At 70.9% G+C, this 57,671-nt stretch carries 46 protein-coding genes, 1 other RNA gene and 1 pseudogene (2 of these 48 cut by a window edge); 35 read left to right on the top strand and 13 right to left on the bottom strand.

All coding sequences use genetic code 11. The annotated features are described in order from the left end of the window. From IEZ11_RS41335 to IEZ11_RS41350, 4 genes are all read left to right on the top strand, one after another. Nucleotides 1-440, top strand: the final stretch of a protein-coding gene (locus tag IEZ11_RS41335) for a serine/threonine-protein kinase (RefSeq protein WP_189268209.1). It extends 1,288 nt beyond the left edge of the window; the window shows 440 of its 1,728 coding nt (coding positions 1,289-1,728); its start codon lies off the left edge, out of view; the stop codon is at nucleotides 438-440. Nucleotides 441-551: 111 nt separating this feature from the next. Further along, nucleotides 552-1,784 carry a serine/threonine-protein kinase gene (locus IEZ11_RS41340; RefSeq protein WP_189268210.1) on the top strand — a complete coding sequence of 411 codons (1,233 nt, stop codon included), beginning with the start codon at nucleotides 552-554 and terminating at the stop codon, nucleotides 1,782-1,784. A gap of 279 nt (nucleotides 1,785-2,063) precedes the next feature. Next, entirely contained in the window at nucleotides 2,064-3,170 is a 1,107-nt protein-coding gene (prfB, locus tag IEZ11_RS41345) for a peptide chain release factor 2 (protein WP_189268211.1), read from the top strand. A 299-nt stretch (nucleotides 3,171-3,469) separates the two neighbouring features. Continuing rightward, nucleotides 3,470-4,081, top strand: coding sequence for a hypothetical protein (locus IEZ11_RS41350; protein WP_189268212.1), 612 nt, complete (start codon nucleotides 3,470-3,472; stop codon nucleotides 4,079-4,081). A 93-nt stretch (nucleotides 4,082-4,174) separates the two neighbouring features. On the opposite strand, the gene IEZ11_RS41355 is transcribed toward IEZ11_RS41350, so the two are convergent. Next, on the bottom strand, nucleotides 4,175-4,369 hold the full coding sequence (locus IEZ11_RS41355; protein WP_189268213.1) for a hypothetical protein: 195 nt from the start codon (nucleotides 4,367-4,369) through the stop codon (nucleotides 4,175-4,177). A gap of 224 nt (nucleotides 4,370-4,593) precedes the next feature. On the opposite strand from IEZ11_RS41355, the gene ftsE reads away from it, so the two are divergent. The 5 genes from ftsE to ssrA all read left to right on the top strand — a co-directional run bounded on the left by ftsE (nucleotide 4,594) and on the right by ssrA (nucleotide 8,595). Beyond that, nucleotides 4,594-5,283: a cell division ATP-binding protein FtsE gene (gene ftsE, locus IEZ11_RS41360; protein ID WP_059203505.1), complete on the top strand. Its 690-nt coding sequence runs from the start codon at nucleotides 4,594-4,596 to the stop codon at nucleotides 5,281-5,283. Nucleotides 5,284-5,318: 35 nt separating this feature from the next. After that, nucleotides 5,319-6,236, top strand: coding sequence for a permease-like cell division protein FtsX (gene ftsX, locus IEZ11_RS41365; protein WP_189268214.1), 918 nt, complete (start codon nucleotides 5,319-5,321; stop codon nucleotides 6,234-6,236). A gap of 68 nt (nucleotides 6,237-6,304) precedes the next feature. Next, nucleotides 6,305-7,486: a S41 family peptidase gene (locus IEZ11_RS41370; RefSeq protein ID WP_189268215.1), complete on the top strand. Its 1,182-nt coding sequence runs from the start codon at nucleotides 6,305-6,307 to the stop codon at nucleotides 7,484-7,486. Between the two features lie 69 nt (nucleotides 7,487-7,555). Beyond that, on the top strand, nucleotides 7,556-8,098 hold the full coding sequence (smpB, locus tag IEZ11_RS41375; protein ID WP_229713671.1) for an SsrA-binding protein SmpB: 543 nt from the start codon (nucleotides 7,556-7,558) through the stop codon (nucleotides 8,096-8,098). Between the two features lie 110 nt (nucleotides 8,099-8,208). Further along, nucleotides 8,209-8,595: a transfer-messenger RNA gene (gene ssrA, locus IEZ11_RS41380) on the top strand. 74 nt (nucleotides 8,596-8,669) lie between these two features. Here ssrA and IEZ11_RS41385 read toward each other — a convergent pair. The 7 genes from IEZ11_RS41385 to IEZ11_RS41415 all read right to left on the bottom strand — a co-directional run bounded on the left by IEZ11_RS41385 (nucleotide 8,670) and on the right by IEZ11_RS41415 (nucleotide 17,422). Further along, complete coding sequence (locus IEZ11_RS41385; protein WP_189268216.1) at nucleotides 8,670-9,683, bottom strand: LacI family DNA-binding transcriptional regulator; 1,014 nt, start codon at nucleotides 9,681-9,683, stop codon at nucleotides 8,670-8,672. After that, nucleotides 9,683-11,935, bottom strand: a complete 2,253-nt coding sequence (yicI, locus tag IEZ11_RS41390; protein WP_189268217.1) for an alpha-xylosidase — start codon at nucleotides 11,933-11,935, stop codon at nucleotides 9,683-9,685. Before yicI ends, IEZ11_RS41385 begins: the two co-directional genes overlap by 1 nt. An 11-nt stretch (nucleotides 11,936-11,946) precedes the next feature. Further along, a complete protein-coding gene (locus tag IEZ11_RS41395; protein ID WP_189268218.1) occupies nucleotides 11,947-12,768 on the bottom strand; it encodes a carbohydrate ABC transporter permease in 822 nt (273 codons plus the stop codon). Next, nucleotides 12,765-13,652: a carbohydrate ABC transporter permease gene (locus IEZ11_RS41400; RefSeq protein ID WP_189268219.1), complete on the bottom strand. Its 888-nt coding sequence runs from the start codon at nucleotides 13,650-13,652 to the stop codon at nucleotides 12,765-12,767. Before IEZ11_RS41400 ends, IEZ11_RS41395 begins: the two co-directional genes overlap by 4 nt. Next, complete coding sequence (locus tag IEZ11_RS41405; RefSeq protein WP_189268220.1) at nucleotides 13,649-14,935, bottom strand: ABC transporter substrate-binding protein; 1,287 nt, start codon at nucleotides 14,933-14,935, stop codon at nucleotides 13,649-13,651. The genes IEZ11_RS41400 and IEZ11_RS41405 overlap by 4 nt, the downstream gene beginning before the upstream one ends. 117 nt (nucleotides 14,936-15,052) lie before the next feature. Beyond that, entirely contained in the window at nucleotides 15,053-16,165 is a 1,113-nt protein-coding gene (locus tag IEZ11_RS41410) for an MFS transporter (protein WP_189268256.1), read from the bottom strand. Nucleotides 16,166-16,669: 504 nt separating this feature from the next. Continuing rightward, nucleotides 16,670-17,422, bottom strand: coding sequence for a hypothetical protein (locus IEZ11_RS41415; protein ID WP_189268221.1), 753 nt, complete (start codon nucleotides 17,420-17,422; stop codon nucleotides 16,670-16,672). A 765-nt stretch (nucleotides 17,423-18,187) separates the two neighbouring features. On the opposite strand from IEZ11_RS41415, the gene IEZ11_RS41420 reads away from it, so the two are divergent. The 4 genes from IEZ11_RS41420 (at nucleotide 18,188) to IEZ11_RS41435 (ending at nucleotide 23,838) form a co-directional block, all read left to right on the top strand. Beyond that, the gene (locus IEZ11_RS41420; protein WP_189268222.1) at nucleotides 18,188-19,162 is read left to right on the top strand and encodes a LysR family transcriptional regulator; all 975 of its coding nucleotides are present in this window, start codon (nucleotides 18,188-18,190) and stop codon (nucleotides 19,160-19,162) included. A gap of 226 nt (nucleotides 19,163-19,388) precedes the next feature. After that, nucleotides 19,389-20,441, top strand: coding sequence for a hypothetical protein (locus IEZ11_RS41425; protein ID WP_189268223.1), 1,053 nt, complete (start codon nucleotides 19,389-19,391; stop codon nucleotides 20,439-20,441). Between the two features lie 32 nt (nucleotides 20,442-20,473). Further along, nucleotides 20,474-22,636 carry a bifunctional polysaccharide deacetylase/glycosyltransferase family 2 protein gene (locus IEZ11_RS41430; protein ID WP_189268257.1) on the top strand — a complete coding sequence of 721 codons (2,163 nt, stop codon included), beginning with the start codon at nucleotides 20,474-20,476 and terminating at the stop codon, nucleotides 22,634-22,636. Further along, nucleotides 22,633-23,838 (top strand): acyltransferase family protein, encoded by a 1,206-nt coding sequence (locus IEZ11_RS41435; RefSeq protein ID WP_189268224.1) that lies wholly within the window; start codon nucleotides 22,633-22,635, stop codon nucleotides 23,836-23,838. The genes IEZ11_RS41430 and IEZ11_RS41435 overlap by 4 nt, the downstream gene beginning before the upstream one ends. Before the next feature lie 332 nt (nucleotides 23,839-24,170). On the opposite strand, the gene IEZ11_RS41440 is transcribed toward IEZ11_RS41435, so the two are convergent. Next, nucleotides 24,171-24,752: a HEAT repeat domain-containing protein gene (locus tag IEZ11_RS41440; RefSeq protein WP_189268225.1), complete on the bottom strand. Its 582-nt coding sequence runs from the start codon at nucleotides 24,750-24,752 to the stop codon at nucleotides 24,171-24,173. Nucleotides 24,753-24,802: 50 nt separating this feature from the next. Then, on the bottom strand, nucleotides 24,803-29,449 hold the full coding sequence (locus tag IEZ11_RS41445; RefSeq protein WP_189268226.1) for a DUF6531 domain-containing protein: 4,647 nt from the start codon (nucleotides 29,447-29,449) through the stop codon (nucleotides 24,803-24,805). A gap of 356 nt (nucleotides 29,450-29,805) precedes the next feature. On the opposite strand from IEZ11_RS41445, the gene IEZ11_RS41450 reads away from it, so the two are divergent. From IEZ11_RS41450 to IEZ11_RS41480, 7 genes are read left to right on the top strand one after another with little or no spacing between them, the layout of a single operon-like run. Continuing rightward, a complete protein-coding gene (locus tag IEZ11_RS41450; RefSeq protein WP_189268227.1) occupies nucleotides 29,806-30,468 on the top strand; it encodes a hypothetical protein in 663 nt (220 codons plus the stop codon). Continuing rightward, nucleotides 30,456-31,484, top strand: coding sequence for a hypothetical protein (locus tag IEZ11_RS41455; RefSeq protein WP_189268228.1), 1,029 nt, complete (start codon nucleotides 30,456-30,458; stop codon nucleotides 31,482-31,484). Before IEZ11_RS41450 ends, IEZ11_RS41455 begins: the two co-directional genes overlap by 13 nt. Before the next feature lie 43 nt (nucleotides 31,485-31,527). Then, on the top strand, nucleotides 31,528-31,851 hold the full coding sequence (locus tag IEZ11_RS41460) for a hypothetical protein (RefSeq protein WP_189268229.1): 324 nt from the start codon (nucleotides 31,528-31,530) through the stop codon (nucleotides 31,849-31,851). Beyond that, on the top strand, nucleotides 31,851-33,284 hold the full coding sequence (locus IEZ11_RS41465; protein ID WP_189268230.1) for a putative T7SS-secreted protein: 1,434 nt from the start codon (nucleotides 31,851-31,853) through the stop codon (nucleotides 33,282-33,284). Before IEZ11_RS41460 ends, IEZ11_RS41465 begins: the two co-directional genes overlap by 1 nt. A 19-nt stretch (nucleotides 33,285-33,303) precedes the next feature. Next, a complete protein-coding gene (locus IEZ11_RS41470; RefSeq protein ID WP_189268231.1) occupies nucleotides 33,304-33,906 on the top strand; it encodes a hypothetical protein in 603 nt (200 codons plus the stop codon). A 3-nt stretch (nucleotides 33,907-33,909) separates the two neighbouring features. Continuing rightward, on the top strand, nucleotides 33,910-34,503 hold the full coding sequence (locus IEZ11_RS41475; protein ID WP_189268232.1) for a hypothetical protein: 594 nt from the start codon (nucleotides 33,910-33,912) through the stop codon (nucleotides 34,501-34,503). 49 nt (nucleotides 34,504-34,552) lie between these two features. Continuing rightward, the gene (locus IEZ11_RS41480; protein ID WP_189268233.1) at nucleotides 34,553-34,981 is read left to right on the top strand and encodes a DUF5959 family protein; all 429 of its coding nucleotides are present in this window, start codon (nucleotides 34,553-34,555) and stop codon (nucleotides 34,979-34,981) included. A 186-nt stretch (nucleotides 34,982-35,167) separates the two neighbouring features. Here IEZ11_RS41480 and IEZ11_RS41485 read toward each other — a convergent pair whose 3' ends face one another. Both IEZ11_RS41485 and IEZ11_RS41490 read right to left on the bottom strand, forming a co-directional pair. Beyond that, complete coding sequence (locus tag IEZ11_RS41485; RefSeq protein ID WP_189268258.1) at nucleotides 35,168-36,328, bottom strand: uroporphyrinogen-III synthase; 1,161 nt, start codon at nucleotides 36,326-36,328, stop codon at nucleotides 35,168-35,170. A 95-nt stretch (nucleotides 36,329-36,423) separates the two neighbouring features. After that, nucleotides 36,424-37,791, bottom strand: coding sequence for a nitrate/nitrite transporter (locus tag IEZ11_RS41490; protein WP_189268234.1), 1,368 nt, complete (start codon nucleotides 37,789-37,791; stop codon nucleotides 36,424-36,426). Nucleotides 37,792-38,169: 378 nt separating this feature from the next. Between IEZ11_RS41490 and IEZ11_RS41495 the strand changes: the two genes are divergently transcribed. From IEZ11_RS41495 to IEZ11_RS41520, 6 genes are all read left to right on the top strand, one after another. Continuing rightward, complete coding sequence (locus tag IEZ11_RS41495) at nucleotides 38,170-38,766, top strand: CGNR zinc finger domain-containing protein (protein ID WP_189268235.1); 597 nt, start codon at nucleotides 38,170-38,172, stop codon at nucleotides 38,764-38,766. A gap of 397 nt (nucleotides 38,767-39,163) precedes the next feature. Further along, a complete protein-coding gene (locus tag IEZ11_RS41500) occupies nucleotides 39,164-39,685 on the top strand; it encodes a sigma-70 family RNA polymerase sigma factor (protein ID WP_010039908.1) in 522 nt (173 codons plus the stop codon). Beyond that, a complete protein-coding gene (locus IEZ11_RS41505) occupies nucleotides 39,685-40,509 on the top strand; it encodes an anti-sigma factor family protein (protein ID WP_308426584.1) in 825 nt (274 codons plus the stop codon). The genes IEZ11_RS41500 and IEZ11_RS41505 overlap by 1 nt, the downstream gene beginning before the upstream one ends. A gap of 60 nt (nucleotides 40,510-40,569) precedes the next feature. After that, nucleotides 40,570-42,885 (top strand): HelD family protein, encoded by a 2,316-nt coding sequence (locus tag IEZ11_RS41510; protein ID WP_189268237.1) that lies wholly within the window; start codon nucleotides 40,570-40,572, stop codon nucleotides 42,883-42,885. A gap of 351 nt (nucleotides 42,886-43,236) precedes the next feature. Beyond that, nucleotides 43,237-44,640, top strand: coding sequence for an NAD-dependent malic enzyme (locus IEZ11_RS41515; RefSeq protein ID WP_189268238.1), 1,404 nt, complete (start codon nucleotides 43,237-43,239; stop codon nucleotides 44,638-44,640). 306 nt (nucleotides 44,641-44,946) lie between these two features. Continuing rightward, a complete protein-coding gene (locus tag IEZ11_RS41520) occupies nucleotides 44,947-45,228 on the top strand; it encodes an HU family DNA-binding protein (RefSeq protein ID WP_189268239.1) in 282 nt (93 codons plus the stop codon). 166 nt (nucleotides 45,229-45,394) lie between these two features. On the opposite strand, the gene murA is transcribed toward IEZ11_RS41520, so the two are convergent. After that, complete coding sequence (gene murA, locus IEZ11_RS41525) at nucleotides 45,395-46,735, bottom strand: UDP-N-acetylglucosamine 1-carboxyvinyltransferase (RefSeq protein WP_189268240.1); 1,341 nt, start codon at nucleotides 46,733-46,735, stop codon at nucleotides 45,395-45,397. 307 nt (nucleotides 46,736-47,042) lie between these two features. On the opposite strand from murA, the gene IEZ11_RS41530 reads away from it, so the two are divergent. The 9 genes and pseudogenes from IEZ11_RS41530 to IEZ11_RS41570 all read left to right on the top strand — a co-directional run. Further along, nucleotides 47,043-47,615 carry a YqgE/AlgH family protein gene (locus IEZ11_RS41530; RefSeq protein ID WP_189268241.1) on the top strand — a complete coding sequence of 191 codons (573 nt, stop codon included), beginning with the start codon at nucleotides 47,043-47,045 and terminating at the stop codon, nucleotides 47,613-47,615. A 52-nt stretch (nucleotides 47,616-47,667) separates the two neighbouring features. Continuing rightward, a complete protein-coding gene (locus IEZ11_RS41535; protein WP_189268242.1) occupies nucleotides 47,668-47,949 on the top strand; it encodes a DUF3039 domain-containing protein in 282 nt (93 codons plus the stop codon). A gap of 302 nt (nucleotides 47,950-48,251) precedes the next feature. After that, nucleotides 48,252-48,973, top strand: a pseudogene (locus IEZ11_RS41540) (carbohydrate ABC transporter permease); the annotation flags it as partial. A 1-nt stretch (nucleotide 48,974) separates the two neighbouring features. Continuing rightward, the gene (locus IEZ11_RS41545) at nucleotides 48,975-50,606 is read left to right on the top strand and encodes a beta-N-acetylhexosaminidase (RefSeq protein WP_189268243.1); all 1,632 of its coding nucleotides are present in this window, start codon (nucleotides 48,975-48,977) and stop codon (nucleotides 50,604-50,606) included. A 371-nt stretch (nucleotides 50,607-50,977) separates the two neighbouring features. Further along, entirely contained in the window at nucleotides 50,978-51,871 is an 894-nt protein-coding gene (locus IEZ11_RS41550; protein ID WP_189268244.1) for an FAD binding domain-containing protein, read from the top strand. Then, nucleotides 51,868-53,559 carry a 2Fe-2S iron-sulfur cluster-binding protein gene (locus IEZ11_RS41555; protein ID WP_189268245.1) on the top strand — a complete coding sequence of 564 codons (1,692 nt, stop codon included), beginning with the start codon at nucleotides 51,868-51,870 and terminating at the stop codon, nucleotides 53,557-53,559. Before IEZ11_RS41550 ends, IEZ11_RS41555 begins: the two co-directional genes overlap by 4 nt. Next, nucleotides 53,556-55,868, top strand: a complete 2,313-nt coding sequence (locus IEZ11_RS41560) for a xanthine dehydrogenase family protein molybdopterin-binding subunit (RefSeq protein WP_189268246.1) — start codon at nucleotides 53,556-53,558, stop codon at nucleotides 55,866-55,868. The genes IEZ11_RS41555 and IEZ11_RS41560 overlap by 4 nt, the downstream gene beginning before the upstream one ends. Further along, a complete protein-coding gene (locus tag IEZ11_RS41565; RefSeq protein ID WP_268239955.1) occupies nucleotides 55,865-56,401 on the top strand; it encodes an AAA family ATPase in 537 nt (178 codons plus the stop codon). Before IEZ11_RS41560 ends, IEZ11_RS41565 begins: the two co-directional genes overlap by 4 nt. Nucleotides 56,402-56,570: 169 nt before the next feature. Continuing rightward, nucleotides 56,571-57,671 carry the 5' portion of an SUKH-4 family immunity protein gene (locus IEZ11_RS41570; protein ID WP_229713673.1) on the top strand. Its footprint extends 78 nt past the window's final position, so only the first 1,101 of its 1,179 coding nucleotides appear in the window; it begins with the start codon at nucleotides 56,571-56,573; its stop codon lies beyond the right edge, outside the window.

Raw genomic sequence — 57,671 nt, forward strand, 5'->3', positions numbered from 1 at the left:
AGGCCCCGCAGCAGCAGCCGGTACGCCGGCCGCAGCCGCGCGGCCAGGGCGGACCGGGCGGACAGGGCGGGTACGGGCAGCAGCCGGCCGGGTACGGGCAGCAGCCCGCCGGGTACGGCGGCGGCCGGCCGCAGCAGCAGTACGCCCCGCCGCAGCAGCAGCCCCAGCAGCGCTACGCGCCCCCCGCCGAGCCGCAGCAGCGCGCCCCGCGCGAGCCGCGGCAGCGCGGCGCCAACCCGATGAAGATCCCCGGGCTCGGCTGCCTCAAGGGCTGCCTGTTCCTGGTCGTCATCCTGTTCGTCGCGGGCTGGCTGATCTGGGACCTGACCCCGGTGCACACGTGGGTGGGGCAGGGCCGGGGCTACTGGAACCAGCTGCACCACTGGGCGAACTCGGTCAGCAAGTTCTTCGGCGACCTGGGCAACGGCTCCGGCAAGTAACCGCGAGTCTGTGGATTTGTCGACACCTGGCGGGTGATTTCCGCCTCCCTGGTGAAGGTTGGCTCATCGGACGCGTACTTTTGTCGGCAACACGCGTCCGTAGGAGCAGTCTTGGCACGGAAGATCGGCAGCCGGTACACCGCGAACCAGATCCTGGGGCGGGGCAGCGCCGGCACGGTGTGGCTGGGCGAGGGGCCGGAGGGGCCCGTCGCCATCAAGCTGCTGCGCGAGGATCTCGCGTCCGACGAGGAACTCGTGGGCCGCTTCGTGCAGGAGCGCACGGCACTGCTGGGCCTTGAGCACCCCCATGTGGTGTCCGTCCGTGACCTCGTCGTCGACGGCAACGACCTCGCCCTCGTCATGGACCTGGTCCGGGGCACGGATCTGCGCACCCGCCTGGACCGGGAGCGGCGGCTCGCGCCCGAGGCGGCCGTGGCGATCGTCGCGGACGTCGCGGACGGGCTGGCGGCGGCGCACGCGGCGGGGGTCGTGCACCGGGACGTGAAGCCGGAGAACGTCCTCCTGGACATGCAGGGCCCGCTCGGCCCCGGCGGCTCCCACCCGGCGCTGCTGACCGACTTCGGCGTCGCGAAGCTCATCGACTCGCCCAAGCGGACCCGCGCCACGAAGATCATCGGTACGCCGGACTACCTGGCCCCGGAGATCGTGGAGGGCCTGCCGCCCCGTGCGTCGGTGGACATCTACGCGCTCGCGACGGTCCTGTACGAGCTCCTCGCGGGCTTCACCCCCTTCGGCGGCGGCCACCCGGGCGCGGTGCTGCGCCGGCACGTGACCGAGAGCGTCGTGCCGCTCCCCGGCATCCCCGAGGAGCTCTGGCAGCTGCTCGTGCAGTGCCTGGCGAAGGCGCCGGCGTCCCGGCTGCGGGCCTCCGAGCTGGCCGCGCGGCTGCGGGAGCAGCTGCCGATGCTGGCGGGGATGCCGCCGCTGGACGTCGACGAGCCGGAGACCGAGGCGCCGGAGGACGCCGAGGAGTCGGCCGCCGCCGCGCCGGTCACGGAGGAGCAGCGGGTACGACGCCGGGGGGCCGTCTCCCTGGTGCCGGGCGCGAAGCCGGACTCCAACCGGGACACGCACACGTCGATGCGGGTGCCGGGCCCGGACGAGCTGGCGGGCGGCGCCCGGGGCACGGCGCGGGTGCCGAGGGCGGCGGGGGCGCCGCGTCCGGGGTCGGCGCGGCACCGGGTGGCGGCACGGCGACGCAAGGTGACCTTCGCGGTGGCGGGGGTGGTGGTGGCCGCGGCGGTGGGCGTCGGCGCGTACCTGGCCACATCGGGCGACGACTCGGCTCCGCCGCGGGAGACGCAGAGCACGTCGTCGCCGTGACGGGCCCACTGCCCACCGCCCAGCCGACTCGGCGGGCCGAAACCCCACCGCCGCGGGGCTCCGCCCCGGACCCCGACAGGGAGTTCGGCATCCGCCCGGCTCGGGCCAGAGGTCTGGCGTCCGCCCGGCTCGGTAGGCGGCAGGGCCGCTGCCGCGGGGCCTCGTCCCGGATCCCGTCGGGGGACGGGGCGCTTCCCGGGGCGGCCCCCCTCGCCGAGCCGAGCGGGTGGGCGGTGCCCGTCGGCCATCCTCGCCTGGCGGAGCCGTTACGCTGGAGGCGTGGCAGTCGTCGATGTATCCGAAGAGCTCAAGTCCCTCTCCTCGACCATGGAGTCGATCGAGGCCGTTCTGGACCTCGACAAGCTGAGGGCAGACATCGCCGTGCTCGAGGAGCAGGCGGCCGCGCCGTCCCTGTGGGACAACCCGGACGAGGCGCAGAAGATCACCAGCAAGCTGAGCCACCTCCAGGCCGAGGTCAGGAAGGCCGACACGCTGCGCGGGCGGATCGACGATCTTGTCGTGCTCTTCGAGATGGCCGAGGAGGAGGACGACCCCGACACCCGTGCCGAGGCCGAGTCCGAGCTCACCGCCGTCAAGAAGGCGCTGGACGAGATGGAGGTCCGGACCCTCCTGAGCGGTGAGTACGACGCCCGTGAGGCGCTCGTCAACATCCGCGCGGAGGCCGGTGGCGTCGACGCCGCCGACTTCGCCGAGAAGCTCCAGCGGATGTATCTGCGCTGGGCGGAGCAGAAGGGCTACAAGACCGAGGTCTACGAGACGTCGTACGCGGAAGAGGCCGGCATCAAGTCGACCACCTTCGCCGTGCAGGTGCCGTACGCCTACGGGACCCTCTCCGTCGAGCAGGGCACGCACCGGCTCGTGCGGATCTCGCCCTACGACAACCAGGGGCGCCGCCAGACCTCCTTCGCCGGTGTCGAGGTGCTCCCCGTGGTCGAGCAGACCGACCACATCGAGATCGACGAGTCCGAGCTGCGGGTCGACGTGTACCGCTCCTCCGGGCCCGGCGGACAGGGCGTGAACACCACCGACTCCGCGGTGCGCCTCACCCACCTCCCCACCGGAATCGTCGTCTCCTGCCAGAACGAGCGGTCGCAGATCCAGAACAAGGCGACCGCGATGAACGTCCTCCAGGCCAAGCTCCTCGAACGGCGCCGCCAGGAGGAACAGGCCAGGATGGATGCCCTCAAGGGCGACGGCGGCAACTCCTGGGGCAACCAGATGCGGTCGTACGTGCTGCACCCGTACCAGATGGTCAAGGACCTGCGGACCGAGTACGAGGTGGGCAACCCCGAGGCCGTGTTCAACGGCGAGATCGACGGCTTCCTGGAGGCCGGAATTCGCTGGCGCAAGCAGCAGGAGAAGTAGCCTTGTCGACTTGCTCACGGTGAGTCGACCGACCCGGAACTGCCGCCCCAGTGGCGGCAGTTCTCGTATGTCTGGGTTTTACATCACACTCACAGGCTTCAACTCCCCCCATTCGGCGCGCAACTGGACATCGCGCCCGCAACGGCCTTGACGTTGCTTTGAAAAATGGGAAGGGTGAAGGGTGGCATGCGTATCTCTGGGGCGCATGTGAACCGGGGGCCCGCGCAGCCGTGGCCTTCCCGTCGATCACAGCCCCAGCGCCGCCAACCTGACGTTGAGCTACTGGGGGTAGCAACCAGATGACCAAGAAGACGCGGATCCGGGTCGCGCGGATAGCCGCCGGTGTCGTGATCGCCGCCGGTGCCTCGCTGACCGCGGCCGGCGCGGCCTCCGCCCTCTCCATCGGCGTCGAAGCCGACGAGAGCGGCCTGACCGCGACCGTCAGCACCGACGACGACCCGACGACCGACCCGAGCAGCACCGAGATCCCGACGACCCCGGCCACGCCGACCGAGGAGCCGTCGACGACTTCGGAGCCCTCCGAGTCGAGCGAGCCCACGGACGAGCCCACCCAGCCGACCGAGGAGCCCACCGAGCCGACGGACGAGCCGACCACCGACTCCCCGTCGGACGGCAGCACCAGCGGCAGCGGCAGTGGCAGCACCGGCAGCGGCAACAACACCGGCACCGACGGCAACTCGGGCACCTCCGCGCAGGAGGAGGGCACCTCCGCCCTCACCGACACCGGCTCGTCGAACACCGAGGCCCAGGGCGGCGGCGACCAGCTCGCCGAGACCGGTGCCGCGCAGACGACCTTCCTCATCGTCGGCGCCGCCACGATGATCGCCGGCGGTATCGGCTTCCGTGTCCTGCCGCGCCTCATGGGCGGCCGCGGCGGCGCTGCCGCCTGACGGTAGCGGGCCGCTCACGGAACGCGTCCGTGACGCACGACGAAGGGCCCGGAGCGGTCGCTCCGGGCCCTTTTGTTGCCTGTGTGAGCTTCGTTACGCGGTCTGGTGCGCCGCCAGCAGTGCCACCGCGGCGATCAGCACCGCGAGCAGCCCGATCAGCGCCATCGGGTTCAGACCGCCGAGGAAGTTCTCCTGCTGAAGTCGCTCGCGGTTGACCCGGCACACGGGGCACCGGCCCTCGCTCACGGGCGCCGCGCAGTTCGCGCACACCAACCGGTCGTACGTCATGCGCTCACCCTCCTTGCACCGGCCATCGACTGCACAACGCTCCGCGGAACGAGAACGTTCCCTCCCACTGTGCCAGGTTCCCCCGGAAAGAGCGCGGCCGTCCGTAGACCTCGCCCAGGAACAAAACCGCACAAGCATCACCCAACCGTGACCGGCGCCTGCGCTTCCTCACCCGACTCGCGTATGGTCACGCTCATCTACCCCCGGCGACCCGTGGTGCATCCGTGATCCGATTCGACAATGTCTCCAAGGTCTACCCCAAACAGACCCACCCCGCACTCAGGGATGTCTCCCTGGAAGTGGAGAAGGGCGAGTTCGTCTTCCTCGTGGGATCCTCCGGCTCCGGGAAGTCGACCTTCCTGAGGCTGATCCTCCGCGAGGAGCGGTGCAGCCACGGCCAGGTGCACGTCCTCGGCAAGGACCTCGCCCGTCTCTCCAACTGGAAGGTGCCGCAGATGCGCCGCCAGCTCGGGACGGTCTTCCAGGACTTCCGGCTGCTGCCCAACAAGACGGTCGCGGAGAACGTGGCCTTCGCCCAGGAGGTCATCGGCAAGTCCAAGGGCGAGATCCGCAAGTCCGTGCCCCAGGTGCTCGACCTCGTCGGGCTCGGCGGCAAGGAGGACCGCAGGCCCGGTGAGCTCTCCGGCGGTGAGCAGCAGCGTGTGGCCATCGCGCGTGCCTTCGTGAACCGGCCCAAGCTGCTGATCGCCGACGAGCCCACGGGCAACCTCGACCCGCAGACCTCGGTCGGCATCATGAAGCTGCTGGACCGCATCAACCGCACCGGCACCACCGTGGTCATGGCCACCCACGACCAGAACATCGTGGACCAGATGCGCAAGCGCGTCATCGAGCTGGAGAAGGGCCGCCTCGTCCGCGACCAGGCACGCGGCGTCTACGGCTACCAGCACTGACCGCGATCGTCCACGGAAAGGCATAACCCGACGCCATGCGCGCCCAGTTCGTACTGTCGGAGATCGGAGTCGGTCTCCGCCGCAATCTGACGATGACCTTCGCGGTCGTCGTCTCGGTCGCCCTGTCCCTGGCGCTCTTCGGTGGCTCGCTCCTGATGAGCGACCAGGTCACCACCATGAAGGGCTACTGGTACGACAAGGTCAACGTCTCGATCTTCCTCTGCAACAAGAGCGACGCCGAGTCGGACCCCAACTGCGCCAAGGGTGCGGTCACCGACGACCAGAAGAAGCAGATCCAGGCCGACCTGGGCAAGATGTCGGTGGTCGAGAAGGTCACCTACGAGTCGCAGGACGAGGCCTACAAGCACTACAAGCAGCAGTTCGGCGACTCGCCCCTGGCCGACTCCCTCACGCCGGACCAGATGCAGGAGTCGTACCGGATCAAGCTCAAGGACCCGGAGAAGTACCAGGTCGTCGCGACGGCCTTCGACGGCCGGGACGGGGTCCAGTCGGTCCAGGACCAGAAGGGCATCCTCGACAACCTCTTCGGCCTGCTCAACGGCATGAACTGGGCGGCCCGCATGGTCATGGCCCTGATGCTGGTGGTCGCGCTGATGCTGATCGTCAACACGGTGCGCGTCTCCGCGTTCAGCCGTCGGCGGGAGACCGGCATCATGCGCCTGGTGGGCGCCTCCGGTTTCTACATCCAGGCCCCGTTCATCGCGGAGGCCGCCGTCGCCGGTCTGATCGGCGGCACGGTCGCCTGCGGATTCCTGGTGCTCGCCCGGTACTTCATCATCGACCACGGCCTGGACCTGTCCCACAAGCTGAACCTGATCAACTTCATCGGCTGGGACGCGGTGCTGACCAAGCTCCCCCTCATCCTCGCAACGAGCCTCCTGATGCCCGCGCTTGCCGCGTTCTTCGCGCTGCGCAAGTACCTGAAGGTGTGACGCATGCCAAGAGGGCCGTACGGGCAACAGCCCGTGCGGCCCTCTCGCGTTGTCCTAGACTCACCCGCATGTCAGGCCGAGAGCTGTTCTGTCAGCCCCGCCGGGTTCGCCGGGGGGCGGCTCTGACGTTGGTGTTCGCAGGGCTGTTGGTGACCGGGGCGGCCACCGGGGCGTTTCCCGATCCCGGGCAGGCCGACCGGAAGACGCCCACCGGAGCTGCCCGTCCCGCCGGGCGCGGGGCCGCCGGGCACGAGGACGTCGCGAAGGCCGCCGCCGAGGCCATGGCCGACGGCGAGTCCCCCATGGAGGCGGCGGAGCGGGCCGTCAGCCGCAGCGGGGACCGGTGGGCCGCGGTCTACTCCGAGGGCGAGTACCAGGAGTTCGAGGAAGCGCTCGACGGCCAGTACACCGGCGTGGGGCTGTGGGCCCGGCGGACGGCGGACGGGCGGATCGAGGTGAGCAGGGTGCAGTCCGGGTCGCCCGCGGCCGAGGCGGGCGTCAGGAAGGGCGACCGGCTGCGCAGCGTCGACGGCGCGGACGTCGACGGGCGGCCCGTCACCGACGTCGTCTCGTTACTGCGCGGTGACGCCACCGACGCGCGCGCCGGTACGACCGTCACCCTCGGCCTCCAGCGCGGCACGCGCGCGTGGAGCGAGACAGTGCGCAGGGCGCTGCTGTCCACCGACTCGGTGACCGTGCACAAGCTGACCGCCGGCATCACCGTCATCAGGATCTCCGCCTTCACCAAGGGCTCCGGGGAGCTCGTGCGCACCGCCGTACGGCAGGCCCCGGCCGACGCCGGCATCGTCCTCGACCTGCGCGGCAACTCCGGCGGCCTGGTCAGCGAGGCCGTCACCGCCGCCTCCGCCTTCCTCGACGGCGGCCTGGTCGCCACCTACGACGTCGACGGCGCCCCCCGCTCCCTGCACGCCGAGCCCGGCGGGGACACCGCCAGACCCCTGGTCGCCCTCGTCGACGGCGGCACGATGAGCGCGGCCGAGATGCTCACCGGCGCCCTCCAGGACCGCGGCCGCGCGGTCGTCCTCGGCTCCCGCACCTTCGGCAAGGGCTCCATCCAGATGCCGACCCGGCTCCCCGACGGCGCGGTCGCCGAGCTCACCGTCGGTCACTACCGCACCCCCTCCGGTCACACCGTCGACGGCCGGGGCATCACCCCCGACCTGGAGGTGTCCACCGGGGCGCTGGAGCGGGCGGAGACGGTCCTGAGCGGGCTCGGGGACCCGTCGTAGGAAGCCCTTTAACCGCTTCCCCCGCACCCCCTCCGTAGTGCGAAAATGGACAGCACTATGGCCAAGGGAATGTACGTACCGAAAGAGTCCCAGCAGAAGCAGCAGGGGACGGCCGCCAAAGCCCGGGACGGCGAGAAGGGCGGCAAGCGCAAGATCGTCGCGCAGAACAAGAAGGCCCGGCACGACTACGCGATCATCGACACCTACGAGGCCGGCGTCGTCCTGTTCGGCACCGAGGTGAAGTCGCTCCGTGAAGGACGGAGCTCGCTGACCGACGGCTTCGTCCAGATCGACCAGGGTGAGGCGTGGCTGCACAACGCCCACATCCCCGAGTACCACCAGGGCAGCTGGACCAACCACTCCGCGCGCCGCAAGCGCAAGCTGCTGCTGCACCGGGAGGAGATCGACAAGCTGGAGGCCAAGTCCCAGGAGACGGGTCACACGATCGTGCCCCTCGCCATCTACTTCAAGGACGGCCGCGCGAAGGCGGAGATCGCGCTCGCCCGGGGCAAGAAGGAGTACGACAAGCGGCAGACCCTGCGGGAGCAGCAGGACCGGCGGGAGTCGGACCGTGCGATCGCGGCGGCCAAGCGCAGGCAGCGGGGCGCGTAGGGCGGAACACCACCGGAATACGGTGGCCACGTCGCTCGTTGTTCACGTACGATGGTTCTGCACCTCACAGCAGGTGCGCACCCTCCTCGGAGGGTTTGAAAAAACAACATGGGGATGATCGGTTTCGACAGCGGATGTCGAAGCAGGGGAAGCGTGTCGAGGAAGCGGCAATGATCTCGTTAACCATATGTCGCAACCAATAATCGCCAATTCCAAGAGCGATTCCCGCGCCTTCGCCCTCGCTGCCTAATAAGCAGTGAGTGAAGGCCCTAACGGGTGTCAGACCGGGGATGTTCCCGACCCGGACCCTGGCATAATCTAGGGGACTAAACCATCCGGCCCGGTCACGGGGTCGGATGGGAAATCAAACAGTGACTGGGCCCGTCGGCGACTTGTTCGCGTGATCGCCGGGGCCGAGAAAATCACAGCGAACTGCACACGGAGAAGCCCTGTTTTTGCACCGTTGGACGCGGGTTCGATTCCCGCCATCTCCACAGTCTCCATGTTGCGAGGGCCCGGTGGTCACAGACCACCGGGCCCTCGTCGCGTTCCCGCCGTCTCGGAGGCGCTGTCAGGGGGCCTCGCGCGGTGCCGTGCTCGCGCGTTCCGTCAGCCGGGGCGTGAGCAGCGTCGCCTCCGGGACGTCCGGGTCGCCGTCGAGTCTGCGCATCAGCAACTCCGCCGCGCGCTCGCCGAGTTCCGCGGCCGGCAGGGCGACCGAGGTGACCGGGACACGCAGTGAGGCCGCCAGTTCGTCCGGGCAGATCGCGGTGATCGACAGGTCGGTGGGCACGCGCAGGCCGAGTTGCTCGAAGGCGTCGACGAGGGGTTCCAGGACCGCCTCGTTGTGGACGACGACCCCCGTCAACGCCGGCTGTTCGCGCAGCAGTTGCTCGGCGGTCCGGCGGGCCGCCGCCGGCGTCGCCGGGCAGGGGCGGACGGAGGACGCCATGCCGTTGCGGTCGGCGGCGGTCGTGAAGCCCTGGACGACGCGCTGGGCGAACGCCGTCTCCCGGACGTACACCTCCGGCGGCGAGCCGACCAGCGCGACCACCCGGTGCCCCAGGCCCGCCAGCCGCTCCACGCACAGCTCACCGGCCGCCCGGAAGTCCAGGTCGACGCAGGTCAGGCCCTGGGCGGCGGCCGGGAAGCCGATCAGCACGGACGGCCTCTCCAGCGTGCGCAGCAGCGGCAGCCGGGGGTCGTGCAGCTGGACGTCCATCACGATCAGGGCGTCGACCAGGGCGGTGTCGGCGACCCGGTGCAGGCCCTCCTCGCCCTCCTCCTGGGTGAGGAGGAGCACGTCGTGGTCGTACCGGCGGGCCGTCGTCACCACCGACACCGCGAACTGCATGACCACCGGGACATGGATACCGGTGCGCAGCGGGATGACCAGGGCGAGGACGTTGGAGCGGCTGCTGGCCAGGGCGCGCGCGCCGGCGTGCGGGCGGTAGCCCAGCTCGCGGATGGACGCCTCGATCCGGCGCCGGGTCTCGTCCGAGATCGGGCGCTTGCCGCTGAGCGCGTAGGACACCGTGCTGGGGGAGACCCCGGCGTGCCGGGCCACGTCCGTGATCTTCACCATCAGCCCAGCTCCAAGGAGAGGAACCCGGTACCGGGCCGGGCCCGCGCCGTCCGCTCCCCGGCCATGAGGTTCCAGGCCGCCGCCGGGTCGCTGCACGAGGCCCGCAGGGTGTCCCCCTCGCGTACGACGGTGAAGGTGACGTCCCCGACCGGGACCGTGACCTGGGCGCCGCGATCGAGGCCGAACGCCCGCAGGGTGACCCCGTCGGCGTGGTCGTAGTCGGGGCGGTCCGCCACCGCGCCGACCGGGATCACGGACCCCGGCCGGGCCAGGAGCGGGACACTCAGGAAGTCGTGCCGCTCGCGGATCCAGCGGGGGCCGGTGACCTGCCGTCCGGTCAGGAAGTGGGTCCAGGTACCGGCGGGGCAGTAGTACGTCACGTTCCCCTCGTCCTCGAACACCGGCGCCACCAGCAGGTCCGCCCCGAGCATGTACTGCCGCTCCAGATGCGCGCACCCCGGATCCTCCGGGAACTCCAGCACCATCGCCCGCATCATCGGCACCCCCTCCGCGGAAGCGGTGCGCGCGGCCTCGTACAGGTAGGGCATCAGGCTCAGCTTCAGCCGGGTGAAGTGCCGCAGCACGTCCACCGCCTCCTCGTCGAACAGCCACGGCACCCGGTACGACGACGACCCGTGCAGCCTGCTGTGCGACGACAGCAGTCCGAAGGCCAGCCACCGCTTGAACAGCGCCGGTGACGGGGTGCCCTCGAAGCCGCCGATGTCGTGGCTCCAGTAGCCGAAGCCGGACAGGCCCAGCGACAGCCCGCCGCGCAGCGACTCGGCCATCGACTCGTAGGTCGCCTCGCAGTCGCCGCCCCAGTGCACGGGGAACTGCTGGCTCCCGGTCGTCGCCGACCGCGCGAACACCACCGCCTCGCCCTCGCCCCGGTGCTTGCGCAGCACCTCGAAGACGGTCCGGTTGTAGAGGTAGGTGTAGTAGTTGTGCATCCGCTCCGGGTCGGAGCCGTCGGACCAGGCCACGTCCACCGGGACGCGCTCCCCGAAGTCGGTCTTGAAGCAGTCGACGCCCTGTGCCAGCAGGGCTTCCAGCTTGGCCGCGTACCAGTCACGGGCCGCCGGGGACGTGAAGTCCACCAGCGCCATGCCCGGCTGCCACAGATCCCACTGCCACACGCTGCCGTCCGGCCGCCGCAGCAGGTGTCCCAGCTCCCTGCCCTCGGCGAACAGCGGCGACCGCTGCGCGATGTACGGGTTGATCCACACGCACACCCGCAGCCCGCGCTCGTGCAGCCGCCCCAGCATGCCCTCCGGATCCGGGAACACCCGTGGATCCCAGCGGAAGTCGCACCAGTTGAACTCCCGCATCCAGAAACAGTCGAAGTGGAAGACGGAGAGCGGGAGTTCGCGCTCCCGCATGCCCTCGATGAAGGAGGTCACGGTCTTCTCGTCGTACGACGTCGTGAAGGACGTCGACAGCCAGAGCCCGAAGGACCAGGCGGGCGGCAGCGCCGGGCGGCCGGTCAGGGCCGTGTACGTGCGCAGGATGTCCTTCGGCGTCGGGCCGTGGATGACGTAGTACGTCAACTGCTGTGACTCGACGCTGAACTGGACCCTGGACACCGACTCCGAGCCGACCTCGAACGACACCTTCCCCGGGTGGTCGACGAAGACGCCGTAGCCGGCGTCCGTCAGGTAGAAGGGGGCGTTCTTGTAGGCCTGTTCGGTGGCGGTGCCGCCGTCGGCGTTCCAGATGTCGACGACCTGGCCGTTCTTGACGAGCGGGCCGAAGCGTTCGCCGAGGCCGTAGACCGATGTCCCGACCCCGAGACCCAGCTGCTCCCGCAGGTAGTGGGCGCCGGTGGCGGTGTCCCGCATGATGCCCATGCCCTTGGGCCCGCTGGAGGTGAGGACACGGCCGCCGGCGAGGAAGTCCAGCCGCCAGGGCGCGGCCCGGCTCAGCCGCAGCGCGAGCGGGCCGGAGACCAGGGTCGCGTACTCGTCGTCGTACGACACCTGGGACGCGAAGTCCTCCCGCCGGAGCTCGAACCGCGGCCCGCGGGGCTGCTCGCCCTCGAAGTGGGTGAAGGTGACGCCGATGACACCGGGCATCGGCGTGTGCGCGCTGATCGTCACGACCGGTCCCTTCAGCAGGTCGCCGCGGTGGCGGATGGGCTGGGTGGGCGCGTGGATCTCCAGGGCGCCGTCCACGGCCGTGACGTCGAGGACCTCGACCGGATGGGCCGCGGTGACACCCTGGCGCAGCAGCCAGTAGCCGTCGGTGAACTTCACTCACGAACCTCCTATTTGACGGCCCCCACGGCGATCCCCCGGGTGAGCGTGCGCTGGAAGACGAGGAAGAAGACGACGGCCGGCAGCACGCCGAGCAGGGCGGCCGCGTTGGTCATGGTGGCGTCCATCAGACGCTGGCCCTGGAGGACGCCGAGGGCGACCGACACCGTCTGGTTGTCGTTGGAGATCAGCATCACCAGCGGCAGCAGGAACTCGTTCCAGGTCCAGACGAAGAAGAAGACCAGCAGCACGCCCAGGGTCGGGCGGCTGACGGGTACGACGATCCGGACCAGGATCTGCCACTTGTTCGCGCCGTCGATCCGGGCCGCCTCGATGATCTCGCGCGGGAACTGGCCCAGCACGGCGGAGAGGAGATACGTCCCGAACGCCGACTGGATCACCGTGAACACGATGATCACACTGAGCCGGGTGTCGTACAGGCCCGCCTCCTTGCTCAGGTAGTAGAGCGGGTAGACCAGCGACTCCTGCGGCAGCAGGTTGGCGAGGACGAAGAAGGCCAGGACCCAGGTACGGCCCCGGATCCGGCCGATGCCGATCGCGTACGCGTTCAGCACGGACAGACCGGTGGCCAGCACGGCCACCGAGCCGCTGATGAGTGTGGAGTTGACGAGCTTTCGGGTGTAGTCGACGCGTTGCCAGAAGTCCCGCAGGCCGTCCAGGTAGAGGCCGTGCGGGAGGCTCAGCGGGCCGTTCTGCGAGTACTCCGCCGGGGACTTGACCGCGTTCATCGTCACGATCAGGAACGGGACGACCATGAGGAGGGCGGCCAGGCAGAGGGCGAGGAGGACCGGGTAGCGGCGCAGGGCGGTCATACCACCTCCGCGCGGTTCTGCAGCCTCAGACCGAGCACGGCCAGGGCCAGGACGACGACCGTGAGGACCGTGGAGATCGCCGAGCCGTAGCCGACCTGGGTCTTCTCGAAGAACGTGGTGAAGGAGAAGTAGGAGGGCACGTCGGTGGCGCCGCCCGGACCGCCCTTGGTCAGGACGTACACCGCGCCGAAGACCTTGAGCGCGGCGATCGTGCACCAGGTCAGGACGACGTACACCTCCGGGCGGAGCTGCGGCAGCGTGATGTGCCGGAAGCGGCGCCACCAGCCGGCGCCGTCCAGCTCGGCCGCCTCGTACAGCTGCGGGTCCACCCGGCCCAGCCCGGCCATGAAGACGACCAGCGGGAAGCCGAGCTGGACCCAGACGAGGACGCCCATGACCGTGTAGAGGGCGAGGTCCGGGTCGCCGAGCCAGTCCTGCTGCCAGGAGCCGAGGCCGACCGCCTTGAGGAGGGCGTTGAGGGAGCCGTTGTCCGGGGCCAGGATCCAGCTCCAGACGATGCCGGCGACCGCGACCGGCAGCACCTGGGGAAGGTAGAAGCAGGCTCGCAGCACGGCCGCGATCCGGGTGCCGAAGTGCTTGCCGACGTAGTCGAACAGGGCGGCGGCGAGGAGGAGTCCGAGCGCGGTCGGGACCACCGCCATCGCGAGAACCATGAAGAGGCTGTGCCGGAACGACGCCCAGAACTCCGTATCGTGCAGCAGCTCCCGGTAGTTGGCGAGCCCGGACCAGTGCGGACCGCCCACGCCCTGCCAGTCGGTGAAGCTCACGCCCGTGTTCATCAGGAACGGCACGACGACCACGGCCAGGAAGGCGACGGCACCGGGGAGGAGGAAGAGCGCGTACGAGTCCCGGCGCACCCTCACTTGGTGCCCTTGTCGTACGCCGTCTGGAGGTTGCTCAGGTAGGCGTCCGGTTTCTCGCTGCCGGTGATCAGCTTCTGGGTCTCGGAGACGAGGGTGTCGTAGAACCCGGCGACCGGCCAGTCGGGGTAGAAGGCCAGGCCGTCCCGCTTGCTCACGGTGTTGAAGTCGGCGATGAGTTCCTTGGACTTGGGGTCGGTGATGGCGCTCGCGTCGGCGGCGACCGGGACACCGCCCTTGTTGCCGAGCAGGTTCTGGATCTTCTTCGACATGGTGATGTCGATGAAGTCGTAGGCGAGGTCCTTGTTCTTGGAGTTCTTCGGTACGACCCAGAGGTTGCCGCCGGAGCCGAGGGTGAGGTCCGAGCCGGGCCACAGGAAGCTGCCCCAGCCGAACTTGGCCTCGGACTGGAAGCGGCCGTACCACCAGCTGCCGGAGAACAGGATCGGCGACCTGCCCTGGATGAAGGAGACCCCGGCCTGCTCGGCGGTGGTCCCGGAGGACGTCTTCGCGAGGTAGCCCTTCTTCACCCAGTCGGCGAAGGTGTCCGCCGCGTACGTCCACGCCTGGTCATGGAAGTCGACCTTGCCCTGGTACAGCTCGTAGGCGTCGACCCACGAGCGGTCGGCCTTCGAGAGCGCCAGCTGGTACAGGTACTGCTGGGCCATGTACTCGGAGCCCGAGTCGGCGAGCGGGGTGATCCCCTTGGCGACGAACGTGTCCATCGCCGCCGTCAGGTCGTCGAACGTCTTCGGCTCGGCGATCCCGTACTTCGCGAACAGGTCCTTGTTGTAATAAACCATGGTGTACTCGGCGTAGTTGGGCACCCCGTACCACTTGCCGGAGCCCATCACGCCGCCGGCGTCGTACTGGCTGGTGGTGCGCACGCCCGCGCTGAGCTTCTTGTCCCAGCCGCGCTTCGTCGCCTCGGCGGTCAGATCGGTGAGCAGGCCCTGTTTGGACAGCAGGCCCGCCGTCGCGTTGCCCTTGTTGTACTCCATGATGTCGGGGGCGTCGGAGGAGTTCAGGACCATCTGCGCGGTCTTCTGGATCTGCTCGAAGCTCTTCTCCTCGTACTTCACCCGCACACCCGGGTGGGTCGCCTCGAACTCCTTGATGGCCTCGTTCCAGGCGATGCCCATCGCGCTGGTCGGCCCCTCGTAGTGCCACAGCCGCAGCGTCTTCGCGTCGGACGTGCTGCCGCCCGAGCCGCCGCAGGAGGCGAGCAGGAGCGATCCGGCGAGGATCGCCGCCGCGGTCGCGGTCCGCCTTCGTGCCGTCAACATCCAATGCCTCCAGGGGAGTCGGATGGATGGTGCATGGTGCTCGTCCCGCGTCGAATCGGTTCGATGGGGACGTCGAAGCGCTTCGACGCAGGACGGTAGGTGCGGGCTGTGGAGGCGTCAATGGGTGTGGAGGGAATTGGCGGAAGCGATTCGACTGGCGATGCTGACGACGAGGGCCGTGACGGCCGCCGCGGCCGGGGTGGCGAAGGCCGCCGTCGGCGAGACGTGCTCGGCCGCCCAGCCGCCGAGCGCGGAGCCGCAGGCGATGCCGGTCAGCAGCGCGGTGACGACCAGGCTCATCCCCTCGTTGAGGCGGTCCGCGGGGGTGCGCTCCTGGACCAGGGTCATCGCGGTCACCATGGTCGGGGCGGTCGCCATGCCGGCCGCGAGCAGCGCGGGGGCGAGGGCCCAGAGGGTGTCGAAGGCGCGGACCGCGAGCAGGGGCAGGGACATCAGCGCCGCCATCGACAACAGGCAGCCGGAAAGCCTGCGTTCGGCCGGTCCGGCCGGCCCGAGCGCCCCGTACAGCAGGCCCGCGGCACAGGAGCCGGCGGCCTGGAGGGCGAGCACGGCACCGGCCGCCGAGCGGTGGCCCTGGGCGTCGGCGTAGGCGATGGTGACGACCTCCATCGAGCCGAACACCGCGCCGGTCGCGACGAACCCGGCCAGCAGCGGGCCGATGCGCAGCGGTGTGCGTGCGGTGCCCGTACCGGCCCGGGGCGGTGGCTCGGTGGCCCGCTGGGCGGTGAACAGCAGGGCCCCGGTGAGCAGCAGCACCGCGCCGGCCAGCGTGCCGGCCTCCGGGAAGAAGGCGCCGGTCAGGAAGGAGGCGAGGACCGGGCCGAGCATGAAGCACAGCTCGTCGGCGGCCTGTTCGAAGGAGTTCGCGGTGTGCAGGGCGCCCGGGTCGTCGCGCAGCAGGTGCGCCCAGCGGGCCCGGGACATGCCGCCGAGGTTGGGGGTGGCGGCGGTGGCCGCGTAGGCGGCGAACAGGGTCCAGTCCGGGGCGCCGTACCGGACGCAGAGCAGCAGGGCGAGGCTGCCGAGCACGGCGGTGACGGTGGCGGGCACGGCGATTCGGGCCTGTCCGTACCGGTCGACGAGCCGGGCGATCCAGGGTCCGGCCAGTCCGGTGGCGGCGAGGCCGGTCGCGGTGACGGCACCGGCGAGGGCGTACGAGCCGCGCGACCCGGCGATCATCACGACCGCGCTCACGCCGAACATGCCCATGGGGAGCCGGGCCAGCAGGTTCCCGGCGGTGAAGGCCCGGGTGCCGGGGCGGGCGAAGAGCCGGCGATAAGGGCCGGGCGGGTGACGGCGGGGGCGGGGCTGCGGAGTGCGGTGGCGGAGGGCGGCCCGGAGGGTGCGGCGCCGGAGGCGGGCCCGAGGGGGGTGGCGCTGGTCGGGGCGACGGTGGAAGCGGGGGCCGAAATCGACGGTGACGAGGGAGTCGGCGGTGACGGTGTGGGCGGTGACGGTGTGGGTGGGGCGGGGGTGGTGGGAGTGATGGGTGGTGTGGGTGGTTTGGGTGGGGCGGGAGTGATGGGTGGTGTGAGTGGTGTGAGTGGTGTGGGTGGGGCGGGCGGTCTCGTGTGGGCCCGGCCTGGTCGGTTGTGGCATGGACACCACCGTCGCCCCGGACCGGTCAGGGGGTCCAACACCTGGTCGGCGCCGATTCACGCACTGTTGTTGTGAGTCCGGCGGGTCCAGGATGCGGGGGCGCCCGGACTCGGGCTACCTCGGGCTGAAGGTGATCACCGGGGTGTAGTCGGATCCGGCGTTGAACTCGACCCGTTGGGTGCCGGTCGGTGAGCCGAGCCCGCTCAGCGGCAGCGTCCAGGTCTGCGTCGAGCCGTCGACCGTCCGCTTCGGGCGGGTCGCCGTCTCGGTCCAGCTCCAGTCGGTCGACCGGCTCCGGTAGAGGCCGTCGTTCTCGATCATGTAGTCGGCGCCGAGGGCCGAGGGCGACGGATAGGGGAGCCGGTAACCGGTCGCGGAGTTGCCGTCGGTGTCGAAGAAGACGTGGTAGTACGGCTGCGAGGTGTGGAAGGTGACCCGGAAGGTGACCGTCCCGGACGACACGCAGACGGAGTAGTCGGTGAGGGCGCCCGAGCCCGCGGCGGAGACGCAGGAGGAGTCGGCGTCGTCGCCGCCCGACTTCGCCCGGGTCCGGCCGGCATCCGTGGCAGCGGCAGCGGCAGTGGTTGCCGACGCGGTCGATGAGCGGGTGGCGGAGCCGTGGTCCTTGGCGGCTTTCGTGGCCGACGGCTGCGACGACGTGCCGTCGGCGGCCGCCGACGTTGACGTGGACGGCGAGGCGGACCGTGATACGGACGGCGGGGGCGGGCCGAGCAGGCTCGGCGCGCCGTCGTACGAGCCGCCGTCCTCCGCGGCGCCCGGCATGGCGCCGGACGCCGGGTCCGACGACCGGGTGCCGTCGTCAACGGCCCTGCCCACGAGGAAGGCGCCACCGATCAGCGCGGTCACGACCACGGACACCCCGGTCAGGAGCACCGCCCGGGGCAACCGGCGCCGGGCGGTGCCGCCGGCCGGGGGGCGTGGAGCGGTTGCGGTCCCCGGCCCGGCGGTGGCTTTGGTCCCTGGGCGGGTGGTGGCTTTGGTCCTTGGGCCGGTGGTGGCTTTGGTCCCTGGGCCGGTGGTGGCTTCGGTCCTTGGGCCGGCGGTGGCTTTGGCCGCGGGGGCGCTGGTGTGGTGCCGTGCGGGGCTGTCGGTGTGGTGCGGTGGGGTGCCGTTGGTCTTCCGGCTTCGCTGCTCGCTTTCGTTCGCCACGCGCTCGGTGCCGTCGCGCGGTGGGTCGGCGGCTATGGCCGTCCGCTGAGGGGGGACCGGGCTCTCCGTCGTGAACGCGGCCGCCGCGGTGGACATGGACGGTGCGGCGGGGCCGGGGTCCGGCTTGGTGCGGGAGGCGGACGCCGCGGCGATGGCCGACGGTCCCTTCGGCCGCCGGGGCAGTGGAGACGGCACTGTTGTCGCGTCCTTCCGGAAGAGCGGTGGCGAACGCGTCCGGCGGCGCCAGGGCGCCGATGCTACTAACGCCGGACCGGGGTCCCGGCCGCGGCACGTCGTCTCATCGCCCGCCGACTCGCCCGCGGGCCGGTCCAGTTGCCGTTTCCTGCCACGTTGCCGGAAACAGTGCCTGATGGTGCACCGGCGATGTCCCCACCGACGCGTCGGCGACTGCCCGACGGGGCATCGGCCGGGTGCCCGGTGCGGTACCGGTAAATTCGCCCGATGGCCGCTTCCCCCGCCCACATCGACCCCCGGCTCCTGCGTGTCTTCGTCGTCGTCGCCGAGGAGTTGCACTTCACCCGCGCCGCCGCCCGGCTGTATGTCGCCCAGCAGGCGCTCAGCCGTGATGTGCGGCGACTGGAGCGGGAGTTGGGCGCCGAGTTGTTCCTCCGCAGCACCCGGCAGGTCAGCCTCACCGCCGACGGCGTCCGGCTGCTGCCGTACGCCCGCCGGGCGCTGGCCGCCCAGGACGCCCTGCTCGCCGCGTTCGGACAGGCCCGGCCGCTGCTGGTGGACCTCAACTCGCCGGGCCTGGAGACCGCCCGCCGCGTCCTGCACCGCGCCCGTGAACTCGCCCCCGACTGCGAGCTGATGGCCCGTTACGAGAGCGGGCTCACCGGAGCGGCGGCCGAACTCCTCGCGGGCCGGCTCGACGCGTCCTTCGGGCGGTTCGCGGGACTGGATCCGGCGCTGCGCTCCGGGCTCGAACAACAGCCCGTACGGTTCGAACCCATGGCCGTAATTCTCCCCTCCGATCACCGGCTCGTGGCCCTGGACGCGGTGCCGTTGTGTGCGCTGGCGGGCGAGACGGTGTACGCCGGTGCCGGCAACGAACGCACCCTGGAATGGACTGACCTGACCTTTCGGCTCTTCGAGGGCCGAGGGATCGCGGTCGCGCCGCCTCTGCCGCTGGCCGTCGGGGAGGAGGAGTTCCGGCGAGTCATGGCCAAAGACCGGTATCCCATTCTCGCGGTAGTGGGATTTCCGGCCATACCTGGAAGCGTGTCGCGGCCCCTGGTCGATCCGGTCCCGTTGTCGCCCGTGTCGCTCGTGTGGCGAAAGGGGCTGGTCCATCCGGGAGTCGACGCGCTGCGCCGGGCGGCCGCCGAGACCGGGCGCGCGGAAGGGTGGCTTCAGTGGCCGGCCGACGGATGGATTCCGGCCAGTGATCAAGAGGTGATGGACGACCACAAATGACACATCGGGAACACGGGTCTTCCCTGTGCGCTAGCTTCATGGACCCGAGCGCGGAGAGCTGGAAGGGGGCGTTCGGAGCGGGTGGGGGCCCGTTCCGGTGACGTGTGCTCGGGTTCGTCAGCGCGCCCGGAACAGTCCCGTGGGGGGATGTACGCGCGTGAAGAATTGGCGAGAAGAAACCCAACCCGAATGGCCGGAGGCAGCCCTGGATGCCAGGGATGTGCCGGTGACGGGCGACGACGGAGCGGAGCCGGCCGCTGCGGAAACCGACGGCGGTGGCGCGGCCGGGGCCGACGGCGGTGGAGCGGCGGGGGCTGCCGGGGCCGACGGGGTGAGCGGGTCCGCCGGGGTCGCCGGAGCCACCGGGTCCGCCGGGGCGACCGAGGTGTTGCGGGCCGCCGGGCCGTCACGGAACCCGTGGAGCGTCGTCGAGCCGCCGATCCCGGTGTTCATCCGCGACCGGGCCCCGGACCCCGTCAACGACCCCGACGAGGTGACCGTCCAGAACGACGTCGGTTCCGTGCGAATACGGCCGACAGGACCGCCAGGCCCGACCGGCCCGACCGGATCGCCAGGCCCGACAAGGCCGTTATGGCCGGCGGCGCGGACATGGCCGACCCGGCCTCGTGCCGCCGACGCTTCCGGCGCCATCGACGGCATCGCCGCCTCCGGTCCCGCCCCGGTCGCCGCCCCGGTCCCCGCCCCCGTCTTCGTGGACGAGTCGGGGCGTCGCAGCCGTCGGTTCCGCAGGATCGGGATGGCCGTCGGCCTGGTCTGCGCGGTCTACGCGGTCGTCATCGTCGCCACCCTGCTGTCCGGGAGTTCCGACGCGCCCTGGCTGCCGGTACCCGGGCAGAACGGCGACAGGCCGGCCGGCAGGGTCGACGACTCGCCGCGCCCCTCGCACCCGTCCCGCTCCTCGGACGACGGCGCCTCGGTGGCCGGTCCGCCCGTGAACGGCGGCACGACCCCGTCGGCAGGGGCCTCCCCGCGGGCTCCCGGCGCCGGAACGGGCACCGCCCGGCCGAGTGCGTCGGCGTCCGCGCGGCCGACGTCGTCCGCGGGGCTGACGGGCTCCTCGCCGAAGCCGGGTTCGCCGTCCGCGTCCGCCTCGCCGTCCGCGGTGACGCCCTCCTCCGACGCGCCGGCCTCACCGGCCTCGTCGCCGCCTCCGGTCTCGCCCAGCGAGTCGGCCGCCCCGACCGGCGGCCCGGTCGCGCAGGGCGCGGCCCCGCACACCGGCGCCGCTGCCGCCTCCGCTCCCGCTCCCGTCCTCTGATGGCCGCCCGCACCCGGCGCCGCGCCAACGCCATGGCCGCCCGCACCCGGCGCCGCGCCAACGCCGCGGACGCCTCCCGGCGCCGCCGCCTGCCCATGCGTCTGACGCTGCCCGTCCTCCTGCTGGCCGCCCTGATGGCGATGCTGATGCTGCGCGGCTACGTGCACAGCGAGATCCTCGCCGACCACCGCATCCGCCCCGAGGCCGCCTCCGACCGGGTCCCGGAGAAGATCCTGGACGGCGGCCCGGTCATCGACACCCGAGGCGGCCGTACGACGTCACTGCGCGTCCCCGACCGCCACGTGGTCCTCACCTTCGACGACGGCCCCGACCCGGCCTGGACCCCGAAGGTCCTGGACGTCCTGAAGAAGCACCACGCGCACGCGGTCTTCTTCGTCACCGGCACCATGACCTCCCGCTACCCGCAGCTGGTCCGGCGCATGGTGGCCGAGGGCCACGAGGTCGGCGTGCACACCTTCAACCACCCCGACCTGTCGTACCAGTCGAAGAAGCGCGTCGACTGGGAGCTGTCCCAGACCCAGCTGGCGATCACCGGCGCGGCCGGCATCCGGACCTCCCTGTTCCGCCCGCCGTACTCCTCCTCCGCCGACGCGATGGACGACCTCTCCTGGCCGGTGACCGAGTACATCGGCAGCCGTGGCTACATCACCGTCGTCAACGACAGGGACAGCGAGGACTGGCGCAAGCCGGGCGTCGGCCGGATCGTCCGCAACGCCACCCCGGGCGCCGGCAAGGGCGCGATCGTCCTGATGCACGACTCGGGCGGCGACCGCCACCAGACCGTCCAGGCCCTGGACCGGCTCCTGCCCCGTCTGCAACAGCAGGGCTACACCTTCGACAACCTCACCGAGGCCCTGAACGCGCCGAGCGCCCACACCCCGGTCGCCGGCCCCGGCCTCTGGGCGGGCAGGGCCTGGGTCCTCCTGGTCCAGGCGGCGGACGGCGTCACCGGGGTGCTGGTGGTCGGCCTGGCGGTGATCGGCGCGTCCGTGCTGGCGCGGTTCGCCCTGATGCTCTGGCTGTCGGTCGTGCACGCCCGCCGGGTCCGCGGCCGGCGCTTTTGCTGGGGCCGCCCGGTGACCGAACCGGTGTCGGTGCTCGTCCCCGCGTACAACGAGGCCAAGTGCATTGAGAACACGGTTCGTTCACTGACCGCGAGCGAACACCCGGTCGAGGTCGTCGTCATCGACGACGGTTCGACGGACGGCACGGCACGGATCGTGGAGAACCTGGACCTGCCGGGCGTCCGGGTGGTCCGGCAGGAGAACGCGGGCAAGCCGGCCGCCCTCAACCGGGGCCTGGCGAACGCCCGTCACGACATCGTCGTGATGATGGACGGCGACACGGTCTTCGAACCGGCCACGGTACGGGAGCTGGTCCAGCCGTTCGGCGATCCGGCCGTCGGCGCGGTCGCCGGCAACGCCAAGGTCGGCAACCGGGATTCGCTGATCGGCGCCTGGCAGCACATCGAGTACGTGATGGGCTTCAACCTGGACCGCCGGATGTACGACGTGCTGCGCTGCATGCCGACCATCCCCGGAGCGGTCGGCGCCTTCCGCCGTACCGCCCTCGAACGGGTCGGCGGCATGAGCGACGACACCCTCGCCGAGGACACCGACATCACGATGGCGCTCCACCGCGACGGCTGGCGCGTGGTCTACGCGGAACGGGCCCGCGCCTGGACCGAGGCCCCCGAGTCGGTCTCCCAGCTCTGGTCCCAGCGCTACCGCTGGTCGTACGGCACGATGCAGGCGATCTGGAAACACCGGGGAGCGATGCTGGACCGCGGCCCGTCCGGCCGCTTCGGCAGGGTCGGCCTCCCCCTGGTGTCCCTCTTCATGGTCGTGGCCCCGCTCCTCGCCCCCCTGATCGACGCCTTCCTCCTCTACGGCATCGTCTTCGGCCCGACGCAGCGGACGATCGGCGCCTGGCTGGGGGTGCTGGCGGTCCAGGCGGCCTGCGCGGCCTACGCCTTCCACCTCGACCGCGAACGCATGACCCACCTCGTCTCGCTGCCGCTCCAGCAACTCCTCTACCGCCAGCTCATGTACGTCGTCCTGCTCCAGTCCTGGATCACGGCGCTGACCGGCGGCCGCCTGCGCTGGCAGAAGCTGCGGCGGACCGGAGTGGTGGGGGCCGCGCCGGGCGCCGCGGGGGAGAGGCAGGCGGCATGACCCGGGCAGAAGCGACGCCGGTCGCACCGGACAGGGCGGGCACCGGCGCCGGCCGGGACCGCTACCTCGACCTGCTCCGCTCCCTGGCCCTGGTCCGCGTGGTGGTCTACCACCTCTTCGGCTGGCCTTGGCTCACCGTCCTCTTCCCCTCCATGGGCGTGATGTTCGCGCTGGCGGGCTCCCTGCTGGCCCGCAGCCTGGACAGTCCGAGCCGCTCGGCACCGAGCGTGATCCGCGCCCGGCTCCGCCGACTCCTGCCGCCCCTCTGGCTGTTCGGCGCGGTCCTGCTGACGATGATGCTCACGGCGGGCTGGAACCCCCTCAAGGACCCCGACCTGGGCGGCGGTTGGACCAACTGCTCCCAACTCCTCTACTACGTCCTCCCGATCGGCGCCCCGCCCTACCCCGAACACCTCGGCTCGGCGTCGGGCCTGCTGGACGACACCTGGGCGGAACAGGCGGCGGGCCCGCTCTGGTACCTCCGCGCCTACCTGTGGTTCGTCCTGCTGTCCCCGTTCCTCCTGCGGGCGTTCCGCAAGTGGCCGCTGCCGACGACGCTGGCCCCCCTGGCACTGACGGCGGTGGTGGGCACGGGGCTGGTGGGCATCCCCGGCGAGACGGGCAACGCGGTCACGGACTTCGCCGTGTACGGCGGTTGCTGGATCCTGGGCTTCGCCCATCACGAAGGCGTACTCGCACGGGTCCCCCGCTACGCGGCGGTCTCGCTGTCCTGCCTGGTGATGGGGCTGGGCCTGTGGTGGGCGTCGGGCCACCAGGGCCCCGACGGCTGGGACCTCAACGACATCCCGCCGGCCCAGGCGTGCTGGTCGTTCGGGGCGGTCCTGATCCTCTTGCAGTACGCCCCGTCCTGGCGGGAGCTGCCGGGCGGCCTGCGCCGCTGGGACGGACTGATCACCCTGTCCAACAACCGCGCGGTGACCATCTACCTCTGGCACAACATGCTGATCATGGCAACGGTCCCGATCATCGACCTGGCGTACGACCTCCCGTTCATGGCGTCGGACCGGGCGGCGGGGCTGCTGGACTCCACGTACGGCTTCTGGATGTTCGTGCTGGTCTGGCCGCTGATCGCGGCGATGGTGACGGCGTTCGGCTGGGTGGAGGACGCGGCGGCGGGGCGGCGGCCGCGTCTGTGGCCGAACGGGTCCCGCCGGGGGCGGGCGCGCCGACGGGCGTTGTGAGAAGCCGTACCCGGACCCCTCGGCGCTGACCGGGCAGACCCGTTGACCGCTCAAGGAACGGGCGATGACAGGGAGCCCTCCTTCGTCGGCCACCACTCCTGACGGTGTCCTGGAGATCCATGGTTCCTTCCGGGGCGTCCGGCGTCGGTTGCGTGTCGTCCGGACCGTCGGGCGGCATGCCACTCGGTCAGTTGCCTCCCGCGTACGTCGTGAGGAAGGGCGGTCAGGCCCCGAGCGTCCAGTAGGGCGCGTCCGTCGCGGGCGCGGGACGGACGCGCAGGGCCGTATGTCTCCCCGTTCGTCGCCCTCCCTGCCCGGCGGATGCGTCTCGGTCATGGTCCGCCCAGCATCCGGTCCTCGTCGAAGCCGAGTTCGTCCTCGATTCCCAGTTCCTCCGCGGCGTGCCAGCGCAGTGGGTCGGGCCAGGCGGCCGGATCGCCGGTGGCGACACCGCGCAGGAAGCCGACGGCGTCCGGGGTGCCGATCTCGCCCAGTGCCTGGATGGCCTTGACGCAGAAGGAGAAGTAAGGGCCGTCCGTCGACTTCCGCTCCCGCACCAGGGCGGCGACCGGCTCGACTCCCTCCGGGGCCCGCAACTCTCCGAGCAGGTCGACCAGGTCCTCCGTGTTCACCCCCGCGGGTCGCGTGACCAGCACCGTCGCCAGGATCGGCCCGAGCCCATCGGGGTGCACGTGCAGCGCCAGCCCCGCGAGCCGTTCGAAGCGCCGCCAGTCCCCCTCCGCGGACGTGATCCGCAGCCAGTCGAGGACGCGCTGCCGTGCCGCAGGCACCGCGGCCGCGGTCTCCTCGGCCCGCTCTGCACCCACGTATCCGCCGATGACGAGGGAGTCCGCCTGCTCCAGGAGAGCGCGGTCGGCAGCCGATCCAGCCGTTCCAGCCGATTCAGCAGACATGCGTGTCGTGCCACCTTCCAGGCGCGGGTGCCGCTGACGTGGGCACCCGGTCAGATCCGTTCGTACGTCGTTCTCAGGATGTTCGAGTTGAACACGTCGGCCGAGCCCTCGCGGAGACCGAAGTTCAACCCACCCCGTTCCATCTTCACGTGCACGAACTGGGTGCTCTCCCCGATCTCGTCCAGATGCACACCGAACGCCTCCTTGATCGCCGCGATGTTGTCGCCCGAGCCGCGCCCCGCGGCGATGAGAGCCTCCCTGGTGCCCGGCTCCATTTCGTAGCGGACGAGGTGCGTGTACTTCTGGGCGTTCCTGCCGCCGCGCCGGCCGAAGCGTTCCGCGATACCCCGGACGTAGTCCTCCTCCTGGGTCACGAAGTTCTCGCCACGCGGGGTGATCTCACCCTTCGGGCCGAGCCGGGAGAACTCCTTCTCCGACATCACGCGGTAGAAGGGCTCGTAGGGCGAGAGACCCAGCGGGTCCGTGCCCGTCCAGGGGTTGGTCACGTACGCCGTGGGGTGCGGTGAGGCGGTCAGCCCCAGCGGGTCCGGGCTGATGTAGTGCCCCGTCTCCGGGGCGTAGTAGCGGTGCCGGTTGTAGTGGAGTCCGGTTTCGCTGTCGTGGTACTGCCCGGGGAAGCGGAGCGGTGTGTACGCCGTGCCCTGCCGCGGCCAGGCCGTCGCGCCGAACAGTGTCGACCGGGCCCGCCAGGCGATCTCACCCTGCTCGTCCACCAGTTCGGTAGGGGTGCCCACCAGGTCGGTGATGATGGCGAAGAACCGGGAGTCGATCTCCCGCTGGGTCACCGTGTCGGTCAGGCGCTCGGTCTGGGCGACCGGGTGGAGACCGTCGTGGTCCCAGGTCACGGTGGTGGCGTGCGAGAGCGTCTCTCCCGTGGTCGTCTGCTCCACCAGGGTGTCGCCGTCCCAGGTGAAGCGGGTCTCCTCGACGGTCCGGGCCTCGTTGCCGTCGGCCGCCGTCCGCTGCTTCGCGATGCGGCGCCCGAAGACGTCGTACCTGTAGCGCCAGAGTGCCCCGTCGGGGGTGACCACCGAGACGAGACGGTCCTCGACATCCCAGGTGTAGCGCCAGGTCTCCGTCTGCCCGGAGAGCCGGGCCCGGCGCTGGGTCACCAGCCGGCCCGCCGCGTCGTACTCGTAGCGGATACGTCCGGCCCTGGTGACGCGAGTGCCCTCGTAGTCACGAGGCCCGCGCGCCGCCCCGGCGGGATGCGTGTCGGGCCAGTCGGCTTCGGTCTGGTCGCCGGCCGTGTCGTACGCATACGACTCGGCCCAGTCCCGGGCGCTGACCGAGGTGACCCGGCCCATCGGATCCAGTTCGAAACGGCGTCGGCCGCCCGTCAGCTCCGCCACCTCGACCACCTGGCCGTCGGGACGACGACTGTAGCCACGGCGCTGCACCGTACCGCGTGCCGTGTCCGCGACCTGTTCGGCCAGGAGGCCGGACGGGTCCCAGCCACTGTGCACGGTCAGGGCGGTGTCCACCTCACGGGTGATCTCCCGTCCGGCGACGTCGTAGCCGAACCGGAGGGTGTGGTCCGCCGTGCTCAGCGAGGAGCGACGGCCGTAGGCGTCGTAGGCGTACTCCGTCACCAGCCCGGACGGCGTGGTCCGCCGGGTCCGTCGGCCGAGCGGGTCGTAGGCGAAGGTGATCGTACGGCCGTCGACGGACTCGGCGACGATCCTTCCCCAGTCGTCCCTCTCGATGCGTACGGAGGATTCGCCGACGCCGACGCCGACGCCGACACCTGCACCGGCACCGGTGCTGACGCCGGCGCTCAGCAGGCGGCCCATGGCGTCGTGCTCGTAGCGCGTGACGACGCCCCCGGCCGTCTTCACGGCGACCTGGCCGAGTACGTCGCGCTCATAGAGGATCCGCTCCCCGAGCGCGTTCTCGCGGGCGGCGATCCGGCCCGAGGCGTCGTACGCGTAGCGCAGCACACGGCCGTCGAAGTCGCGCTCGGAGACGACGTGACCCGCCGGATCGTATGTGTACGTCCAGGTCAGCCCCCGCGGGTTCGTGACCCGGGTCAGGCGCAGCGAGGCGTCGTGATCATAGGTGTACCGAGCTCCGTCCGGACCGGTCGTGGCCGAGAGGAGGTCGAAGTGCGTGTACTCGTACGACGTGACCGCGCCGCAGGAGTCCGTGTGCCGGACGCAGTTGCCCTCTCCGTCGTACTCCCAGCTCTCAGTCGTTCCGTCCGGGCCCCTCCAGTGGGCTATACGGCCCTCCACGGTCCACGACAGCCGTACCTCGCCGCCCACCGAGTCGCCGACCGAACGGACCCGTCCGAACGCGTCGTACCGACGTCGCTCCTGGTTTCCCCGGGGGTCGACGAGGCCGGTGGTGAGACCGGCCTCGTTGGTTTCCAGCCGGGTGACGTTGCCGAGGGCGTCGACGACCGACGTGAGCCGGCCGGAGCCGTCGTAGGAGTACCCCAGGGTGACGCCGGTGGGACCGGTGACCGTGGTGCAGTTGCCTCGTTCGTCGTAGGTCCGCCGCCAGGTGCTGCCGTCGGCGTGGACCGCCTTGGTCTGTCGGCCGAGGCGGTCGTAGGCGAAACGGGCGGTCGCGCCGTCCGGATACGCGATGACCAGCGGCCTGCCGAACCCGTCGCGGAGGTAACGGATGCAGTGCCCGAGCGGGTCGGTGACGGCGATTTCGTGGTGGCGCTCGTCGTACTCGGTACGGGTGGTGTTGCCGAGGGGGTCGGTCTCGGCGATGACCTGGCTGCCGCTGTTGACGACGAAGCGGGTGACGGCGCCCTCGGCGGTGGTGAGGGTGGTGATGCGGCAGCCGGGCCAGGCGGGGTCGGTGCCGTCGTACGCGAGGGTGATGGTGATGTGGCCTGCGTCGCCGCCCTCGGCGACGCAGCGGTCGCGGTCGTCGTAGACGTAGTGGTACCGGCTGTCGTTGGTGTCGGTCCAGGAGGTGACCCGCAGCCGGTCGTCGTACGTGAAGCGCAGAGGCAGGCCCGAGGAGTTGACCGTTTCGGTGAGGTTGCCGTCGGTGTAGCCGTAGCGCTTGATGACGACATCGGTGCCGTCGTCGGCGGCACCGGCCAGGGCGAGGGCGGTGACGCGGCCTTCGTCGGTGGTGAGCCTGAGGTGGTAGCCGCCGGAGTGGCGGATGGCGAGCGGGGTGCCGTGCTCGTCGTACTCGAAGGTGATGGTGTGCTGGTTGCGGTCGGATATGCGGGTGAGCAGGGCGGTGCCGTCGGCGGCGGGCCGGGCGAAGTGGTGGGTGCGGCCGGTGAGCGGATCGGTGATCCGATAGCCGCCGTCGTCGTGGCGGGTCAGGGAGCGGCGCGGGCCCGTCTCCGGCATGACCGGGGTCTGGGGTGCGGTGGGGTGGGGGTAGGCGAGCAGCAGGCCGTCCTCGGTGACCTGGACGATGCCCTGTTCGTCGATTTCCAGGCGCTGGTCGAGAGTGGAGGCCCAGGTGGGGCCGAACCACCAGCCGCAGCGGTAGTCGGAGGCGACGCGGCGGGTGAACGCCAGCGGCAGCAGGCCGGGCAACTCGATGTCGGTCTGCGGGAGGTACATCGCGCCGGTGGCCATGTCGACGGGGTCGCTGCCCTTGGAACGCACCACACTCCTGAGCCGGTTGAACGCGCCCTCCGCGCCCTCGGCCAGCATGCCCCGCGCGTTCTTGCCCAGCCCACGGACGGCGAGGCTCATGGCCTTCATGCCACCGCGGAGTTCCTTCAGCTCCTTCAGCCCCTTGGCGAGTTTGCCGAGGCTGGTGATGCCCTTGCCGCCGGGTATGCAGTCCAGCGCGGCGAACGCCACGTCCCATAGAGACGCCTGCCCCTGGGAGTACTTGTAAAGCGTGTCCGCAAGCACGACCAGGGCCGCGACCAGCACGATCGCGCCGAGGATCGGCCCGCCGATGATCATCGCGATGATCCCGACGACCGCCACGACCACCTTGCAGACCGTGACGATGGTGTCCCAGTTGTCCTCGAACCAGTGCCCGACGTCCTGCCACCAGTGCCGGTTCGGGATCCCGGCATCCGACGCCTCGCCGATCCTCCGCTTCGCCTCACCCGCAGCCTCGTCACGCATCTTCCGCGCGTCCTCGGCCATCTTCTTCGCCGCGTCCAGCGCACTCTGCGCGGACGTGACGTCCGACTGGGCGTTGCTGTGCGCGGACTTGGCGCTCTGCACGTCCCGGGTGGCCGCCCGCACCTTCCCCTCGTCCGGCTTGTCCGCGTCGGACTTGCTCCCGGTGGGATCGTCCTTGTACTTGTCGGCTTCCTTGGTGGCGCGGGTGACCCACGAATCGGCCGAGGAAAGCCGGGACCTGGCGGAGGCCAGATCCGCCTGCGCCTCCTTCGCCTTGGCGAGCGCCCTGTCCGCGAGCGCCTGCGCGCGCTCCAGCTTCGGCCAGTAGTCCGCGAGCGCGTCCCCGCACAACTCGTACGATTTCTTCAGCTTCTTCAGGTTCTTCGGGACATCCTTGAACTGCTCCTTGAACACCTCCGCCGACTTCCCCGCCCACTGAAGGAGGGTGTCCTCACCGGCCATGCCCCTGACCAGACGCAGCGCGTCGGAGACATCGTCGGCGAAGGCGTGCAACTGCGACGCGAGAGTGCGGACGCGCTGCGGGTCACCCGGAGTCGGGTCCCGGTCGAGATCGAGTGGATGCCAGTCCGCCGGTCGGTACCCCGCCATTACCCCGCAACCCCCGTCACGTACGCCCCATCAACAAACCTGTGCACACGTGAAGTTACAGGTCCCGCCGGTTTGAAGTGAAGGCCGCGCGGTGATCGGGCGGCCGGAGTCGCCGGTGCCTCCGGAGTGTGTTTTGGTATGGCATGACGCGATTTACCCAGTGGGTGACCTAGGGGTGTCGCGATGTCACGGGACGGCACCAAAGCTGAGGTGAGGGTGTTGAGTTGCCCGACTATGATCTGCCGTGCACGCTTCGTGCGGCCGGGACGCGGCACATCGCTCTGGTGCGTTCCGGATGGACCCCGATAGCGTATTCGCTGCTTCGCAGACCCCAACCGCCCCACCAGGAGCCCACCGTGACCCGCCGTTTCCGCCTGCTCACGACAGCCACCGCCGGTGCGACGGCCGCACTGCTGCTTGCCGGGTGCGGCGGAGGGGGCAGCGGCAGCTCCAAGTCGAACGACAAGATCGCGGGGGCGGACACGGGGGCGTCGACTTCGGCTTCGCCGAGCGCCTCTCCTACGGCTTCGTCCGGTAGCGGCCCTAAGATCACCTTGCCCTCCGATGTGAAGCTGACCTTTGAGGGAGGGCATACCGGGGATGCGGCGAAGGACGCGGTGCTCGCCGACAACGCAGAGATGATGAGAGCGGTCGACGCCTCCATCGCCGGGACAGATCCCAAGGGCGAGGGAATCGCGTACTACACCACGGGTAAGGCTCTTGAGGCCTCGCTGACCTGGGTCGCTCAGTGGAAGAAGGCCAACGTCACGATTACGGGCGACATCCGCTACTACGACCGCGAGGTGACGCTCAAGAGCAAGGCGGCGGCCATCCTCACCTTCTGCGGTGACGAGAGCAAGGGCTTCAGCAAGGACAAGAAGACCAACAAGATCAACAAGACGCCTGTCACAAAGAACAGCTACGTCACGTACAACACCAGGCTCGACAAGAACTCCGATGGCGTCTGGCAGACATCACAGATTATTTCCACCAGGGGGGCAGCTCGGTGCCAGCCGTAGTCAGAGGGGCGGCATGTGCTTTTGTCGCCGGAATTGCGTTGTGGACTTCTGGGCCAGTGGCGTGGGCTGATGCCACTCCTGGTGAGGGGCCCGGCACCCTGACGCAGGTGAGCGGGGATCAGAAGGACGGCAAAGTTTCCGCAACTGCCGGTGCCGTCGTCTACGACCTCTCCAAGAACGGTTCCGGAGCGTCGGCCGGTGCCGTCGCCTCGACCACGACCTGGACCCCGCCGGCCTGTTACTACGCCCCGAAGTATTCACCCGATGCGCTTGAGGCCTACCTGACGCCGATCTGGGAGGCCGACTCGACGGGCTACGAGTGGGATGCCACGCAGCGCGACCGCTACGTCAACGGGAAGCCGTACAAGGACTTCAACAAGGACAAGGCGGGCAAGGGCTACTGGTGGGATTCGTACGTCACACCGGGCCGTGAGGGTGACCCCGGCGCGCTCGACTGCACGAAGCCCATCTTCTGGGTGGACACGGGTGAGGACCCGCCGGCGGACATACCCCAGGCGGTCACCCCGGAGATCCTCTCCCAGCTCGCCTACAACCAGATCCGTGTCCCCAGCACGAAGGTGACCCTGGCCCCGGCGGACCGGACGAAGGTCAACCTTCCCACCTGGGCGTGGCTGGACGGCGCCGAGTTCAAGCCGGTCTCCGTCACCGCGTCCGTTCCCGCGCTGGGCATCAGCGCCACGACCACCGCCACCCCGTACTCCCTCAAGATCGACCCCGGTACCTCGGACGCGGTGACGTATCCCGCCTCGGGTGTCTGCGAGTTCAAGAACGACAGCATCGGTGAGGCCTACGCGAAGGGGAAGGCCGACGAGACGCCACCCTGTGGAGTGAAATACCTGCGCTCCTCGGGCACGGGCTCCTATCCGCTCCAGGCCACGATCACCTGGAAGATCAGCTGGACGGGCACGGGGACACCGGGCGGGACCCTGCCCGACGGTACCTTCGGGGCCACCCAGAATGTCGTCGTGCAGGAGATCCAGTCCGTCAACAGGTGAGTGCGATGGGGTCGGCCGGAGCCCTCCGGCTGTAGGAGGCGCCGTGGGCGACAGGACCAGGATCGACGACCTCGACGTGCTCAAGAGTGTGTCCATGGGCATCCAGAAGATCGTCGAGGAGTTGCAAGGGCTCGACGACAAGGGCACGTACGGCTGGAGCCGCGAGGTCGTCGGTCACGAGGAACTCACCGACCGGCTCGACGACTTCGCCGACAACTGGGACTACAGGCGGGGAAAGCTCGAAGGGGAGCTGACCAAGCTGGCGGCCATCACGAAGGCCGCGGCCCAGGCCTACGAGCAGATTGACACCGACCTCGCCGACGCGGTCCGCGAGCGGGAGAAGAAACCCCGGAGGCAAGGGAGATGATGTCCCGACCGAAGGACTGGTCACCGGTCGAGCTGGACTCCGACCCGGTGCCCGGGGACCCCGAGGCCGTGGCGAAGCTGGGCCGGCGATTCCGCTCGGTGGCCGATGCCATCAGAAGGCAGACGGGCAACATCGAAGCCCTCTGCGGAGTGGACGGCTGGCAGAGCGACGCCGCTGACGAGTTCCGCAGGACGGCCGAGGGGACCGTCGGACGGCTGAAGAAGGTCCTGGACCGCTTCGAGACGGCTGCCGATCTCCTGGGTGAGCAGACGGACCTTCCGGACGAGAAGTACGCCTCGGTCCTGGCGTCCTCCCAGCAGGCGGCGGACAAGGCCCGTAACGACGCCGAGCGCGACCGCGATGAGCGTGACCGTCTCGACAGGTCGCTCGACGCCCTGGACAGGTCCGCGGACGACCACGAGCAGAAGAAGCGTGACCTGACCACGAAGCGGGACGAGGTCGACGGTCGTGTCGAGAACGCCATCAAGCGGGTGCACGCCGCCAAGAACGCCCGCAACCGGGCCGGGGAGAAGGCGGCCCGGGCCCTTGAGGCGCTCATCGACCACGACAAACTGAAGGACTCCACCTGGGAGAACATCAAGGGGGCGCTCAAGAGCGTCGCGGACATCGCCGGTTGGGTGGCGACAGCCTGCGCACTCGCCTCGCTGCTGGTGGGCTGGATCCCGGTGATCGGCTGGGCGCTGGCGGGTGTGCTGGACGCGATCGCCCTGCTCGCGACGGTGGTGTCCCTCGCCTGTCACTTGGTGCTGGTCTTCTCGGGAGACGCGAGCATCGCCGACCTGGTGCTGGACGGCGTGGCCCTGCTCACCCTCGGGCTGGGGCGCGCCGCGCTGAGCGCGGGCAGGGCGGCCGCGGCGGGTGTGCGGGGTGTACAGACGGCAAGCCGCTCGGCCCGTGCCGACTTCCTGGCGGCCAACTCGTTGACCGGTAGATCGGCGAAGGCGGCCAACACGTTGAAGGGCAAATCCACCAAGATCGCCAACCAGGTCGCCGAAGAGGCGTCGCGGAGACTCGCAGGGGATCTGCCCGGGGCCTTCGGAAAACTGCGGGAGTTCCAGCACGTCCTGAATCCCCAGGTGGTCTACCGTGACACGGTGGACGCCGTGAAGGGTCTCAAGGACTTCAAAGAGGTGGGGAAACTCTTCGGAAGGGACGCTTGGCGGGGAGCCCGGCCCTTCGGCAATCCGGAGTGGATCGAGTCCAGCAAGGCGCTCAAAGAGGTCCCGATTCTCGGCAAGTTCGAAAGCATGGGCGGTGTGAAGTTCACCGACTATGTGCGATCCGCTGGGCAGAGGTGGCTCGGTTACACCGCCGCGGCGACCGCCATCGACGGGAATGACAAGCTCCACGGCCTCACGGAATGGGATAATCCGTACAACAGGTGGAAGACCGCTTGGACGGTGGGTTCGTGACGGCCGGGAGGAATTCCGCGTGGGTGACGACGTGACGTGGCAGTGCCTGATCTCCGAGCCCGAGGGCGGTATCAGACTTCCCCTGGGGGAGAACGCGGAGTTCGGGGAGTGGGCCAAGCGGGCCGCCCGGCAGTACCTGGGTACAGACGCTCCGCGCAGCGAAATGCGTGAGCTGGCCTCGGCACTGGCTCGTGTGGCGGCCACGGCTGATCTGGGCGCCCCCACCTTCGCCTATGCCTACGTGATCGACGCGGCGAAGGCGTTGACCGCCGTCTACGAGGTCCATGACTACGACGGTGACGGATACCGCTCCCCGGACCGCCTTCCCGGTCTTCTGGAGACTGTCCTTCCCACGTCGCCCGAGCGCCGGAGCGTGACCGAGGTGAACCTTCCGGCCGGGCCCGGTGTACGGGTCCAGGAACTTCTCGCGGTCGAGACCGGTTCGCTCTTCAAGAAGAAGACGATGATGGAGACGGTCACCTACGCGGTGATTCCGCCGCAGGTCGACAACATCCTTGCCTTCCGGATGTCGTGGACCAATCTCGTCTTCAGCGAGGCGTTGCTGGAGTTGGCGCAGACGCTGGCCGAGTCGCTGGAGCTGACCGAGGTCAAGGAAGGCTGAGGAATGCCGGATGCCGTCGCCGACGGTCGTACGGACGGAGAGACCCTCCCTCCGAGCGACTACGGAATGCTCGTCCCGGACGGCTGGTTCAGGATTCCGCTCGAACCCGACGGCTGGAAGACGCCGATCCGCGCACTCGCCGATCGCGTCTTCGAGGGCCAGGACGACGCCGTGCTCCTCAAGCGGGAATTCGTCAAGGCCGTGGGTGCGCGAGCGGAAGAAGGTTACGAGAACGGGGGCGTCGAGCTCTATGTCTCGACGACCTCCATCGGTCCCGTTCCGCTCTCCTCCTCGCTCCTTGTCACGGTGGCCCCGGCCGAGGAGGACGTCCGCCTCGAAGCGAAGGGCCGGTCCCAGGAGGTCACCGACGTCGTGCTGCCCTTCGCCGGGCCCGCGACGATGCGGCGCACCCGTACGGTCCCGGACGCCGAAGACCCGACCGGCAACCAACTGCCCGTGACCGTGGTGGACTACGCGGTCAGGGTGCCGAACACCCAGGCGGTCCTGCTGCTCACGTTCTCCACGTCCTTGGACATGTTCGCCGACGCCATGGTCAACCTGTTCGAGGCGGTCGCCAAGTCGCTGCACTGGAAGTGACCACGACCGGCCCGGCTGCCGCTCGTCAGTTGCCGACGAAAGGCCGACCATGGTCGACAGCCCCCCGAGCGAACTCATCTCGCTCGCCGACGACGAGGGCAACAGCGTCCTGCTCAAGGTGCTGGGACGTAGTCCCCGGTGGGCCGCCGGGCTTGACGCGGAAATCGTCGTCAGGACGCCCTTCGTGTCCGGCCGTGTCGACCTGGCGTTGTCCGTCGCGAGGTTGGAGAGCTGGGCCGCGGCGCTGGACCGGCTCGACGCCGGTGAGGACGCGGCCTGGATGGAGATGAGCCGAGGGCCTTCCGTCTTCATCCGGCTCACCGGCGAGCATGACTGCCCGGAGGTGGTCGTGGCGGACGAGTCCGGGTCCATGGTCACCGTGCGGGTCCCGCTCGTCCCCCCGGAGGACTGGATCGCCGACCACCGCCGGCGTCTGAGCCAGGTGATGGAGCACTGGGTTCCCATGCTGTCCGGGTAGGGAGGCGAGCCGGCACCGGCAGATGACGACGCGTTCGAGGGCCGGGAGGCTTCGCGGATGTCGTCGCGGATCTCCCGGGCGCGAGGGTCCGGGAGACACCGGGCCGCTCACGCCTGCCGCGCACCGGCCCAACGGCTTGGACGCGGTGGGAGCACGACCCGGCCCACGGTGGTTCAGGCCCGTGTCTCACACATCCGCATACTTCGTATCCGCCACCGGATCCAGGGCCAGCCGGTAGCCCCGTTTGACGACGGTCTGGATCAGCTTCGGTGCGCCCAGGGCCGTACGGAGGCGGGCCATCGCCGTCTCCACCGCGTGTTCGTCGCGGCCCGCGCCCGGCAGGGCGCGCAGGAGTTCGGCGCGGGCCACCACCCAGCCCGGCCGCCGCGAGAGCGCCCGCAGCAGGGACATGCCGGCCGGCGGCACCGGCTTCAGCGCGCCGTCGACCAGGACCGCGTGCCCCCGGATCTCCACCCGGTGCCCGGCGATGGGCAACGCCCTTGCCCGGGAGGGGAGTTCCTGGCAGAGCAGCTGTACGAGGGGGCCGAGGCGGAAGCGCTCCGGCTGGACCGTGTCGACGCCGAGGGCCTGGAGCGGCAGCGCGGTGACCGGGCCGACGCAGGCGGGGACGACGTCGTGGGCGAGGGCGGCGAGCAGGTCGGCGAGGAGGCCGCGGTGCTCGGCGCGGGAGATGAGCGAGGCCGCGGCGGGTGCGCTGGTGAAGGTGAGCGCGTCGACCGAGCGGGAGACCACGGCGTCCAGCAGCCGGTCCACCGGCCCGAGGTCCTCCGGCGGCATCCACCGGTACACCGGCACCGGCAGCACCTCCGCGCCCGCCACCCGCAGCGACTCCACGAAGCCGGGCAGCGGCTCCCCGTGCAGCTGGACGGCGATCCGGCGGCCGTCGACGCCCTCCTCCAGGAGCCGGTCGAGCACCTCGGCCATGGACTCGGAGGACGGCGACCACTCCTCGGTCAGCCCGGCGGCCCGGATGGCCCCCTTGACCTTGGGCCCCCGGGCCAGCAGCTCCACGCCCCGCAGCCGCCCGAGCAGCTGCTCGCCGAAGCCCCACCCGTCGGCGGCCTCGATCCAGCCCCGGAAGCCGATCGCGGTGGTCGCGACGACCACGTCCGGCGCCTGGTCGATGATCTCCTTGGTGGCGCCGAGCAGCTCGCCGTCGTCGGCGAGCGGCACGATGCGCAGGGCGGGGGCGTGCAGCACGGCGGCACCGCGCCGCTGCAGCAGCGCCCCGAGCTCGTCGGCGCGGCGCGCGGCCGTGACCCCCACGGTGAACCCCGCGAGAGGGCCGTTCGGACCGGGGTCCGTTCGCTGCTGTACCTCGTCCATGGCCATGACCGCTCTCCTAGCTGACCCGCAATGCCGAACGAGCCTGTCAACGGTGCGTGACAGGCTCGGTTCGGCTTGATGTCACCGGTGTTACGTCACACCTCGGCGTAGCTGAGCTGCGCCTTTGCCTCGGTGGCCGCCGTCGCCCGCTGCTGCGCGGCCGGCCGGCGAAGGTATACGGCCCAGGTGACGGCGAAGCACAGGCCGTAGAAGACCAGGAAGGCCACGAAGGCCCCGGTGCCGCTGCCGTAGGAGAGGTAGGACTGCCGGAAGGCGAGGTTGATGCCGACGCCGCCGAGCGCGCCGACCGCCCCGATGAGCCCCATGGCGGCCCCGGACAGCCGCCGCCCGTAGGCGGCCGCCTCATCCCCCGCCAGCCCCTTGGCGAGCGCCTTGGCCTGGAAGATGCCGGGGATCATCTTGTACGTCGACCCGTTGCCGAGCCCGCTGAGCGCGAACAGCACGATGAAGACGGTCACGAACATCGGCAGCGACTTCTGCATGCTGGCGACGACGAGCAGGGCGGTGGCGGCGGCCATGCCGACGTAGTTCCAGAGGGTGATCCGCGCCCCGCCGTACCGGTCGGCGAGCCAGCCGCCGACGGGCCGGACGAGGGAGCCGAGCAGCGGGCCGATGAAGGTGAGGTAGGCGGCCTGCAGGGGCGTACGGCCGAACTGGACCTGGAGCACCTGCCCGAAGGCGAACGCGTACCCGATGAACGACCCGAACGTCCCGACGTAGAGGAAGGACATGATCCAGGTGTGGCCGTCCTTGGCGGCGTCGATCGCGGCGCCGGTGTCGTTCTTCACGGTGGCGAGGTTGTCCATGAAGAGGGCGGCGAGGACCGCGGCGACGACGATCAGCGGGATGTAGATGCCGAGCAGCACCCGCGGCCCGCCGCTCGCCCCGATGATCGCGAGGGCGACGAGCTGGATGACGGGCACGCCGATGTTTCCGCCGCCCGCGTTGAGCCCGAGCGCCCACCCTTTCTTCCGCAGCGGGAAGAAGGCGTTGATGTTGGTCATGCTGGACGCGAAGTTACCGCCGCCGATGCCGGCCAGCAGCCCCACGAGCAGGAAGGTGTCGAACGACGTCCCCGGCTTCATCACGGCGAACGCGGCGACGGTCGGGATGAGCAGCAGACCGGCGGAGACTATGGTCCAGTTCCGGCCACCGAAGAGCGCGACGGCGAAGGTGTAGGGCACCCGCACGACCGCGCCGACGAGCGTGACCATCGAGGTGAGCAGGAACTTGTCGGCCGGGGTGAGCCCGTACTCCGGCCCCATGAACAGCACCAGAACCGACCACATGGTCCAGATCGAGAACCCGATGTGCTCGGAGAGGACGGAAAAGATGAGGTTGCGCCGGGCGACCTTCTCGCCGGTCGCGTTCCAGAACGCCTCGTCCTCCGGATCCCACTCCTGGATCCAGTGACTGCGTGAGGTAGGGGCTGGGGCTGTCATGACGCCTCCACGGTGCTCCGCGTGCTCGGTCTGCTACGAGTGACTAGGCCCGAAGGTAGGGAGGCGTCGTTTCCGCGCTGTGGCTGTGGGTGACCGGAAGGGAACGTTGCTCTCACCCCGCGGGGAGGCCCGGTGAGAGGTCCGGTGAGAGATCCGGTGAGAGGTCCGGTGGGAGGTCCGGGGGCGGGCGCGGGTCCGCGGATCACCCTGGGGACGGCCCGTGCCGCGGGCGGGGGCGTACCGGAACCCGTCCGGAACCCGTCCGGAACCCGTGGAACAGCGGTACGAGGACTTCCGGCCGTCCGCCGTACCGGGCACTGTGAACGGAACGGTTCCCCCGAGGGTTGTCCGAGGGTTGTCCTAGGCGGTGACAGGCACATGGCACTGGGTACGGCCGCGGCCGGGTACGAGCTGCGCTTCGACGCCGGGCGGATCTGCCTCGATCTGCTCGCGACCACGCATCCCGGCGAACGGCTCGACGGGCTCGAACCGTTGCGGGCCTGGATCACCGGGTCCGGACTCGTCCCGCCGGGCACCGCGCTGGCCCACGCCGACGCCGGCTGGCTCCTCGGCTTCCGCGAACTGCGCGGGAACGTCCGCCAGTTGGTGCGTGGCCGGAAAACCCCCGAGGCCCGGCCGTACGACCTCGCGCTCGCCCGCGTCAACGACCTCGCGCGCGCCGCCGCACCCCCGGCCCCGCGCGCCGTGCCCGGCGAAGACGGACTCCTCGTCCGGGAGTTGGCCGGCCCGCCGGGATGCGCCGCACTGCTCGCCGCCGTCGCCCGGGACACCGTGGAACTGCTCACCGACCCGGTCGCGCGGGCGGCGATCCGGGAGTGCGAGGGCGACAACTGCCCTCTCGTGTACCTGGACACCTCCCGGGGCCGGCGGCGCCGCTGGTGTTCCAGCGAGGTCTGCGGGAACCGCGAGCGGGTGGCCCGGCACCGGCGTCGCGCGGCGCTCGCCCGCGCGTGAACACGCCTTCCCGGCGCGTCGCAACACGCCGAATTGTGCGTGACCGTCGTCACATCTCATCCCAACTCCCGTCCCATTCGCGACTTCTGTCGGATCTTCACCGAAGCTCCGTGAAAGTGATTTCGACAACACTCCGTTTGGTGACCGGTGAGTACGGGCACTCCCGCCGCCTTAGACGTTGTGTCGGAAATGTAAAGATCACGCGGTGGGAATGTGGGGTCATGTCCCGCTCGTCATGTCACCTCGCCGAAAAATGTGGGGTCTTGTTGAACACACCGCGAGTCACTTCCGTACCGGTGGGGGAGCGACCGACTGGGGGAACCCCCGGACACCGGAGGTGGGCGTGCGCAAGGATGCGGCCGTGGCCAATGAACGTGGATCGAGGGCCCGACATCGCATGTCCCAGCCCTCGGAGCCTGATGAGGAGCTGATGCGTGCCCTCTACCGAGAGCACGCCGGACCTCTCCTTGCGTATGTCCTTCGGCTGGTCGCCGGTGATCGGCAACGCGCCGAGGACGTCGTGCAAGAGACACTCATCCGTGCCTGGAAGAACGCCGGCCAGCTCAATCGAGCGACCGGATCGGTACGCCCCTGGCTGGTGACGGTCGCTCGCCGCATCGTCATCGACGGTCACCGCAGCCGGCAGGCCCGGCCGCAGGAGGTCGATCCGTCGCCGCTGGAGGTCATCCCCGCGGAGGACGAGATCGACAAGGCGCTGTGGCTGATGACGCTGTCCGACGCGCTCGACGACCTGACCCCGGCCCACCGGGAGGTGCTCGTCGAGACGTACTTCAAGGGGCGTACCGTCAACGAGGCTGCCGAAACGCTGGGGATACCCAGCGGCACCGTGCGTTCGCGGGTTTTCTATGCCCTCAGGTCGATGAAGCTGGCTCTGGAGGAGCGGGGGGTGACGGCGTGATGAGTGTGTACGGGGGGCACGGCGGATTCGGCACAGGCGGCTCGGGTATGTCTGGTGCCATGCAGGAATCACCGGTGCCCAATGAGCACGAGACTGTCGGCGCGTATGCGCTCGGGATTCTCGACGATGCCGAGGCAACCGCTTTCGAGGCCCATCTGGCCGGGTGCGAGTGGTGCGCCCAGCAGCTCGACGAGCTGGCCGGGATCGAGCCCATGCTGGCGGCCCTGGCCGATCTGCCGGGCTCCGGATCGACACCGTCCATCGGTGAGTCGCTGTCCGCCAAGCCCAGTCCGCGGATGGTCGAGAAGCTCGTCGTCGAGGTCAGCGAGAAGCGGAAGGTCCGCAGCCGGCGCAACCTCTTCGCGCTGGCGGCCTCGATCGCGCTGATCGTCGGCGGCCCGCTGGCGGTGCTGGCGACGAGCGGCGGCTCGGACGGCACGTCGAACACGGCCGCGGGGGCCAGTCAGGCCGCGGCGGCCTTCCAGACCCTCAGCGACAAGAAGACGGCCACCGACCCGACGAGCCACGTCACGGCGACCGTCGCGCTGGAGAAGAAGGACTGGGGCACCCACGCGGTCCTCCAGCTCAAGAACGTCACCGGCCCGCAGAAGTGCTCGCTGATCGCCGTGGGCAAGAACGGCGAGCGCGAGACGGTGTCCTCCTGGTCCGTCCCGACCTGGGGCTACGGCATCGCGGACGCCAAGACGGAGAAGGCCAAGCAGCCCCTCTACGTCAACGGCGGGGCCGCCTTCACCCCGAACCAGATCGACCACTTCGAGGTCATGACCTTCGACGGGAAGAAGCTCGTCTCGGTCAGCGCGTAGCTTCGGCGGGCCCCCTTCGCGTACGGTTGACGGCTGCCCAGCACGTCAGAAGGGGGCCCGGTGGCCGCTCAGGCTCAGCAATCCGCGGTCGGCTCGCACGGCTCCGAACGGGAATCCGCACAGGACACCGTCCGGGACCGTGAGATCAGCATCGAACAGGTACACCTCGACCGGGTGTACCGCCGTCTCGAGGAGAAGATCCACGAGGCGGAGTTCCTGATGAACGACGCGGCCAAGCGCGGTCAGGTAGGCACGCCCGGCGCGCTCGCCGAGCGGGACGCGCAGGTCTTCCGGGCAGGCGTCCACCTGAACCGGCTCAACAACGAGTTCGAGGACTTCCTCTTCGGCCGTATCGACCTGCTCCTCGGCAAGGACGGCAAGAAGGGGCCCGACGGCGCCTACACCGCCGTGGAGCCCGCCGAGGGCGCGGTCCGCGAGGACAACACCGCGGACATCGCCGAGACCCTGCACATCGGCCGTATCGGCGTCCTCGACCAGGACTACGCCCCGCTGGTCATCGACTGGCGGGCGCCGGCCGCGGCGCCCTTCTACAGGTCCACTCCGGTGGATCCCGGGCGTGTCGTACGACGCCGGGTCATCCGCTCCAAGGGCCGCCGGGTCCTCGGTGTCGAGGACGACCTGATGCGCCCCGAGCTCACCGCCCTCCTGGACGGCGACACCCTGCCGGTCATCGGCGACGGCGCCCTGATGGCCGCCCTCGGCCAGGCCCGCGGTCACACCATGCGGGACATCGTCGCCTCCATCCAGGCCGAGCAGGACCTGGTCATCCGCGCCCCCGCCGCCTCCGTGACGTACGTCGAGGGCGGCCCCGGGACGGGCAAGACGGCCGTCGCCCTGCACCGGGCCGCCTACCTGCTCTACCAGGACCGGCGCCGGTACGCGGGCGGCATCCTGATCGTCTCCCCGACCCCGCTCCTCGTCGCGTACACCGAAGGGGTGCTGCCCTCCCTCGGCGAGGAGGGCCAGGTCGCCATCCGCGCCATCGGCTCCCTCGTCGAGGGTGCCGAGGCCACCCTGTACGACACCCCGGCCACCGCCCGCGCCAAGGGCTCCTCCCGGATGCTCCCGGTGCTGCGCAAGGCCGCCCGCGGCGCCCTGGAGCTGAACGACTCACCGGCCCGGCTCAGGGTCGTCGCCTTCAACCGCCGCCTGGAGCTGGAGGCCGCGGACCTGGAGCGCGTCCGGCACAACGCGCTCGGCGGCACCGCCCCGGTCAACCTGCTGCGCCCCCGCGCCCGCAAGCTCCTCCTGGACGCCCTGTGGAGCCGCTCCGGCGCGGCCGGCCGGCACACCGACCCGGAGCTCGCCGCCGAGCTGCGCTCCTCCTTCGACGAGGACATCCTCACCGAGGACTCCTTCATCGAGTTCCTCGACGCCTGGTGGCCCGAGCTGACCCCGCAGACCGTCCTCGCGGCGATGGCCGACGAGAGACGCCTCGGGCGCTGGGCCCGCCGCGTCCTGAACCCCGGCGAGATCCGCCGGGTGGCCCGCTCCCTGAGGCGGGACGGCCGCACCGTGCACGACATCGCCATGCTGGACGAACTCCAGGCCATCCTCGGCACCCCGGCCCGCCCGCGGAAGAGGCGCGAGGCGGACCCGCTGGACCAGCTCACCGGCCTGGAGGAGCTGATGCCGGTGCGCGAGGAGTCGCAGCGCGAGCGCGCCGAGCGGCTCGCCCAGGAGCGGGTCGAGTACGCCCACGTCATCGTCGACGAGGCGCAGGACCTCACCCCGATGCAGTGGCGGATGGTCGGCCGCCGCGGCCGGCACGCCACCTGGACGGTCGTCGGCGACCCGGCGCAGTCCTCCTGGTCCGACCCGGACGAGGCGGCCGGGGCCCGCGACGAGGCCCTCGGCAGCCGCCCGCGCCGCCGCTTCGAGCTCACCGTGAACTACCGCAACCCGGCCGAGATCGCCGAACTGGCCGCGAAGGTCCTGGCCCTCGCCATGCCCGGCTCCAAGTCGCCCTCGGCCGTCCGCTCCACCGGCGTCGAGCCGCGCTTCGTCGTCGTGCGCGACTCGCTGGAGAAGACCGTGCGCGCCGAGGCGGAGCGGCTGCTGGACCTGGTCGACGGCACGGTCGGCGTGGTCGTCGCGATGGACCGGCGCGCCGAGGCCGCCCGCTGGCTCGCCGGGCTCGGCGACCGGGCGGTGGCCCTGGGCAGTCTGGAGGCCAAGGGCCTGGAGTACGACGCGACGGTCGTCGTGTCGCCCGCGGAGATCGCCGACGAGTCCCCGGCCGGGCTGCGCGTGCTGTACGTGGCCCTCACCCGGGCGACCCAGCAGCTGACGGTGGTCTCCGCGGAGCGGGACGAACCGGACCAGGAGGGGGTCCCGGACCTGCTCAGGGACTGACGGCGGGGCCGCCGGCGGCGACCGGGCCAGGTCCGTTCGGCGGAGGTTTTCTGTGAAGTCCGCCGACGGGAATGGCCGCGCGGGATCCGTTTGTTAGCCTTGTCGTGACACCGGCCCGATCCAAGCCCCCGGGCCCAACCTTCGTCGCTGCGAGCGACCACTTGCCGCGAGGCGAGCATGGCGGGTCGGTGTCATGAACGTCGGAAGAGGCCCACGTCACCTGTGACGTGGGCCTCTTTTCTGCGCGAACAATACGTACGCAATCAGGCCCGGCTAACGCCTACCCAGCGGTAGGTGCGACGATCGGACGGCAAAACCAGCGACACGGTGAAACAACGAAGGAAGTCGGCCATGGCAACGGCGCCCAGCGTCTCCTACTCGATGACCATCCGGCTGGAGGTGCCCGCGAGCGGAACCGCCGTCTCGCAGCTCACCACCGCCGTGGAGTCCTCCGGAGGCTCGGTCACCGGCCTCGACGTCACCGCGTCCGGCCACGAGAAGCTCCGGATCGACGTCACCATCGCGGCCAGCTCGACCGCGCACGCCGACCAGATCGTCGAGCAGCTGCGCGGCATCGAGGGCGTCACCCTCGGCAAGGTCTCGGACCGTACGTTCCTCATGCACCTCGGCGGCAAGATCGAGATGCAGGCCAAGCACCCCATCCGCAACCGTGACGACCTCTCCATGATCTACACCCCGGGCGTGGCCCGCGTGTGCATGGCGATCGCGGAGAACCCCGAGGACGCGCGCCGCCTCACCATCAAGCGCAACTCCGTTGCGGTCGTGACGGACGGCTCCGCGGTCCTGGGCCTCGGCAACATCGGCCCCAAGGCCGCCCTGCCGGTCATGGAGGGCAAGGCGGCCCTCTTCAAGCGCTTCGCCGGCATCGACGCCTGGCCGCTCTGCCTCGACACCCAGGACACCGACGCGATCGTCGAGATCGTCAAGGCGATCGCCCCCGGCTTCGCGGGCATCAACCTGGAGGACATCTCGGCCCCACGCTGCTTCGAGATCGAGGCCCGCCTGCGCGAGGCCCTCGACATCCCCGTCTTCCACGACGACCAGCACGGCACCGCGATCGTCGTCCTCGCCGCCCTGACGAACGCACTTCGCGTCACCGGCAAGGCGATTGAGAACATCCGCGTGGTCATGTCCGGCGCCGGCGCGGCCGGTACGGCCATCCTCAAGCTGCTCATCGCGGCCGGCGTGAAGAACGCCGTCGTCGCCGACATCCACGGTGTCGTGCACTCCGCCCGCGAGGACCTGGTGGACGCCCCGGCCGACTCGCCGCTGCGCTGGATCGCCGACAACACCAACCCCGAGAACCTCACCGGCACCCTCAAGGAGGCCGTGCGCGGCGCCGAGGTCTTCATCGGCGTCTCCGCACCGAACGTCCTCGACGGCGCCGACGTGGCCGCCATGGCCGAGGGTGCGATCGTGTTCGCACTCGCGAACCCGGACCCCGAGGTGGACCCGGCGATCGCCCGCCAGACGGCCGCCGTGGTGGCCACCGGCCGCTCCGACTTCCCGAACCAGATCAACAACGTGCTGGTCTTCCCGGGTGTCTTCCGCGGCCTGCTGGACGCGCAGTCCCGTACGGTGAACACGGACATGATGCTCGCGGCCGCGAAGGCCCTCGCGGACGTCGTGACCGAGGACGAGCTGAACCCGAACTACATCATCCCCAGCGTCTTCAACGAGAAGGTCGCGGGAGCGGTCGCGGGCGCGGTGCGGGAAGCGGCGAAGGGCGCCTGAAGGCGCCCTTGCGGGCAGCGCCCCGTCAGGGGCGCGGGGCTGTGTCGATCTGCGGCTGCCGCCGCGTGGGCGCGAGCAGCCCCCACCGGGCCGGCATCCGAAACCCGACCCAGGCAAACGTTTGTGAAACTTGCCACGCCATCCGACCGGCGCGTCGTGAAACCCCTCCTTCGGCCCACCCGTAGGGTATTGGCGGCACCCGGATTGGCGTTCCCGCCGCAGGTGGGGGCAGGATGCGTCCCGGCCCAACATGCGGCTCCGCCGCGTGGCACGCCTCAATGGCAAGAAGAACACGGGAGTAACAACATGAACCGCAGTGAGCTGGTGGCCGCGCTGGCCGACCGTGCCGAGGTGACTCGCAAGGACGCCGACGCCGTGCTGGCCGCTTTCGCCGACGTCGTCGGCGACATCGTCTCCAAGGGCGACGAGAAGGTCACCATCCCCGGCTTCCTGACCTTCGAGCGCACCCACCGTGCCGCTCGCACCGCGCGCAACCCCCAGACCGGCGAGCCGATCAACATCCCCGCCGGCTTCAGCGTGAAGGTCTCCGCGGGCTCGAAGCTGAAGGAATCCGCGAAGGGCAAGTGAGCCGAGGCGCTTCGCTTGAGCGCCGTGGGTGACTGCGGGCCCGTCGTGGCTGGCCGCGCAGTTCCCCGCGCCCCTTCGGGGCGCGTCCGGCGACGCCGCCGAAAATGACGACGGGGCGGCCCCTCCACCAGGGGCCGCCCCATCGTCGTACAGGCACGTGCAGGCGTCAGCCGAGCGCCTTGCCCGGCAGTTCGACCTTCGCGCCCAGCTCCACGAGCTTCTCCATGAAGTTCTCGTAGCCGCGGTTGATGAGGTCGATGCCGTGGACCCGGGAGGTGCCCTGGGCCGCGAGGGCGGCGATGAGGTAGGAGAAGCCGCCGCGGAGGTCGGGGATGACCAGGTCGGCGCCCTGCAGCTTGGTCGGGCCGGAGACGACCGCGGAGTGCAGGAAGTTGCGCTGGCCGAAGCGGCAGGCCGAGCCGCCCAGGCACTCGCGGTAGAGCTGGATGTGAGCACCCATCTGGTTCAGCGCGGAGGTGAAGCCGAGGCGGGACTCGTAGACCGTCTCGTGGACGATCGAGAGGCCGGTGGCCTGGGTCAGGGCGACGACGAGCGGCTGCTGCCAGTCGGTCTGGAAGCCCGGGTGTACGTCCGTCTCCAGCGCGATGGACTTCAGCTGGCCGCCCGGGTGCCAGAAACGGATGCCCTCGTCGTCGATCTCGAAGGCACCGCCCACCTTCCGGTAGGTGTTCAGGAACGTCATCATCGAGCGCTGCTGGGCGCCCCGGACGTAGATGTCGCCCTCGGTCGCCAGCGCCGCCGAGGCCCAGGACGCGGCCTCCAGACGGTCCGACAGCGCCCGGTGGGTGTAGCCGCCGAGCTTGTCCACGCCGGTGATGCGGATCGTGCGGTCGGTGTCGATCGCGATGATCGCGCCCATCTTCTGCAGCACGCAGATGAGGTCCTCGATCTCCGGCTCGACGGCCGCGTTCGACAACTCCGTGACCCCGTCGGCCATCACGGCCGTCAGCAGCACCTGCTCGGTCGCGCCGACGGACGGGTACGGCAGCCGGATCTTCGTGCCGCGCAGCCCCTTCGGAGCCTCCAGGTACTGGCCGTCCGCACGCTTCTCGATGGTCGCGCCGAACTGCCGCAGCACGTCGAAGTGGAAGTCGATCGGCCGGCCGCCGATGTCGCAGCCGCCCAGACCCGGGATGAACGCGTGCCCGAGCCGGTGCAGCAGCGGACCGCAGAACAGGATCGGGATCCGGCTGGACCCCGCGTGCGCGTCGATGTCGGCGACGTTCGCGCTCTCCACGTACGTCGGATCGAGCACCAGCTCACCGGGCTCCTCACCCGGACGTACCGTCACCCCGTGCAGCTGGAGCAGGCCGCGCACCACCCGCACGTCACGGATGTCAGGAACGTTGCGCAGCCGACTGGGTGCGCTGCCCAGCAGGGCGGCGACCATGGCCTTCGGTACGAGGTTCTTCGCACCGCGGACCCGGATCTCGCCCTCCAGCGGGGTTCCGCCGTGGACAAGCAGGACATCGTCGTTGACGGTCATGAATCTCGCGTTCCATGGAGTTGGGCAGGGCCGGAGAGACAGAGTAATCGCCCATCGGCCCACTCCCGTAAGCCCAAGGACCACCCAGCTGCGTCATAGCTGTGTCACAACACGAACGGTGCCTAATCGGGCACATGGGGTCACCGGCCGCGCCCGTGCGCCGGGGGCGCTCCCTTCCGCCCTCCCGTCTCCCCCCGCCCCCCTCGAACGAGGCCTTACCAGGCCGCCCCCTTAAATCATGGCCGCATTCACTCCCACACCCTGATTGGCTCCCCACGGGGCAGGAAGATGCGGGATCATGTCTGGCATGACCGAGGTGTCCTCGCTCACAGGGCGGCTGCTCGTGGCCACGCCCGCCCTGGCGGACCCGAACTTCGACCGTGCGGTGGTGCTCCTTCTCGACCACGACGAGGAGGGCTCCCTCGGTGTCGTCCTCAACCGCCCCACCCCCGTGGACGTCGGCGACATCCTGGAGGGCTGGGCGGCCCTCGCCGGCGAGCCGGGGGTCGTCTTCCAGGGCGGCCCGGTGTCCCTGGACTCCGCGCTCGGCGTGGCGGTCATCCCCGGCGGGGCGAACGGCGACCGCGCCCCGCTCGGCTGGCGCCGGGTGCACGGCGCGATCGGCCTGGTCGACCTGGAGGCCCCGCCGGAGCTGCTCGCCTCGGCCCTCGGCTCCCTGCGGATCTTCGCCGGTTACGCCGGCTGGGGCCCCGGCCAGCTGGAGGACGAACTGGTCGAGGGCGCCTGGTACGTCGTCGAGTCCGAACCCGGCGACGTCTCCTCGCCGTCCCCGGAAAGACTCTGGCGCGAGGTCCTGCGCCGTCAGCGCAACGAACTCGCGATGGTCGCCACCTACCCGGACGATCCCTCGCTCAACTGACCCCGGGCCTTCCCGCAACCGTTGTCCGGGCGCTTCAGTACCCTTGGCACTTATGAGCACTCTTGAGCCCGAGCGCGGGACTGGTACGGGGACCCTCGTAGAGCCGACGCCGCAGGTGTCCCACGGCGACGGCGACCACGAGCGCTTCGCCCACTACGTCCAGAAGGACAAGATCATGGCGAGCGCGCTCGACGGCACTCCCGTCGTGGCGCTCTGCGGCAAGGTGTGGGTGCCCGGCCGCGACCCGAAGAAGTACCCCGTGTGTCCCATGTGCAAGGAGATCTACGAGTCCATGGGCAGCGGCGGCGACGGCGAGGGCAAGGACAAGAAGTAACCCGCCGGTCCGACCGCTCGGCTCTCCGAGGCCCCGGGCACCTTTTGGTGTGTTCCGGGGCCTTTGCCGTGCCCGCGCGTTGCACGGGCTGCGTCCCGCGGTCACAGAGTGGTCGAGACCTCTTGTCGGCGTGTTCGTGTTGTCCCTAACCTCCATGGTGTTGTGCAGAGAGAAACGGCCGTTGCATTTCTTGCAACGCACCCGTGCCTGAGCGCGCTCCGGGAGGGACCGTGACCGTGGTGAATCCTGTGCGCGGGTTCGGGCGCGGCCCGGGGCCGCCGGCCGCCGGCCGCCGAGAACGGGCCGGGGAGACCGAGTCCGACCGGCCCCGGCCGTGGCCGCTCCCGCCCTCTCCGGACTCCTTCCGGCGGATGTTCGGGCAGCGGGAATTCGGCCGCCGCTTCGTCAACGGCGCGGTCGTCGCCGGCGGCGTCGTGATCGCCTCGGCGCTCGTCGCCTTTCTCTCCGCGACCACCGTGACCCGATTCCGGTTCCGCTTCCGGACCACCCTGCCGATCATGTTCCTGGTGGCCCGGACGGTGCCCGTGGAGGCGTTCACCATCCCCTCTTCCCGGAGATGCGGGACTTCGGTCCGCCGAACACGCCGGGTTCGCCGATGCTGCCCCGCGTCGCCTTCTCGCCGCCCTTCGCGATCCGGATGCTCCGGGGGTTTGTGAAAGGGGTGCCGGAGGCGCTGGAGGAGGCCGCGTACATCGACGGCGCGAGCCGGTCGTGCTTTCTCCGGCAGATCCTTTTCCCGCTCGTCCCGCCGGGCCCGGTGGTCACGAGCGTGTATTCCTGCATCTCCGCCCGGAACGACTTCCCCTTCGCCAAGTCCTTCATCCTCGGCGGCGCTTCGCGGTCCACGCCGCCCATGGCGCCGCCGGTGTTCTGCAAGCCGGACGACCCCGGCCGGGGTGGCGTGCGGGCGGCCTCCGCGGTGATGACGATTCCGGTGCCGGTGTTCTTCGTACTCGTACAGCGACGCCCGGTCTCAGTACCGGGCGGAGCGGTTAAGGACTGACGTGACTTCAGAGACGGATCTGGTTCCCGCGCCGCGCGTCGTGGAGGGACCGATGCGGTGCGGTGTGCTGTTCGACGAGGGCACCACCCTGTGGGCCGCCGCGGGTACCGAGGGGACCGAACGCTGGCTGCGTTCGGTGCTCGGCGCGGCCCTTGGCCTGCCGTTGCGGTCCGGACCGGAGGACGCCCGCGACGCCGTACGACTGCGCCTGGACGACTCGCTGGCGCCCGAGGCGTACCGGCTGAGCGTGATCGCGAACCGGGGGGTCGAGATCCGCGGCGGCGGTCCGGCCGGGGTTTTCTGGGGCGCCCAGACCCTGCGGCAACTGCTCGGCCCGGAGGCTTTCCGGCGGGCCCCCGTAAGCCCCGGGATCCGGTACGGCATCCCGCATCAGATCATCGAGGACTCCCCCCGATTTCCCTGGCGCGGCCTCATGCTCGACGTGGCCCGGCACTTCATGCCGAAGGAAGGCGTCCTGCGCTACCTCGATCTCATGGCGGCGCACAAACTCAACGTCTTCCACTTCCATCTGACGGACGACCAGGGCTGGCGCGTCCGGATCGAGCGCCACCCCCGGCTCACCGAGGTCGGCTCCTGGCGGACCCGCACGAAATTCGGTCACCGGGCCTCACCGCTGTGGGAGGAGAAGCCGCACGGCGGCTTCTACACCCAGGACGACATCCGGGAGATCGTCGCCTACGCGGCCGAGCGCCATATCACGGTCGTCCCCGAAATCGACGTACCAGGACACTCGCAGGCCGCCATCGCCGCGTATCCGGAACTCGGCAACACCGACGTCATCGACACCACCGCCCTCTCCGTCTGGGACTCCTGGGGGATCTCTCCGAACGTACTCGCCCCCACTGACAACACCCTGCGCTTCTACGAGGGGGTGTTCGAGGAAGTGCTGGAGCTGTTCCCGTCGGAGTTCATTCACATCGGCGGCGACGAATGCCCCAAGGACCAGTGGCGGGCCTCCCCGGCCGCGCAGGCGCGCATCAAGGAACTCGGGCTCGCCGACGAGGACGAGTTGCAGGCGTGGTTCGTCGGCCACTTCGCGAAGTGGCTCTCCGCGCGCGGACGCAGACTGATCGGCTGGGACGAGATCCTGGAGGGCGGGATCGCCGAGGGCGCGGCCGTCTCGTCGTGGCGCGGCTACGGCGGCGGGATCGCGGCCGCGCGGGCCGGGCACGACGTCGTCATGTGCCCCGAGCAGCACGTCTACCTGGACCACCGGCAGGCCGACGGCGCCGACGAGCCGGTGCCGATCGGATACGTCCGCACCCTGGAGGACGTGTACCGGTTCGAGCCCGTTCCGGCGGGGCTGGACGAATCCCAGGCGCGGCGGATCCTGGGCACCCAGGCCAACGTCTGGACCGAGGTGATGGAGGACCACGCGCGCGTGGACTACCAGGCCTTCCCCCGGCTCGCCGCCTTCGCCGAGGTCGCCTGGAGCGCCCTCCCGGCCCCGGGAGAGCGGGACTTCGCCGCCTTCGAGCGCCGTATGACCGCCCACTACCGGCGCCTCGAAGCCCTGGGCGTCGCCTACCGCCCCCCGGCCGGCCCCCTCCCGTGGCAGCAGCGCCCCGGCGTCGCCGGCCGCCCCCTCGACGGCCCGCCCCCGAACCGCTGACCTTCCCCCGGCCTCCCGCCGCCCCTCGCTCGTGCGGCCCGGGCCGCTCGCCGGTCCCGTGCCGTTCCGGCTCAAGCCGGCCGTCGGCCCCGCTCGGGTCGTCGGCCGGTTCCTCTCCGGGCGGTCCCCTCGCTCCGAACGGGTCATGGAAAAAGACCCCAAGGATCACCGAAGAGTGTCAATCGGTGCGCACCGGTGATGGCGGTAGAAAACGGACCAAGTCGCCGATGAGGTGGGCGAATGCCTTCTAGCGGACCCGTGCGTTCGAGGCTTGCGAAGATGTGCCAGAGTTGCCACGTCCGCCCTGTGAGCACGTACCGTACGGCCACACAGGTGGGACCAGGTGGGGCAGCGGGAAGGGGCAGCCGGTTTTGACCACGCACGCACCGCAGGCGGGGCAGTCCGTCACGCTGCCCACGACGCTGAACGAGGCCGTCGCGGCCCTCACCGACATGCCCGCCGCGGTCCCGGTCGCCGGCGGCACCGACCTGATGGCCGCCGTCAACTCCGGCCAGCTCAGGCCCGCCGCCCTGGTCGGCCTCGGCCGGATCAGCGAGATCCGCGGCTGGCAGTACCAGGACGGCAACGCCCTGCTCGGCGCCGGCCTCACGCACGCCCGCATGGGCCGCCCCGACTTCGCCGCCCTGATCCCGGCGCTCGCCGCCGCCGCGCGCGCCGCCGGCCCCCCGCACATCCGCAACGCCGGCACCCTCGGCGGCAACATCGCCACCGCCGCGCCCACCGGCGACGCGCTGCCGGTGCTCGCCGCCCTGGAGGCGACGCTGATCATCGCGGGACCGGGCGGCTCCCGCCGGGAGATCCCGGTGTCGCACCTGCTGGCCGGTGTGGAGATGCTCCGCGCGGGCGAGCTGATCGGCTTCGTGCGGGTACCGCTGCTGCACGCCCCGCAGGTCTTCCTGAAGGCGACCGGCCGCACCGGCCCCGGCCGCTCGGTGGCCTCCGTGGCGCTCGTCCTCGACCCCGCGCGGCGCGGCGTCAGATGCGCCGTCGGCGCCATAGCGCCGATGCCGCTCAGGCCCCTGGACGCCGAGCAGTGGGTGGCCCGGCTGATCGACTGGGACAACGACCGCGCGCTCGTCCCGGAGGCGCTGAGCGCCTTCGGCGAGTACGTCGCCGCCGCCTGCATCCCCGACCCGGCCCCCGAGCCGGACGGTTCGGTGCCCGCGCTTCCGCCCGCCGTACTGCACCTGCGGCGCACCGTCGCCGCGCTGGCCCGACGAGCACTGGGGAGGGCGCTGTCATGACCGACGACCAGCACGGAGAGGGCGCGCCCGCAAGCGGTGGCGGCCGCTGGAACCCGCTGCCCCAGGGCGACTACGACGACGGCGCGACCGCGTTCGTGAAACTCCCCGAGGGCGGCATCGAGGCCCTGCTGTCCGCCGACAGCCCCCTGGCCGCGCCCGGACACGGCTACGTGCCGCCGCAGATAACGGCCGCGCCCGGCACCGACGCCTGGGGCGCGCCGCCCGACGGCACCCGGTGGCCCGACCCGAACGCTGCTCCCCAGGGGCAGCCCGCCGACGACCGGTTCACGTACAACCCGGCCTCGACCCAGCAGTGGACGTACGAGGAGCCGCCGCGCGCGCCCGGCCACGACGTGACCGGCCAGTGGTCGATCCCGGTCGCGACCGGCGATATTCCGGACGAATCGGGCGAGTTCACCACATCCGCGCTCATCGAGCAGTGGGGCGGCACGCCGCCGACGACCCTGCCGGGCGGCGCGTCCGCGCCCTGGGCGGCCGAGGCCCCGTCGTGGGAGCACCCCGCGGAGGCCCCTGGATCGCCTGCTGAGCCCCTCGCGGGTCGCGAGGGCGCGCGGGCCCCTGGCCTCACCTCCGGGGCCGCCGGTGCGCCGCCTGCGGCCGACGCGTCGGCGGGGGGCGAGGGCGGCGAAGCGGCCGATACCGGCGAACTGCGCGCGGTCGGCGCGCCGCCGGGCGCCGGCGAAGCCGACACGCCCTACGACGCCGAGGACCCGCACCCCGCCCACGATCCGCGGGCCGCCGACAGCGGATCCGCCCCGCAGGGGTCGTCCGCCCCCGACGGCGAGAGCGTCACCGGTGGCGCGGACGGGACAGAACACGCCGAAGGCGAGGCCGAGGCGGTGGACGACCACCCCCTCGCCTCCTACGTCCTGCGCGTCAACGGCGCCGACCGCCCTGTCACCGACGCCTGGATCGGCGAGTCCCTCCTGTACGTCCTGCGTGAACGCCTCGGCCTCGCCGGCGCCAAGGACGGCTGCTCGCAAGGCGAATGCGGCGCCTGCAACGTCCAGGTCGACGGTCGCCTGGTCGCCTCCTGCCTGGTCCCCGCGGTCACCGCGGCCGGCAGCGAGGTGCGCACGGTCGAGGGCCTGGCCCAGGACGGCAGGCCCTCGGACGTGCAGCGCGCCCTGGCCCGCTGCGGAGCCGTCCAGTGCGGCTTCTGCGTCCCCGGCATGGCGATGACCGTCCACGACCTGCTGGAGGGCAACCCGGCCCCCACCGAGCTGGAGACCCGCCAGGCCCTGTGCGGCAACCTCTGCCGCTGCTCCGGCTACCGGGGCGTCCTGGACGCCGTCAACGAGGTCGTCGCCGAACGCGAGGCACACGCCGCCGCCGACGCTGAGACGGACGGCGACGAGGCCCGTATTCCCCATCAGGCGGGACCGGGCGCCGGCGGCGTCAACACGTCGGCGTTCGACTCCCCGGGCACCTTCGGGGCCGGAATCCAGGTCCCGCACGACCAGCCGTACGACCAGTCGTACGGTGGCAACCAGTCCTTCGGCGGCGACCAGTCGTACGGCGGGAACCAGACGTTCGGCGGCAACCAGTCCTTCGGCGGCGACCAGTCGTACGGCGGGAACCAGACGTTCGGCGGCAACCGGTCGTTCGACGACCAGAGCCAGAGCTACGACGATCAGCCCTACGGCCCGGACGGAGGCCAGGCGTGACCAACGAGACCGTCACCACGACCACGGCCGCGGAGACGCCCGTCCCCGCCCCCGAACCGCTGCCGCACGGCCTCGGCGTGTCGCTGCCCGCCGCCGACGCGGGCGCGAAGACCGAGGGCACCTTCCCGTACGCGGCCGACCTGTGGGCCGAGGGCCTGCTGTGGGCGGCCGTGCTGCGCTCCCCGCACCCGCACGCGCGCATCGTGTCGATCGACACCAGCCACGCGCGCGAGATGCCCGGCGTACGGGCCGTCATCACCCACGAGGACGTCCCCGGCACCCCGCGCCACGGCCGGGGCACCCCGGACCGCCCGGTCTTCGCCTCCGAGGTGGTACGGCACCACGGCGAGCCCATCGCGGCCGTCGCCGCCGACCACCCGGACACGGCCCGCATGGCCGCCGCCGCCGTCATCGTCGAGTACGAGGTGCTCGACCCGGTCATCGACCCCGAGCAGTCCTTCGAGGCCGAGCCGCTGCACCCGGACGGCAACCTGATCCGGCACATCCCGCTCCAGCACGGCGACCCGGACGCGACCGGCGAGATCGTCGTCGAGGGCCAGTACCGCATCGGCCGCGCGGATCCCGCCCCCATCGGCGCCGAGGCCGGCCTCGCCGTGCCCCGCCCGGACGGCGGGGTCGAGCTGTACCTGGCCTCCACCGACCCGCACACCGACCGCAACACGGCCGCCGCCTGCTACGGCCTGTCCCTCGAACAGGTGAAGATCGTCGTCACCGGCGTGCCCGGCGCCACCGCCGACCGCGAGGACCAGGGTTTCCAGCTCCCGCTCGGCCTGCTCGCCCTGAAGACCGGCTGCCCGGTCAAACTCACCGCCACGCGCGAGGAGTCCTTCCTCGGCCACGCCCACCGCCACCCCACCCTGCTCCGCTACCGGCACCACGCCGACGCCGAGGGCATGCTGGTCAAGGTCGAGGCGCAGATCCTGCTCGACGCGGGCGCCTACGCCGACACCTCCGCGGAGTCCCTGGCCGCCGCCGTCTCCTTCGCCTGCGGCCCGTACGTCGTCCCGAACGCCTTCATCGAGGGCTGGGCGGTCCGCACCAACAACCCGCCCTCCGGCCACGTCCGCGGCGAGGGCGCCATGCAGGTGTGCGCCGCCTACGAGGCGCAGATGGACAAGCTGGCGAAGAAGCTCGGCATCGACCCGGCCGAGATCCGGCTGCGCAACGCCCTCGCCACCGGCGACGTGCTGCCCATCGGCCAGACGGTGACCTGCCCGGCCCCCGTCGCCGAACTCCTCCAGGCGGTACGGGACTTCCCCCTCCCCGCGCTCCCCAAGGACACCCCCGAGGACGAGTGGCTGCTGCCCGGCGGCCCCGAGGGCGCGGGCGAGCCGGGCGCGGTGCGCCGGGGCGTCGGCTACGGCCTCGGCATGGTGCACATGCTCGGCGCGGAGGGCGCCGACGAGGTCTCGACGGCCACCGTCAAGGTCCACGACGGCATCGCGACCGTGCTCTGCGCGGCCGTGGAGACCGGCCAGGGCTTCACCACCCTGGCCCGCCAGATCGTCCAGGAGACCCTCGGCATCGACGAGGTCCACGTGGCCCCCGTCGACACCGACCAGCCGCCGGCCGGCCCCGGCTGCCGCGGCCGCCACACCTGGGTCTCCGGCGGCGCCGTCGAACGCGCGGCCAAGATGGTCCGCACCCAGCTCCTCCAGCCCCTCGCCCACAAGTTCGGCATGTCCACCGAGCTGCTCCAGATCACCGACGGCAAGATCACGTCGTACGACGGCGTCCTGTCGACCACCGTCACCGAGGCGCTGGACGGCAAGGAACTGTGGGCCACCGCCCAGTGCCGCCCGCACCCGACCGAGCCGCTGGACGCCGACGGCCAGGGCGACGCCTTCGTGGGCCTCGCCTTCTGCGCGATCCGCGCGGTCGTCGACGTCGACATCGAGCTGGGCTCGGTACGGGTCGTGGAGCTGGCCGTCGCCCAGGACGTGGGCCGGATCCTCAACCCGGCGCAGCTCAACGCCCGGATCGAGGCGGGTGTCACGCAGGGCGTGGGCATCGCCCTGACGGAGAACCTGCGCACCCCGCGCGGTCTGATCCGCCACCCCGACCTCACCGGGTACGCCCTGCCGACCGCCCTCGACGCGCCCGACATCCGGATCGTCAAGCTCGTCGAGGAACGCGACGTGGTCGCCCCCTTCGGCGCCAAGTCGGTCAGCGCGGTGCCGGTGGTGACCTCCCCGGCGGCCATCGCCTCCGCCGTCCGCGCGGCCACCGGCCGCCCGGTCAACCGCCTCCCGATCCGCCCGCAGGCGGCGGTCGTCACGGGCCAGTGACCCTCACCGGGGTCGTGGTGATCGCCGGGGTGATGGCGTCCGGCAAGTCGACGGTCGCCCAGGCGCTGGCCGAGAGGCTGCCGCGCGCCGCGCACGTCCGCGGCGACGTCTTCCGCCGGATGATCGTCTCGGGGCGCCAGGACTTCACCCCCGACGCCGCCGAGGAGGCCACGGCCCAGCTCCACCTCCGCTACCGCCTCTCGGCGGCGACGGCGGACGCGTACGCCGGGGCCGGGTTCACCGCGATCGTCCAGGACGTGCTGCTGGGCCCGGAGCTGACGTCGTACGTCGGCCGGATCCGCACCCGCCCGCTGCACGTCGTCGTCCTGGCCCCGAGCCCCGAGACGGTCGCGGCGAGGGACGCGGCACGGCCGAAGACCGGGTACGGGCCCGCCTGGACGGTCGCCGACCTGGACGCGGAACTACGGCTGCGCACCGAGCCGTTGGGGCTGTGGCTGGACACCTCGGAGCTGACCGTGGAACAGACGGTGGAAGCGATTCTCACCGGGACGGAACGGACGAGGGTCGCCTGACGTCTCTTCTGCGGGGCGTTGTCAGTGCCGCGGCGTAGTGTTCTGGGCAGTGGGGACGGCCGCTCCGGAGGGGAAGCCCGGACGGCCCGCCATGCCCTGCCGACTTCTACGCACGACGCACCACTCGAACCACTTGCACGTCTTGAACACTTTGATCGCGGGGGCAGCGATGAGCACGAGCGGCACGATCAGCACGACCGGCAGCGGTGCGACGGCGATCACGCTGACCGAGGCCGAACTGGACCGCTACATCACGCACGAACCGACCCGCAGCTGGCTCACCGGCCCCGGACTGCCCGACAGCGGCGGCCTGCTGACCTTCGAGCCGCTGCGCAGGGCCGGTCTGCGCACGCTGGCGGACGTCACGGACGGCCCGTCCCGGCTCGCGGAGGAGCTCCGCGACCGGCTGGTGATAGGGGAGCTGCTGGCCCCGGCCGGCCTGGACACCGAGTCGATCCTCCTCGACGGCGGCACCGGCGAGATCACCACGGCCTACCTGCTCGACCCCACCGACCCGCGCCCGCTGGCGCCCTCGCTGGAGACGCTGCTGCGCTTCGCCGCCGTCACCGAGGAACTGACGGGCCTGCGCGGCCGTTTCGCCTCTCTCGCCGGGACGCACGGCACGAAGGTGGCGACCGAGGCCTCCCGCAGGCTCCTGGACCTCTTCGAGCAGGGCACGGCCGGTGACGTCCCGCCCTACTGGAAGGCGACGGCCCTGATCCGCCCCCTCAGCCTGGTCGCGGGCCCCGGCACGGACTCCGGGCTGACCGTGGACCTGCCGCTCCGGCTCCTGGACCAGGAGTTCGGGCAGGGCCGGGTGGCCCGCTTCGAGGAGGTCGACTTCCCGCCCACGCTCACCCATGAGCCGACCCGCCGCTTCCTGCGCGAGACCGGCCTGCCGGAGGACGCGGTCCTCTTCCACCTCGACCCGGACGCCCCGCTGCCCACCCTCTGGGAGTACTTCACCGACATCCGTCCGGGCGGCTTCCCGGTGGACGACCTCCCGGCCCACGCCGACCGGCTGATACGCCTCGGCCACCTGGTCGAGGACAACAGCCTCGTGGTGGACGGCACCACGGGCGCGATCCTCAACTTCTCCGAGCCCGAGGCGACCCTCTACCCCCTCAACACGGACATCTCCACGCTCGCCTACACCCTCTGGCTCCTGCACCACGAGCGCACCATCGACGAGCACCTGAACCACGAACTCACCACCGAGGCCTACGACCAGCTCGCCGCGACCATGCTGCACACCCTCGCGGCCGTCGAC

Source organism: Streptomyces fuscichromogenes (assembly GCF_014645815.1).
Taxonomy (GTDB): domain Bacteria; phylum Actinomycetota; class Actinomycetes; order Streptomycetales; family Streptomycetaceae; genus Streptomyces; species Streptomyces fuscichromogenes.

Bases quoted from the DNA above. Each gene is read 5' to 3' on its own strand.
- IEZ11_RS41350 (WP_189268212.1), top strand. From the start codon at position 3,470: ATGACCAAGAAGACGCGGATCCGGGTCGCGCGGATAGCCGCCGGTGTC.
- IEZ11_RS41355 (WP_189268213.1), bottom strand. From the start codon at position 4,369: ATGACGTACGACCGGTTGGTGTGCGCGAACTGCGCGGCGCCCGTGAGC.
- ftsX (WP_189268214.1), top strand. From the start codon at position 5,319: ATGCGCGCCCAGTTCGTACTGTCGGAGATCGGAGTCGGTCTCCGCCGC.
- IEZ11_RS41370 (WP_189268215.1), top strand. From the start codon at position 6,305: ATGTCAGGCCGAGAGCTGTTCTGTCAGCCCCGCCGGGTTCGCCGGGGG.
- smpB (WP_229713671.1), top strand. From the start codon at position 7,556: ATGTACGTACCGAAAGAGTCCCAGCAGAAGCAGCAGGGGACGGCCGCC.
- IEZ11_RS41385 (WP_189268216.1), bottom strand. From the start codon at position 9,683: ATGGTGAAGATCACGGACGTGGCCCGGCACGCCGGGGTCTCCCCCAGC.
- IEZ11_RS41395 (WP_189268218.1), bottom strand. From the start codon at position 12,768: ATGACCGCCCTGCGCCGCTACCCGGTCCTCCTCGCCCTCTGCCTGGCC.
- IEZ11_RS41405 (WP_189268220.1), bottom strand. From the start codon at position 14,935: ATGTTGACGGCACGAAGGCGGACCGCGACCGCGGCGGCGATCCTCGCC.
- IEZ11_RS41410 (WP_189268256.1), bottom strand. From the start codon at position 16,165: ATGGGCATGTTCGGCGTGAGCGCGGTCGTGATGATCGCCGGGTCGCGC.
- IEZ11_RS41420 (WP_189268222.1), top strand. From the start codon at position 18,188: ATGGCCGCTTCCCCCGCCCACATCGACCCCCGGCTCCTGCGTGTCTTC.
- IEZ11_RS41430 (WP_189268257.1), top strand. From the start codon at position 20,474: ATGGCCGCCCGCACCCGGCGCCGCGCCAACGCCGCGGACGCCTCCCGG.
- IEZ11_RS41435 (WP_189268224.1), top strand. From the start codon at position 22,633: ATGACCCGGGCAGAAGCGACGCCGGTCGCACCGGACAGGGCGGGCACC.
- IEZ11_RS41440 (WP_189268225.1), bottom strand. From the start codon at position 24,752: ATGTCTGCTGAATCGGCTGGAACGGCTGGATCGGCTGCCGACCGCGCT.
- IEZ11_RS41445 (WP_189268226.1), bottom strand. From the start codon at position 29,449: ATGGCGGGGTACCGACCGGCGGACTGGCATCCACTCGATCTCGACCGG.
- IEZ11_RS41465 (WP_189268230.1), top strand. From the start codon at position 31,851: ATGTCCCGACCGAAGGACTGGTCACCGGTCGAGCTGGACTCCGACCCG.
- IEZ11_RS41475 (WP_189268232.1), top strand. From the start codon at position 33,910: ATGCCGGATGCCGTCGCCGACGGTCGTACGGACGGAGAGACCCTCCCT.
- IEZ11_RS41480 (WP_189268233.1), top strand. From the start codon at position 34,553: ATGGTCGACAGCCCCCCGAGCGAACTCATCTCGCTCGCCGACGACGAG.
- IEZ11_RS41485 (WP_189268258.1), bottom strand. From the start codon at position 36,328: ATGGACGAGGTACAGCAGCGAACGGACCCCGGTCCGAACGGCCCTCTC.
- IEZ11_RS41490 (WP_189268234.1), bottom strand. From the start codon at position 37,791: ATGACAGCCCCAGCCCCTACCTCACGCAGTCACTGGATCCAGGAGTGG.
- IEZ11_RS41495 (WP_189268235.1), top strand. From the start codon at position 38,170: ATGGCACTGGGTACGGCCGCGGCCGGGTACGAGCTGCGCTTCGACGCC.
- IEZ11_RS41500 (WP_010039908.1), top strand. From the start codon at position 39,164: ATGTCCCAGCCCTCGGAGCCTGATGAGGAGCTGATGCGTGCCCTCTAC.
- IEZ11_RS41505 (WP_308426584.1), top strand. From the start codon at position 39,685: ATGAGTGTGTACGGGGGGCACGGCGGATTCGGCACAGGCGGCTCGGGT.
- IEZ11_RS41515 (WP_189268238.1), top strand. From the start codon at position 43,237: ATGGCAACGGCGCCCAGCGTCTCCTACTCGATGACCATCCGGCTGGAG.
- IEZ11_RS41520 (WP_189268239.1), top strand. From the start codon at position 44,947: ATGAACCGCAGTGAGCTGGTGGCCGCGCTGGCCGACCGTGCCGAGGTG.
- murA (WP_189268240.1), bottom strand. From the start codon at position 46,735: ATGACCGTCAACGACGATGTCCTGCTTGTCCACGGCGGAACCCCGCTG.
- IEZ11_RS41530 (WP_189268241.1), top strand. From the start codon at position 47,043: ATGACCGAGGTGTCCTCGCTCACAGGGCGGCTGCTCGTGGCCACGCCC.
- IEZ11_RS41535 (WP_189268242.1), top strand. From the start codon at position 47,668: ATGAGCACTCTTGAGCCCGAGCGCGGGACTGGTACGGGGACCCTCGTA.
- IEZ11_RS41555 (WP_189268245.1), top strand. From the start codon at position 51,868: ATGACCGACGACCAGCACGGAGAGGGCGCGCCCGCAAGCGGTGGCGGC.